Raw genomic sequence first — 57,671 nt, 5'->3', positions numbered from 1 at the left:
AATATTAAAGACTTTATTTTATCGATTAAACAACGGTATTTAACGATAAACTACCTTATCGCCTTAAAATAATTTAATAATACCGTGTCATTAGCAGTTCTAGGTGTAAAGACTTCTAAAATTTTTGGGCTTTCTCCTTCAGAATAAAATGAAGATAAAACAGACTGTAGCTCTTCTAAATTAGTAGCACTTTCATAAGTAAAACCATACATTGTACTTAAATGTTTAGCAGAAAGATGGTGTTTGGTTTCAAAAAAGGTATCAAAATTTTCAGAGTTCTTATCTCCTGGAAGTATTCTAAAAATCCCTCCTCCTTCATTATTTATAACAATAATTCTAAAATTAGTAGGTATATAATTATTCCAAAGCGCATTACTATCGTAAAAGAAGCTTAAATCTCCTGTTATAAAAATAGTTTGTTTTGTGTTTGCTACAGCACAACCAACAGCCGTACTTGTACTTCCATCGATTCCGCTAGTTCCTCGATTACAATAAACTTCTAATGTTTTATTAATATTAAATAGCTGCGCATACCTAATGGTAGAACTGTTACTTAATTGTAAAACGGTATGATCTGGAATTGACTTTAAAATAGATTTAAAGGCTTTTAAATCGGAAAATGCTATATTTTCAAAATAAGCTGTATGCTTCTTTTTTCGTTCTTTTTTTACAGCCTTCCAATAATCTTGATAATCGCTTTTAGTTAGGTGCTTAACTTCATTTAAAAACTGTTCAAAAAATAGATTTGGTGCCATTTTTATAGAATGTTCTAAACAGAAAAAAGTATCGTTTGCTTTTTCTGTTCCTATGTGCCAATGTTGTTTTGGTTTATAAGTTCGTAAAAAGGCCTTAACTTTCTTAGACACTATTAATCCACCAAAAGTTATTAGAATATCTGGTTGTAAAGCTTTAAAGCCTTCTACATCTAAGGGAGCTATTATCTTGTCTATGCTGTTAAAAAAGTAAGGATGATGTATATTTGAAGTCGTTTCTGTGAAAACCACAACACTCTCGTCATCTGCAAGCTCATCCAACCATTTTTGGGCTATACTATTTGGTTTATTTACACCAACGACTACCATTTTCCTTTTAGCATCATACCAATCGGAAACTAATTTTGATACAAGTAAATCTTCCATTTTATTGGGTTTTAAAGTAACCTCAACGACTTTTGGTTTTACTGTTAAAGTATCTACAGTTTCATACAAAGGTTCATCAAACGGGATATTAATATGTACTGGACCACTTTTATAGATTGCAATGTTTAAAGCTTCATTTATTTCTTTTTCATTTTGCAATTGAATACCTTGCTGTAAGCCTAAAAATTTTTCTAATTTATTTTCAAGATTCTTAAAAATTGGTAATTCTTCATTTTGAACAAAACTATTTTCTTCTTTAATATCTTGTTTTAAATTTGCCGAATACAAGATGTGATTTTCGTACACATTTTCTTGATTAATGGTTTGTCCATCTCCAATTCCAATTAAATGCTTTGGTCTGTCCGCAGATAAAACTACTAATGGTGTATTGCTGTAAAAAGCTTCAGCTATTGCAGGATAATAATTTAACAATGCACTACCAGATGAACAAACAACTGCAACGGGTTTTTGTATTTGTTGCGCAATTCCTAAAGCAAAAAATGCAGCACAACGTTCATCTACAATACTGTAACATGTAAAAAAATCATCGTGAGTAAATCCAATGGTTAATGGCGCATTTCTACTTCCTGGAGAAATAACAATATGCTTTATATTCTTTGTTTTACAAAGCTGAATAACGGTTTGTGCTAAAGGAATTTTTGGGTATTTCATCTAACAACCAAAGATACAAAACAGAATTAAAATTTAATCTAAAACTGCCTGGATAGTTTGCGTTTTATTAACGGTTTCTTGCCACTCATTTTCGGCCACAGAATCTTTAGTAATTCCGCCTCCAACATAAACTAAGGCCGATTTATTTTTAAGTTGCATACAACGTAAATTTACAAACAAATTAGAAACGGTTTTTACTGTTGCATACACGTTATTTTCAACATTGCGTCTGTTTCTATTTCTAGTTTTGTTCTCTTTAAGATTTAACTCTCCTAAAAATCCAGCATAGAACTCACGATTATAACTTTCATTATGTACAATGAATTGTTTAGCCATTTCTTTAGGAAAACCACAAACAGCTGGAGTTGGATGCAAATTTGTTAGTAATGCTTTAAAGTCTAAATTTTTAAAATCTAAAGTACCAGAAATTGCCGTTTTAAGATGCAATAAGTTTCCTGCCTTTACTGTTTCTACTTCCGAAATTTTTATTGTACTAACGCTATCTTTTAAACTGTTTACTACAAATGCTGTTACAATTTGTTGTTCGTCTTTTTCTTTGTCTTGCCAAACTACATCTTTAGCTTCATTGTACATTTGTGTTCCTGCTAAAGCCATCGTATTAAATCTATTGCCTTCCACTTTTAATAAGGTTTCTGGGGTTGCTCCCAGCCATAATCCTACTTTAGGATGGTACCAACAATACACAAATGCTGAAACGTATTTTTCTAATAAACGTTTAAAAATTTTTAACGGATTTTCTTCGGAAATATGTTGTTCTTCCTTTCGCGATAAAACTACCTTTTGTATGGGGCCCTTACGAATAGCATCAATTCCTTTTTGTACCAATTGTATGTGTTCTTCCTTACTTTTTAAAGAAGAAACCTTATGAATAGTAGCTGCTTTAAATTCGCTTGAAATATCATAATTTGAAGATATTTTTTTAGAACTATTAAAAGGTAAAAGTATTGCATCGTCTTTATTATCAAAAGGAGAGAAAACAAAGCCGCTTTCTGTATAATCTTTAATTACATGTAATTCGTCTGCTTTTTGAAGCAATGCATGCACCTCAAAATCATTCGGTTTTCTATACACAACAAATGGCAGTGCATTACTAAAATGCTGTTGTAATTCTTCAAAAAAAGCGGTAGATAGCATTATTACTTCTTTGGTAATGAAATCGTAGATAATCTACAAATGGAAACTACATTATCGTTATCATCTGTAACTCTAATATCTAATAATTGTGTAGTTCTTCCTTTATGTAAAAAAGTTGCCTTTGCATAAACATACCCTTCGGTTACACTTTTTAAATGGTTTGCAGTAATCTCTAAACCACGAATAAATTTATTTTCGGTATCCATAAAAACATGAGACGCAAAACTACCAACACTTTCTGCCAAAGCAGCTGTTGCACCACCATGCAATACACCATCTGGTTGATAAACTCTAGAATCTACAGGCATTCTTGCTACTAAAAAATCTTCACCATAATCTACCATTTCAATATTTAAAGTCTCCATTAAGGTGTTTTTGCTAGCCGCATTTGCTTTTGCTAAGATAGTTTCTTTAGATAATTGCATATAAATAATGTATTTTTATTGTCGGATTGTAAAAGTACAAAATGAATTTAGAAGAAAAAGAAATTTCATACACAACTACCAATAGTTATGCTACTTTAAATTCACTGACCAATAAAACTAAAAATGTTTGGTTTGTTTGTCACGGAATGGGCTATTTAAGTAGATATTTTTTAAGATATTTTGAAGGATTAAACAAAGATGAAAACTATGTTATTGCTCCTCAAGCACAAAGCAAATATTATAGCACACCAAAATTTAAACATGTTGGAGCTAGTTGGTTAACTAAAGAAAATACAGCTACAGAAACCGAAAATGTAATGCGGAATTTTGATGCTATTTTAACTGCTGAAACTTTACCCAAAAACATAAATCTCATCGTTTTAGGTTACTCTCAAGGCGTTAGTGTTGCCACACGATATGTTGCAAAGCGTAAATTACCATGCGCTCAATTGGTTTTACATTCTGGAAGTATTCCTAAGGAATTAGAAATAGAAGATTTTACATTTTTAAAAGCCAAAGTAACTATGATTTATGGTACTGAAGATGAATACTTAAACCAAGAAAGAATTACATACGAAACCAATAAAGCTAAAGAATTATTTGGTAGCAATTTGCATATTGTTCCTTTTAATGGCAAACATGTGGTTAATGTAGAATTGATAAAAAAATTGGTATAAATGAATACACCCCAGCTTGAAAATGAACACGTAAAACTCACGCTTTTAGACTTAAGTAACTACAAACATTTAGCAATAATTGCAGAAGAAAAGGATTTAGTCTATTACTCTCCTAGTGCTATTTCTCCATCTGAAAAACTAAAAGAATATGTACAACGAGCTGTAGATCGATACTACCACAAAACTGCAATTCCTTTTATTATTTACGATAAGAAGAAACAAGCTTACGCTGGAAGCACAAGATTTGCACTTATAAACTGGAAAAACAAAGTATTGCATATTGGCTGGACTTGGATTGGAAAAGAATTTCAAGGCTCTGGACTAAATACGCAAATGAAATTTTTAATGCTGCAATATGCTTTTGAAACACTTCTATTTGACAAAGTAGAATTTCGTGTTGACGAAAGAAATATAAAATCTAGAAAAGCCATTGAAAAACTTGGAGCAACTTTTGAAGGTCTTTTACGTAAAGACACACTCATGCTAGACGGTTTTAAACGCAGTACGTGTTGTTATGGCATTTTAAAAGAAGAATGGACAGAAATTAAGAAAAGTATTTTTGAAAATTTTAAATAAAAAAAACCTTGAAATTCATCAAGGGCTTTTAGAATATATAAATAAAAACGGTTTACATTTTCTTTCCTGTTATTTCTCTACCACCTTGTAAAAGGGTTACACTCTCTACTTCTCCTGCTTCATTTTTATTAAAAGTTAATTGTGCAGTAACAACTTTTAAATAAAATACGGTTTCCGATTTTGCAAAAATATCTGCTGCTGGTTGTCCTGTTGCTTGCGCTTTTAATTGATTTCCTTCTTTTATTATTTTTATACTAAATTCTGGCATTAGTTGATAGGTACCAACATAGCTTTCAAGAATTTCTTCTGCAACCACAACTTCTTTTTCTAAGTCTGTAACATCTACACCTAATTTTTTTAATTGCGTTATTCCGTTTTGATTATTTGGATTTAATTCTACCGATTTTTTATAATTTACAATGGCTTGTTCTTTGTTACCTTTTGTCATTAAAGCTTCAGCATAACTATCATATACATTAAAAGAATTTGGAAATGCATCTACATTAAGTTTAAAAATAGTTATTGCATCGTCCACTTTTTCAGCTTGTAATAATCTGTAGCCAATGCTATTCATATCCTTTTCATTTAGATCATAATCTTCCGAAGATTTAATAATGTTATACTGTTTTAAAGCAGTATCCATTCCATTAGCTGTTATTTCTTCATAAATAATATTAGCAACAGATTTTTTAGGGAAGCTATATGGCTTATCATATATAATACCACGAATTGCTTTAGCCATATCCCCTAATGGAGCGCCTCCTGTATTATTTAATAACACGATTAAAGACTGATCTGATGGTGCTCTAGAAATTAAAGTATTAAAACCATTAATTCCGCCTCCATGACTTATAGTTTCTATACTTTCTTTTGAATCACCAATAGTTTCGCTACCAATAAACCATCCATAGCCATAATGTTCGTTCCCTGCTTTTATATGATTGCCAAAAAATAAATCCATAGATGCTTTTGAAAGCAATGTATTAGTATATAATGCTTGATCCCATAGGTACAAATCTTCTGCAGTCGCGTACAAAGATCCTGCTGCATATGGAATAGACATATCTAAATAACTAGAGTTTATAAAATCTCCTCCTTGTTTTTCGTAACCTGTTGCTCTATTTTTCAATATCGTTGCATGATGATCGAATCCAGAATCGTTCATTTTTAATGGTGTGAAAATCTTTTCCTGTAACATCTTCTCATAAGTTTTTCCAGAAATTTTCTCAATTAAAACACCTAAAAGAAAATACCCAGAATTACTATAACTAAACCTTTCTCCAGGTGTAAATTCTAATTCTTTTTCTGAAAATTTAGATATAAATTCTAAAGGTGTGTACGGGTTTCTACTTTCGTTTTTAAAAAAATCTGGAAACGAAGTGTAATTAGGTATACCTGAAGAATGAGTTAATAAATGATGTGTTGTAATAATATCTCCTGTAGCTTTAGGGTACTCTGGCAAATATTTAGTAATTGGTGCTTGCAGATCTAGTTTACCTGCTTCTGCTAATTGTAAAATTAACATCCCAGTAAATTGCTTACTAATAGAACCTAGTCTATGTTTGGTATTTGCTGCGTTTGGAATATCCCATTCCATATTGGCAAAGCCAAAGCCTTTTTTGTAAATAATTTTACCTTCTTGAGCTACTAGAACAGAGCCGTTAAAGGCCTTATAGTCTGTATAGGTATTAATCAACTTGGTTAATTGCGCTTCTTTTACTTGTCCGAAAGTAAAGTGCGCAAAAAATAATAAAGCAAAGAAAAGTATTGCTTTTGTTTTACTAAAATAAAATGTGAAATGCTGTTTCATAAGGTTTGTTTTGATTGATGAAAATATATGACGACTAATAGTGCCTATAAGTTACAACAAAAACGAAACTTTTTTTGAAACGAGAATCTATCTTAAAAAAAGACGCAAAAGGGTATACTACAAATTTAATGTGTCAAGTTCTTTACTATCTCAATAGTAGGTAAAATCTCTTTAGTATATTCAATGCTAGGTCCAGCTACCCAAACGGTTTTATAAGTAGCTTTTGTCGCTGCGTTTTCTGCTGCTTTCATACCAATAGAAAAACGAACCATTTTAACCCATTTTTTTAACTTCTTATTTTTATTTAAAACAGTTTCTAACCATGTTTGCTTAGTTCCTATTTTCTGCACATAAGGTGTATTTATTACAGTACAAGGTGTTCCTGAAATACGCTCTGTCATTACTATATCTTTTTCACCATAATCTACACATGCTTGCTTATATTCTTCGGTTACTCCTGCTTCAAAAGAAGCTATAAACGGGCTACCAACAGAAACACCTTCTGCTCCATAGCTTAACATCTTATCTATATCTGCTTTACAGCCTACTCCTCCTGCAGAAATTACGGGAATTGTCAAGGCTTTACTTAATTGATTAGTCAATTCTTCAGGAGAAAGGTTTCCTCTATGTCCACCAGCTTGATTATTTACTGCTATAGCAGCATCTGCGCCTAAACTTTCTACCTTTTTAGCAAAACGTAAATCTGTAACATCACAAAAAACCTTAATACCAACTTTATGCGCTTGGTTTATAGTTTCTTCTGGACTACCTAGTGAGGTAATAATAAAATCACACCCCTCTTCACATAGTACCCGTAATTGCTCTTTGTATTTTATATTGGATTTATTTACAATTAAATTAAAACCAAAAGAACCACCTATTACTTTATTGGCTTTAAGTTCTTTTATTGCAGCTTTTAACTCCTCTAAAGTTCTATAATTAAGTGCTGGAATACAACCAGCAATTCCTCCTTTCATAGCTTCTGTTACCATAGCAACATTAGAAACCAAAAACATTGGCGCTTGAATAATTGGATATTTAATATTTAAAAGTTGGGTTATTTTAGTTTCCATAGGTAGTAATCATTCTTGTTTAAAAAAGAATATTTTAATTAAAAAGTAAATTTTTGTTTAGACAAAATTAAAAAACAAATATAAGGATAAATTTATTATGCACGCATAGCTTATTGTAATTTATACAAAACAAAAACAATAATAATCCATACTATTTATTATTAAAAAAGGATAGTAATCTACTAAACAAGTAGTAAAAACTTTTAAGCAGCTTACTATTGAATATTTATATATTCACAAAAAAGATGTTAAAAAGCCACATAAAAAACAGCTATACATCCAACTTTCACTATGAATATTAACAAACAAAACTACTTCTATTATGATTTCAAAAAAAAAAAAATATTATATTTATAGATTATTACTTTAAACACACAAATATTTATGAAAAAAACTACTATCAAAATTTTGTGTTTAATGCTTTTAGCGATTACCTATTCGGGTTTTGCTCAAACATTAAATCAAAATGCATCGTGGCCAAATACATCATGGACACTAACAGGAACTTATAACTCAGACCCACTAGCGCTCGAGTCGGACCCAACTATATCTGCAAATTTTGCTTTCGATGATGATGATGCTGGAAATGGAAGTGATGACGATATTGCTGCAGAGTCTCCAGTAATCGATTTAACTGCAGCACATACTGCTGGAGAAACATGGATTTCAATTTCAGGAAATTTAGTTTACAATTATAATAACGATGATATTTTACAATTCGAATACTGGGATGCAGATGCAAGTACTTGGACTATAATTGGGCTTCCTATTAATGCAGATACAGCATCACCTCCAACCGATAATTTTTGTTCTGGAACTGCAGAAGCATATACCTCTGAAGTTCTTAATATTGCCGGATTTACTGCTACACAATTATCTGGGTTTAGATACAGAATTTATTTTGATGATTTAGTAGGTGGAGCAGGTTACGAATGGGGATTTTGCTTTGATTCTCCTACAATAACTTCTGCAACACCACCAACATGCCCAGATCCATCTTCTTTAATGGCATCTAATATGACAGATACAACTGTAGATCTATCTTGGGTAGACAGCGGTTCTGCAACAAATGGCGATATAGAAATTATAAGAGCTGGTCTTACACCAACTGGAACTGCTACTGCAACAAATGTTTCAAATCCATATACAGCAACAGGACTTACTGAAAATACAGAATATGACTTTTATGTAAGAGCAAACTGTGGTGTGGATGGAACTTCTACATGGGTAGGACCTTTTACTTTTAGAACATTATGTGTAGCAATAGCAGCACCATATACTGAAAATTTTGAAACATTTACTACCGCTGGAACTGCTTTTGTATATGAAAATTGCTGGAGTGCAACTGGAGGCTCATACTATTGGGAATCTGCTCCAGGAACAGACACAGGATCTGGAGGAACAGGGCCTAACCCATCCATAACTACAGGTAATTATTTCTATGTAGAAGCTTCTGCTGGAGTTACGGGAGACATTACTGATTTAGTATCTCCTTTAGTAGATTTAAGTGCGCTTACCGCACCTGCCTTAATGTTTAACTACCATATGTTTGGTGGACAAATAGGTACTTTAGAAATTCTAGTTAATGGTTCTACTAGTATATGGTCTTTATCTGGACAACAACAAACATCTGATACAGCACCTTGGGAACTTGCCATTGTAGATTTAGCAGCATATGCTGGACAATCAGTATCGATTACATTTAGAGCAACAAGCGTTGGTACTTTTGAAGGGGATATTGCTATTGATAATGCAATATTTGGTGAGTTACCTTCTTGTTCTGTTCCAAATGCCTTAACTGCTACTAATATTGATGGCTTTTCTGCCGATATAGGTTGGACAGAAAACGGTACAGCTACTTCATGGAATATTGAATTAGTTGATATCACTGCCGCTGGTAATGCAACAGGTAATGCAACAGAAACAGGTGTTACTAACCCACATGCTTTAAGCGGATTAGTACCTTCTAATGATTATGAATTTTATGTACAAGCAGATTGTGGAGTAGATGGAACTTCTTCTTGGGCTGGACCATTTTCATTCACTACTACAGTAGCCTGCCCAGAACCTACAGCATATACAGCTACAAATATTACAACTACAACTGCTGATTTAGGTTGGACAGAAGCAGGATCTGCAACTTTATATGATATTGAAATTTTAAGAAACGGATTAACTGCTACAGGAACAGCTACCGCAACTGGTGTAGCTAACCCTTATCCAGCTACTGGACTTACTGAAGATACACTTTATGATTTTTATGTAAGAGCAGATTGCGGCGGTAATGGTACTTCTGCTTGGGCTGGACCATTTACATTTAGAACAGCTTGTTCTGCTATCGCAGCAACATATATTGAAGATTTTGAATCTTTTACAACTGGTGGTTCTGCTTTCGAAGCTGAAAATTGTTGGTCTGCCACTGGAGGTTCATACTATTGGGAATCTGCTCCCGGAACTGATACTGGATCTGGAGGAACAGGGCCTGCACCGTCCATTACTACTGGAAATTATTTCTATGTAGAAGCTTCTGCTGGGGTTACAGGAGACATTACTGATTTAACATCACCTTTGGTCGATTTAACATCACTTACCAATCCTGCTTTATTGTTTAACTATCATATGTTTGGTGCACAAATTGGAACTCTTGATGTATTAGTTAATGGTACAACAAATGTATGGTCATTATCTGGGCAACAGCAAACAGCGGAAACAACTCCTTGGGAAACTGCTGTTATAGACTTGGCTGCATATGCCGGTCAAACAATATCTATTACATTTAGAGCTACTAGCGTTGGTACATTTGAAGGGGATATTGCTATTGATAACGTATCCTTTACCGAGCTTCCTGCTTGTCCAATACCAAATGCTTTAACCGCTACAACAGTAACTGATGTAACTGCAGAGTTAGGTTGGACTGAAAACGGAACAAGTACTTCTTGGGATATTGAAATAGTTGATATTACTGCTGCTGGGACTCCAACTGGAACTCCAACGATGTCTGGAGTTACAAATCCTTATACTGCTATGGGACTTACTGAAAACAACGATTACACTTTTTATGTGAGATCCGATTGTGGAGCTAGTACTTATTCTACTTGGGCTGGACCTTTTGCTTTTACCACATTAGAAACTTGTCCTGCGCCTTCAGCGCTAACAACTAATGTTACAACTAATAGTGCCGATTTAGGTTGGACAGAAAATGGAACTTCTACTTCTTGGAATATTGAATTAGTTGATATTTCCGCAGGAGCTACTGCAACAGGAACTGCAACAGCAACGGGTGTTACAAATCCTTATACCGTATCTGGTTTAGTTGCAGATAACACTTATGAATATTATGTTCAAACAGACTGTGGTGTAGACGGAAACTCTGCATGGATAGGACCACTTGCATTTACTACAGTTTATGTGGCGGTGCCACCAACATGTACTAGTGGTAATTTCTTAGATTCTGGTGGAACATCCAGCGATTATAGTTCAAATGAAAGTACTACTTATACTATTATGCCAGATGTTGCAGGAGATGCTGTAACAGTAGAATTCACAGCATTTAGTACTGAAAATAATGGCACAACAGCTTGTTACGATGGTTTAACAGTTTACGATGGACCAGATGCAACAGCTACTACAATAGATCCTCCAGGAGGTGGAACAATTTGGTGTTGGGATGAAAATGATCTTCCTGCTGTTGGAACTGGAGATTTAGAAGGTATGGTTATAACATCTACCCACCCATCTGGAGCTTTAACATTTGTATTTGCATCGGATGGATCACTTACAAGAGAAGGATGGGAAGCAATAATTACATGTAATCCACTATCTACACAAGATTTTGATAATGGTTTAGCATTTACTTATTTTCCAAATCCAGTAAATGATAATTTAGTTATTAAATCTCAAAAAGATATTGAAAACGTAACTGTTTATAACATGTTAGGTCAAGAAGTACTTCGTACGGCACCTAATACAGTTAATGCAGATATAAACATGTCTTCCTTACAAAATGGTGCTTACTTTGTTAAAGTAACAATTGGTAATGCTACTGAAATGATAAGAGTTATTAAAAACTAATAAAAATTTTAATATTAAAAAAGGGCTGTCTTTAAAGACAGCCCTTTTTTTTATGCGTTTACTTATAAAAGCTTAATACTAAATTATTTTTTCAATACTTTAATAACTTCAGAATTAGTATTTGAGTTTAATTTAACAATATAATATCCAGAGCGAAAGTTAGATAAATCCACAGTAACATTTAAAGCATTAGGTGTACTATTTAATACTTGCTTTCCTATTACATTATACACAACAATATTTGTAATTTCCTTTTTTGCATTTATATTTAAAACATCATTAACTGGATTAGGATATACTGTAAATACATTCTCTACAAGATCTTGTGTAGAAAGTGTATTACCGCTAATTATGATTTCATATTCTCCACAATTTGCTCCTCGACAAGGTTCTGGAAATGTAAAAAGTTGCACAAAATAAGTTTCTCCTTCAGTTAAGGATTGTACAACGATATTATTTGTAGAGTTAGCGGAACAAAAAACTTCATTACTACCAGTACAATCTGTAAAAAAAGCAAATCCTACACTAGAAGTTATAGCTACTTCTCCTGAAGCTCCTGCAATAAAAGAATACCAATAATCTCCAAAAAAAGAGGAACACGAAGATGAAATCCCTGAATTTGAAGCTGTATTTAAAGATCCTGTTTGTGCTACATTTGGTTCTAATGGATAAGCACCACTACAATTACCGTTTGACTGAGCATATACGCCAGAAAAACAAATGGATAATAACAATAAAAAAGTAATTTTTTTCATAAATGAGGGTTTTTGTAAGATTAATCGGCTAATTTATAAATATATATAATTAAGTCTATAATAAACCTTCTATATTTTAAACTAAAAAAACGCAACCAAATGAATGATTGCGTTTTTTAATTTATTTAGATTCTTTATAAAGATCCCAAATAAATTTGGGATAAACGGTTCACACAATTTTGTAAAAAACAAAATTGGTTCTCTGCTTACTTCACTTCTTCGAAATCTACATCTTCAACATCGCTTCCTTCGGTTGCATCTGCTCCAGCATTTGCGTCTGGTCCTGCTTCTGCTCCACCTTGTGCTTCTGCTTGTGCTTTATACATTTCTTCACTAGCAACTTTCCAAGCTTCGTTAATTTTATCTAAAGCAGGAGTAATCACTTCTAAATCTTTAGTTTCGTATGCTTTTTTAAGTTCTTCTAAAGCTGCTTCAACTGGTTGCTTTTTATCTTCCGATAATTTATCCCCAAATTCTTTTAATTGCTTTTCCGTTTGGAAAATCATAGAATCCGCTTCATTTAATTTCTGAGCACTTTCTGCTGCTTTTGCATCTGCTTCCGCATTTGCTTCTGCATCCGCTTTCATCTTTTGAATTTCGTCTTCTGTTAATCCTGAAGAAGCTTCAATACGAATATCCTGTGTCTTATTAGTTGCTTTATCTGTTGCCGAAACTTTAATAATTCCGTTGGCATCAATATCGAAAGTTACTTCAATTTGAGGAGTACCACGTTGTGCTGGTGGAATTCCATCTAAATGAAAACGTCCAATCGTTTTATTGTCTGCTGCCATAGAACGTTCTCCTTGTAAAACATGAATTTCTACTGAAGGTTGATTATCTGCTGCTGTAGAGAATACTTGACTTTTCTTTGTTGGAATAGTTGTATTTGCTTCAATAAGTTTTGTCATTACATTACCCATTGTTTCAATACCAAGAGATAAAGGCGTTACATCTAAAAGTAATACGTCTTTAACATCTCCTGTTAAAACACCACCTTGAATTCCTGCTCCTAAAGAAACAACCTCATCCGGGTTTACACCTTTACTTGGTGCTTTACCAAAGAATTTTTCTACTGCTTCTTGTACTGCTGGAATACGTGTTGAACCACCAACTAAGATAACTTCATCAATATCAGATTTTGTTAAACCAGCTGCTTTTAATGCCGTTTGGCATGGCTCGATAGTACGTTTTACTAAATCGTCAATTAATTGCTCAAATTTAGCTTTAGTTAAAGTACGCACTAAGTGTTTTGGTCCACTAGCAGTAGCTGTAACGTATGGTAAATTAATTTCTGTTTGCGCAGAAGAGGATAATTCAATCTTTGCTTTCTCAGCTGCTTCTTTAATACGTTGTAAAGCCATTGGGTCTTTACGTAAGTCAATCCCTTCTTCTGTATTAAATTCATCTGCTAACCAGTCGATAATTTTTTGATCTACATCATCACCACCTAAGTGTGTATCTCCATCTGTAGAAAGTACTTCAAATACACCATCTCCTAATTCTAGGATAGATACATCATGTGTTCCTCCACCAAAATCAAATACTACTATTTTTTGGTCTGTTCCTTTTTTGTCCATACCATAAGCTAATGCTGCTGCAGTTGGCTCATTAATAATACGACGTACTTTTAAACCAGCAATTTCACCAGCTTCTTTCGTTGCTTGACGTTGCGCATCGTTAAAATATGCAGGAACAGTAATTACTGCTTCGCTTACGTCTTGTCCTAAATAATCTTCAGCCGTTTTCTTCATCTTTTGAAGCACCATTGCTGATAATTCTTGAGGTGTGTATAAACGACCATCAATATCTACTCTAGGAGTGTCATTATCTCCTTTTACTACTTTATATGGTACACGTTCTGCTTCTTTTTTAGATTCAGAATATTTATTACCCATAAAACGTTTAATAGAATAAACAGTTTTTGTTGGGTTTGTCACTGCTTGACGCTTAGCTGGATCACCAACTTTAATTTCGCCTCCTTCTACAAAAGCAATTACAGATGGTGTTGTACGTTTACCTTCTGCGTTTGGGATTACAACTGGTTCGTTACCTTCCATTACAGAAACGCAAGAGTTGGTTGTTCCTAAATCGATTCCAATAATCTTACTCATAATTATATTTTTATTGTGTTGAAATTTATTTTTTTGTTCGATTACTATAAGTCAATGATTATGCCAATACAAAATGACTGACACCTTGTCATAAAACAAATATTAAATTAAATTATAAATTTTTAACAATTTATTTTAAAAGTGATTTGTAACTTTAAACAAAAAAAGAAATTATGAAAAGAATCTTATCTACCTTATTTGTATTTGCATTATTATTAACTTCTTGTCAAGGTGAAGACGGCATTGATGGTCAAGATGGAGGCATTTTTGTTGCTAGTGCATTTGAAATTGAAATAGACTTTAATGCAGGGAATGCATATGAATACTTTGAAGAGTATGGCTTTCAAGTATATCCTTCAGACGTTACATTAGTATATATTTTATGGGAAACAGCAGACGGACAAGATGTTTGGAGGTTAATGCCACAACAGGTTGTTTTTGATGAAGACACTGCTAATGAAAGTGTATTAACTTACAATTATGATTTTACACAAACGGATGTAAGATTCTTTTTAGATGGCACTGTAGATTTTAGTGCTATAGGTACAGAATGGACACAAAATCAAACATTTAGAGTTGTTGTAGTTCCTGCTGATAATATAGATGCTGTGGACACATCAAGTATTGAAGATGTTATGGAAGTTGGAAGAATACAAGCTTTTGAAAAAAAGTAAAATACTTTCATTACAAAATGTATATTTGAGCCAATAATAAAACGTTTTCGTAAATGGAATGTATTTCGGTTTTTGATATGCTTAAAATTGGTGTTGGCCCTTCTAGCTCTCATACTTTAGGGCCTTGGCGTGCAGCAGAACGCTGGATTAAAGAACTAAAAACAAATAATACCTTTGATAAGGTAGAAGGTATTCAAGTAGATCTTTATGGTTCTTTATCCCTTACAGGAAAAGGACATGCTACAGATTATGCTGTTATGCTTGGTTTATGTGGAAGTGATCCTGAATATATACCTACAGAAACAATTTCTACTATTATTTCGAATATCAAAAACACAAATACACTAGCTTTTAATAACGAAAAAAAAATTCCTTTTCATCCTTCTAAAGATATCACCTTTAACAGAAAATTTTTACCATTTCATTCTAACGGAATATCCTTTACGGCAAGTATAAATGGTAAAAAAAAGAAATCTACCTTCTACTCTATTGGTGGCGGGTTTGTAGTAAAAGAGGAACGTAAAAACTCGAGACGCAATTTTGAAATAAAATGCTCTTTTCCATATCCTATAGATAAAGGAACAGAGCTTTTACAATTTTGTAAAAACTTAGATTTACCAATATCTAAAGTGGTTTTAGAAAATGAGAAATCTATTCGTGAAGAAACAGAAATAAACTCAGAGTTACAACGTATTTGGGACACCATGCTTGAATGTATGTATATTGGTTGTCATACGGAAGGAAATCTACCTGGAGGATTAAATGTAAGACGTCGTGCTTATGACATGCATAAAACCCTGAAAGGAGAAACACAATATACTACTCCTGTAGAATGGTTATACTCTATTAGGAATACCGAAGTAAAATTTAGACAAATTTTAAAATGGGTTAGCTGTTTTGCTTTAGCCGTAAATGAAGTGAATGCATCTTTAGGCCGTGTTGTTACAGCACCAACTAATGGAAGTGCTGGTGTTATTCCATCTGTTTTAATGTACTATTTAGTGATTGAAAACCATGATGGTAACTTTGAAGACATAAAAAAATTCTTACTAGTAGCAGGTGAAATAGGAAGTATTTTTAAAAAAGGGGCTACTATTAGTGCAGCAATGGGAGGATGTCAGGCTGAAATTGGTGTAAGCTCTGCAATGGCTGCTGGTGCATTAACCGAGTTACTTGGTGGTACACCAGAACAAGTTTTAATAGCTGCCGAAATTGCTATGGAACACCATCTTGGTCTTACTTGCGATCCTATTGGTGGCTTAGTACAAATTCCATGTATAGAAAGGAATGCCATGGGAGCCATTAAAGCTATTAACGCTGCAGAACTAGCTTTAGATACAGATCCAAAAAACGTAAAAGTGCCTTTAGATAAGGTAGTAAACACAATGTGGGAAACAGCAAAAGATATGAACACCAAATATAAAGAAACTAGTGAAGGTGGCTTGGCTGTTGGTGTTAATATGGCAGATTGTTAAATCATTCTTCACAATCTGCTGTACGACGAGTATCTATAATGTAGAAAATTTTCCATTGCATATTTTCTTTTATTAGCTGAAAAGAATTTACGCCACAATGCGTTACATTGCCATCAAACCAAAATGTATATTCTGTCCATACATGCGCCATAGTATCGTTAAAATCGATTTTGTAGCTATGTATTTTTTCTTCAAAATTTTTATCTTTTGGAATAGAAACAATCGCCTTTAAAAAATTAGAAAAAACATCCGTTTTTATCATATTTCCTTCTGGAATACTAGGACGTATTCCCTGCAACACGATATCTTTGTGAACAACACTATTTATAAGTATGGTATCCTTTTGATTAAGCCCTTTAAAAAAGGTTTCTACCGTTTTTTTTACTTCCTCATGTTCGGTGTTTTGCTGTGCAATAATATTTCCTGTTATTAACAGTAATAAAAAAAGTATTACTCTTGCCATATTCTTAAATTTTAGACTAAAATAATTGAAGATTAGTATTTTAAGACCTCTTTAAAGAAAAGTTTAACAGTATACACATAATTTAGTACTTTTACATTCTATCAAATTATATAAAATCAAATGTCTGTAGCAAAAAAAGAGTACAAAAGAGTAACCGTTAAATCTCTAGTAGAAATGAAATCTAATGGAGAAAAAATTTCTATGTTAACTGCCTACGATTATACCATGGCTAAGATAGTAGATGGAGCAGGAATAGATGTTATTCTTGTTGGTGATTCTGCAAGTAATGTAATGGCTGGTCATGAAACAACTTTACCTATTACTTTAGATCAAATGATTTATCATGCTTCTTCAGTTGTACGTGCTATACATCGTGCTTTAGTGGTTGTAGACCTTCCTTTTGGAAGCTACCAAAGTGACCCAAAAGAAGCGTTACGTTCTGCTATTAGAATTATGAAAGAATCTGGTGGACATGCAGTAAAAATGGAAGGTGGTAAAGAAGTAAAAGATTCTATAAAAAGAATTTTACATGCAGGAATTCCTGTTATGGGACACTTAGGATTAACACCACAATCTATATATAAATTTGGTACTTATACAGTTCGAGCTAAAGAAGAACAAGAAGCACAACAATTAAAAGAGGATGCATTGATGCTGGAAAGAGCTGGATGTTTTGGTATTGTTTTAGAAAAAATACCTGCTAAATTAGCACAAGAAGTTGCTAAGAGTGTTTCTATTCCAGTAATTGGTATTGGTGCTGGAAATGGTGTCGATGGTCAAGTACTTGTTACACATGATATGATTGGAATGACACATGAATTTAATCCGCGTTTCTTAAGAAGATATATGAATTTATATGAAGAAATGACCAATGCATTTTCAAAATATGGTGAAGATGTAAAACGTGGGGATTTCCCTAACGATGACGAGCAGTATTAACTAATTGTTAGTTTAACAAAAAACTTGTATTTGTGGCAAAGCCCTCCAAAAAAATCTTATCTAATAAAGAAAATCTTCAAGTTATTTATGAAGACAATCACATTATTATAGTAAACAAACGTGCTGGAGATATAGTACAAGGAGATAAAACTGGAGATAAACCACTAAGTGATGTGGTTAAAGAATATATTAAAGAAACATATAACAAACCCGGAAATGTATATTTAGGTACAGTACATAGACTAGATAGACCAACTACTGGCTTAGTAATTTTTGCAAAAACTAGTAAAGCGCTACCTAGACTAAATAAGCTTTTTGTTTCTAAAGATATTAGTAAAACGTATTGGGCTGTTGTTAAAAATGAACCTCCAAAAACGGAAGACACTTTAATTCACTGGTTAAAAAAGAATCCAAAAAACAATAAATCTACTGCTTATATTAAAGAAGTTAAGGATAGTAAAAAAGCAATACTTCATTATAAAATATTAAAAAAGCTCGACAATTATTTTTTATTAGAAGTGAACCTTGAAACAGGAAGACATCATCAAATACGATCTCAACTCTCTAGTATTGGTTGTGCTATTAAAGGGGATTTAAAATATGGTTTCGACAGAAGTAATAAAGACGCTAGCATACATTTACATGCAAGACAAATAGTATTTATACATCCCGTTTCTAATACGAAAATTAATATTATAGCACCTTTACCAAACGATGTTATTTGGAAAGCTTGTAGCTAAAAAAAAAGGAATTCATTATTGATTTAAAGGGTAGTTTATTGTTAATGTTACACCCTTATTTATTTCTGAACTTAAATTAAATGTTGCTTTAATAAGTGCTGCTCTACTTTTCATGTTTAAAAGTCCAGAACCTTTCTCGGCAGTTTCAACATTAAATCCTTTTCCATCATCACTAGCTTGAATCATTAAATTATTGTTCTCATAATCTAAAAGTACTTTAAGGTTTTTTGCCTCCGAGTATTTCACCGAATTAGATAAAAATTCTTGTAAAATCCTAAACATTATAATTTCATGCTTTTTGTTTACAATGGCAATAGTATTTCCTTTTACATGTAATTCTGCTGTTGTAAATTTCATTCGTTTCAATCTATCTAATTCATTTGTAATAGATTTTTCAAAACCAATATTTAATATTACTTCATTATTTAACGATTTAGATAAAGATCTTACTTCCTTTAAACTTGCTCTTACTATATCTGTTGTTTCTTTAATATTATCTTTAATATCAGAATTTACCTGTGTACCTAGTACACTTAGTTGCATACTAGCAACCGATAAAAGTTGCCCAACATTATCATGCAATTCCCAACCTATATTCTTTAAAGTTTGTTCTTGTATTTCGGTTTGGGTTCTTGAAATTTCTTCGTCAAATATTTTTTGTTGCTTCATTTTATCTAATAAAAGTTTGTTTTTCCTCTTTTGAAAAACAATAAAAAATAAAATAATTAAAGTACAAACAATAAGTAGTACTCCTAGCATATATACTAGCAAATAACGCTCTGCAGCTGTAGAAACTGGACTTTGTGCTTGCAATACTATATAAAAACTATTAATCATATTCTGGTTTTGAAACTATTAAACCTATAGCAAATGTGGTGTACATAAAACCAATAGCACCTAACATTATAAATGTTTTTAAATGAACATATTCTTGATCTTGTATTGTGTAATATTTTGAAAAAAATATTAATGGTGTATTAACCAACCAAAATATTAAAATAGATGCACTTATGTAAAAGTTTAATGTTTTATAAAACATTAATACTTTATCGCTTTGCAATATCTCGAAAAAATAAAAAAAAGCACATTGCATAATGATTATAGATCCTAAAATACTTATTGCAGGAAAAGTACCTGTAAAAAAACGAGATACATCTGAAATAATAAAAACCAATGAAATGCCTAAAAATGAAAAGGTAGACCACTTAAGAATTTTAATAAAAGTCTTATTATTAAGAATTTTTTGATAATAAAATGAAAAAACCTTAACACCTCCTATTGACCAAAATAAAGTGTACCACCATCTATTTTTTTCAAAAACTGTTCCTTTTAAAAACACTTTAATAGACTTTAAAAATTCATATTTATTTACATAAATAGTGTAAGCACCTATTAGTTCTATTACAGCAACATAAATAAGAATATATATAAAGTATTTGGCTGCTGTATTTTTATACTTTTTAAAATAAAGTATTCCAATTACAGCAGCCATTATTTCAAATCCTTTTATTAAAAAACTCTTATTATCTAATAAGAACTCTTTCATAAAAAAAATTATTGTGGATAATTAGCTGATGGTGGATCGCCATTTTCCCCTCCATTTAATCCATTACCACCAGGAACATCTCCATTTCCAGGAGGTGCAGACATTACTTTTCCTTCTGATAAAGATGGGGTACCCGTTGGTACCATAAACATAGTAGTATAACCTGCTTCCCTACTAGTTCTTTCATGAGCTCCAAGATATACACGTATACCATTCATGTCGTAACCTAAATCTGTGCTTTGTGATTTTGCAAGTTTAATAAAGCTTTCTATATCTTCTATAGACCACCAAGCAGAGCGGTTATCTGGTCTACCTACGATAGAGTCGCTTATTAGTTGATGTCTAGAGTTAAAAGCTTCATCTAATGCTTTTGCTTCTTCTGGGGTAATAATTCCATTTGGTGTTGTCATATGTATTTCGGTTTGTGGATTACAGTAATAAAAATAGGAAATCAAAAAACCAATAACAATACCCAATAATAGTAATAGTAATTTCTTCATAAAAGTTATTTATTAATTAGTAGCTCTTAAAGTTAATAAAAATATTATCCTAACCAACCTTCTCGATCTAAACTTCTATATTGAATGGCCTCACTAATATGAGAACCATTAATTTTTTCCTGGTTTTCAAGGTCTGCAATCGTTCTTGACACTTTTAAAATTCTGTCGTACGCTCTGGCGGAAAGATTTAAACGTTCCATTGCTGTTTTAAGTAATGCTTTAGAAGCTTCGTCTAAAACACAATGTTTTCGTATTTGTTTGGTGTTCATTTGGGCATTATAATGTACTGTTTCTGATGCTTCAAAACGAATAGTTTGAAGTTCTCTAGCTTTGGTTACACGTTTTCTTATTTCTACAGAAGCTTCACCTTTTTGTTCTTCTGAAAGTTTTTCAAAAGGAACAGGAGTTACTTCAATATGAATATCAATCCTATCTAGTAAAGGTCCTGATACTTTACTTAAATAACGTTGCATTTCTGCTGGAGAAGACGTTACCGGAGCATCTGGATCGTTAAAATAACCACTAGGACTAGGATTCATACTTGCAACTAACATAAAAGACGATGGATAAGTAACCGTAAACTTTGCTCTAGATATGGTTACTTCTCTATCTTCTAATGGTTGCCGCATTACTTCTAAAACTTCCCTTTTAAATTCTGGTAATTCGTCTAAAAATAAAACCCCGTTATGGGATAAGGATATTTCTCCAGGTTGAGGATAACTTCCTCCTCCTACTAGAGCTACATTCGATATCGTATGATGTGGCGAACGAAATGGTCTTTGCGCCATAATACCAGCATTTGCTTTTACTCTACCAACGACACTATGAATTTTTGTGGTTTCTAAGGCTTCATGAATTGTCATTGGAGGCAAAATACTTGGCAAACGTTTTGCTAACATGGTTTTTCCTGCTCCTGGTGGACCAATTAATATGATATTGTGTCCTCCTGCGGCTGCAATTTCCATACAGCGCTTTATAGATTCTTGTCCTTTTACATCACTAAAATCAAACTCTGGGAAATCTAAGTTTTTTTCGAATTCTGCTTTCGTATCTATTATAGTTTGTTCTAAGGCTTCCCCTTTATCAAAATATTGGATTACTTGTTTTATGTTATCTACTCCAAAAACTTGTAAATCGTCTACAATTGCTGCTTCTTTTGCATTTTGACTAGGGAGTATAAAACTTTTATAACCTTCTTCTTTTGCTTTAATTGCTATTGGTAATGCTCCTCGTATTGGCTGTAAACTTCCATCTAAAGATAATTCTCCCATAATGAGAAAGTCTTCTAAATTTTCGGCTTGAATTTGATTAGTAGCTACAAGAATTCCAATAGCCAATGTTAAATCGTAGGCACTTCCCTCCTTTCGTAAATCGGCAGGAGACATATTTATAATTATTTTTTTGCCAGGTATTTTATAGCCATTGTTTTGCAAAGCTGCAGCAATTCTAAAATTACTTTCTTTAATAGCGTTGTCTGGTAAACCAACTAAATGATAGCCAATTCCAGAATCTACATTTACCTCTACGGTTATTGTTGTTGCCTCAACACCAAAGACTGCACTTCCAAAAACTTTTTTAAGCATTATAGATTATTTTCTATAAATGTAATAAAAATGCTTGTAATAAAAAACCCTTCTGATAACAGAAAGGTTTATTTTAATTTAATCGAAATTATAAATTAATTAGAGCCTCTTGCAATGTACAAGTCTCTTTCACATTGCTTAAAGTCTGCTTTCACTTTATCTAAAGCAATTTTATATTCATCGATAGTTGCTTTAGAATCTTTTAATTGATGTAATTGCATTTTTCCTTCTAAAAGTTCGGCGTATACTGTTATAATATTGGTATACATATCGTAACGATATGTAGAATCTTTGGTAGGAATTGTTTTTTGCAAGTCTACTAATTTAGCACTTATTAAATTATTTTGATAGGCCATGTTTGTTCCATTAATTCCTAAAGAATCAATCATATTTCGAATACTTTTCATTTCGTTTGAAAAACCATCTTGAAAAACCATTTCTTTTTCAACAGCTTTCACTTGGTTTTTTAGAATGGCATTTTCTTTATTTGGTACTTTAAAGTTAAAGTATACAGCAAACAAAATAGCAGTAATAGTTACAGCAAAAAGTGCTAAAAATTTTAAAAAAGAAGCGCGTCTGTCTTTACTGTTTTTTGGTTTCATAAATTTATATTTTAGTGTTTTATTAGTCTAATAGAAAGCTTCTTCGGCTTTTAACTTCTACATTATCTACTACTTCTTCTTTTACAAAAATGCTAGAGTCCGATTTTTTTCCTATGTAATCTAATTCATTTAATTTTTTAAATAAGGAAAGCATCAATTTAGAAAAGGAAGACACTTTTAATAAGGCTGCATTAATATCTGTATGTTCATATTTAATTTCTAACATATCTACTAGTACATTTTCAAAAGCGCCTTGATTTAAATCGCACCAATCGGTTAAATAGTTTAATAATTCTTCTTTACCTGTTCCTACATATACATCTAAACTACTTTTTATAACTCTTGCTAAACCAGATAGTTTATTAATCATTACAATTGGTGGTTGGTATTTGTCTTGCATTCTAAATTCTGGAATACTTCGGTTTAAATTTTCAAGTACGCGCTGTGAAATATGTAATACCATATGCGACAGATCGTTTGCTTGTTTTTTTTGATATATTTTTTGAATAATATGCATTGCATAAGATTCGATTAGATTAAAAAAGGTTACAATTTCTTGAAATGTAAATTTTAAATCTGCATGACTTTGAATAGATTTACAAGGCGGAATAAAATTTTCTACTAATGTTGGCACTCCATCTTTAACATCTATTTTCCCTATGGTTATATGATGTAAACCAAGTTCTCTTTTGGAAACTTCGGTACTTGCTAGAATATCTAATTTATATTCTGGTAATACATATGGATGTCTTGGCGGTTCTTCATTTGGATCTGCATCGCCTACTGGAACTCTTTGAAAAGGATTTACTGTAAGCACTATATAAAACGTATTATCTTCTATACCTACATTATATTGTTGTTTTAAAATATAACCAGATTGTTCTAGTAATGGTTTTGTGCTTTCAGAAATATTTATTTGATAACCACCTAATGTAATTGCATGACATTTATTGAGTATGACTTCTATAGTGCTTTGTCCATCAATAGAAATTAATAGATCTATAGAGCTTCCCTGTTCTGAAAAATCTGGTAATAGACCATAACTTATTGGTGTTACTTGTTTTTGCTCTGAGTTTTTAATGGCATAAACCATAGATTCTTCAAAATCAATAAAGTGATCTTTATTAATCTTCATTCCATCTATCCAATTTACTCTATGTTTATCTTGTGTATTCATTATTTCATTAGTTTAAAATAGTCCAAGACCAGATTTTTTATAGTCTATAGTAATTGTTTTTATACAATTAGAGCCTTTGTCTCTAAAGATTTCAAAGTTTTTAATTTTTATTTTTTTGTCTTTAATTTTTTCGCAAAAGACTAAAAATGTAGTGTTTTTGCCATTTACGATTATAGGTTTATTAACATCGCCACAAAAATAATCTACAAATTGATTAGGGCTCATTTTCTCTTTGGAAACAAGAATAAGTTTTTCTTTAAAATCTTCGTGACCAATATATGGTACTAATTTTGGGGTATCGGGTTTATCTTTTATTACTGTAGTTTCAGGTGCTTCTTTTATATCCCAAACTGGTTCTGAAGGTTTTTCAGGTATATCAATAAATGTATTTTCTTCTTCTTCTTTTAATGGTAATACTTCTATTTTTTGCTTAGATATATATTTTAATTCTCCATTAATAATTAATGAAATGGTTTTAAAACCTGGTTCTTTATAAATGTAAGATGCTAATTTAGTTTTTGCATTTGCTTCTGCAGTTTCTCCAAATCGCCACTCCCAACTAGAAGCATTTTCTGTTTGGTCTTCGACTATTAATGTGGTACCAACTTCTATGGTTTTAGGAATTTTAAATACTGGAAACTTTGTAGAATCTAAAAGCTCTTTTTTTTGTAAAATGGTAATGGTTTCCGACTGCTCACAAATGCCATTAACTAGTAACCTAACCTGATATTCTCCAGGTTTATAATAAACATGTAATGGTTTTTGTTGTGTTGAAGTTAATGTGCTATCTCCAAAATTCCAATGCCAATTATTAGCTCCTTCAGTTTGGTCTTCAAATTTAATTAGTGAACCAATGGTATAATTATTTGTAGAGATTTTAAAACTTACATCTTCGCAAGGTGCATATTTTGAATATTTAAATGCAAACATGGATGCGGATAAAAAAAAGACACCAAAGAAAGTATATATTACAGATTTATCTAAATATGTGGATGTATTTTTCATTGTATTATTAATTTTCTAATACTCTTAAAACAAGTATTAATTTACTATTTTTATTTTATATGGAAATATATTCACCGATTTTTTTTCTAAAAAAAGCATCAAACTACTATTGAGTGAATCCCATTCTATTTGTTCAAATTTTATTTTTTTATTTGGATGTAAAAGTATTTCTATACATGGTATTATTCCTTTATTTACTTCCATGCTATTGGTATAACTTTTCTTAATTTCTACTGTTTCAATCTTATCAGTATACAATTCATAACAAAGCGCTTTAACGTCTTCTTTGGTTACAATTCTGTCTCTTGATAATAAAGAACGTCTATAGGAATTAAGGCGTTCTTCCATATTTAAATCATTTTTACCATCAAAAGTTGTAGTTAACAAATAACTTCCTTTTTGCTTTATACCTATTGCTTTATAAACCTCAATTTCATTTCCAGATTTAATATTATTTGCATCTTCTCCATTGGTTGTCCAGTAATCTACTAATAGGTTTTCCTTTTTACTATATGGTTCTAGGGTGATATATTTACTTTCGGTAAATGTATTTTTGGAAGCAATCACTTTTTTCTCTAATAAAGAAATTAACTGATTTAAGTTTTTAATATTGGTATGTAAAAAATCATTATTTAAAAAAGAAAAGGATGCGCTTTCATCTTTAAGCAATTCAATTAAATGTGTTAAATACTCTTTTGCACTACGTTGATCTAGTTTGCCTACATTATTACCTCGTATCGTATAATTTCCTTTTTTTGTATTTATTACATCTTTAAGTTTTGGTGTATATACTTCTCCATTTGTATTTACAATAGATTTAACATCTAAAAAATGATCTTCTGTATTAATAGGTAATATATTAATGTAATTTTTTACTTGATAACTAAAAGAATTTAATTCTCTATTTAAAACAGGAAAAGCATTTAAAGAGCAATATATTTTTTGCAAAATTGTATTATTTATAACTCTAGAGAATTCTATTTTAATCCAAGTGATACTCTTTGGGATTTCTAATTGGTTCGTTGCTATAAAGTCTATTAAATCTTCGGAAACGGAAGTTGTATAGTTTTTTTTATTTTTTATACTTATGAAGTTTTTTTTGTAGAATTGTAATACATGATTGGTGATATTTTGCGTATTACTAGAAACTTCTTTAAAAATGGTATTTAAGTTAATTTCGTTTAGTTTATTACTATTGTAAAAACCTTCTTGTGTTTTTAATTCCTTATTATTTATAGACCATTTTGCTTGGTTTAAATAATGATAAAATAATTCACTATTATCGATATCCTCAATTTCAAAGTAAAACGATATATCTTGTAATGGTAATTCTTTCAAACTACTTTCTATACCTAAATATATTGTAGAAGCTTGCAACTCTTCTTTAGCATTATTTTTTGTTAGTAGGCTTTTTTCTTTTTTTTCATCTATACTAAAACACTTATTACCACAAGCTAAATATTTAACATTTGCATTTATAAGGTTAAAATCTTGAATTGGAGAAAAGAAAATATTTTTTACCGTTTGTGAACCCTTTTTTTCTGTGGTGCGTTTTTTAAAGTAAAATTGATATTCTGGTTTTATGTTTGTTTTTTTATCTAATGTATTAGCATGTAAAATTGCATGTGCTGGTTTAGAACCTATTGCAGTTTCCGGAGTCATTAGCTGTACTAATTTTTCAGTAACTATATTTTGTGATTCGTTTAACTCTGCCTGAATTTTTAAAATTTCTGAAGCACAAGCAGAAATGAGCAAAGATACAACAGGATCAAAAGAGGTTTCAATTTCATTAGCTGCAACTCCCCAAATGGAAGCCGCTTTTTTTACCATTCTATTTTTTATATGTTCGAAAGATTCTGTTTTCATCTCGTAATTTTATTGATATGATAATGGTCCTATATAAAAGTATTCTACATACTTAAAATCTTCGTTTGTTAGTTTTACTTTAGCATTAATTACAAGATCTACTCTTTTTTTTATTCTATTTACCGAATCTGCATTTAAAATTTCTTCTTGTTTAATTTTTACATCTACAGTAATCTTAGTTAACCTTTTTTCATGGGTCTTAATAGAATCTTCAATAGAGCTCTTAATCAAAGATTTTAGAATATTAGAACTCTTTAAGTTATCAAAATCTAATTCCCAAATAGAACTCCCAAAACTTTCTTCAAAGTTACACTCGCCAAAGTGAGTGGTATTAATTAAATGGATATAATGTGCAATAGACTGCTTTAAATCACAGGTAACATGCTCCTTTTTTGTAAAAAAGCTATCTGGTTTAATTGGTAATTTGTAAAAATGTTTATTCATAATATTACAGTAGTAAATATAGGATTTTTATTATACTTAAAACATAAAACCCTGTTTTTCAAATACAAAAACAATATAATTAACGACTTTTTTTTACAAATCATAGATTAAAAATTGTTTAAATACATTTATTTGCTACTTTTATTAATATTATTTTTTAGTATTGGTTAACATTAATTAAAAAAAAACATTAATTATCAAAACATATATTATGAATACTAAATTACTACTTATAATAGCACTTTTGATAAGCTCTATTGGTAATGCTCAAATTTCTTTTAAAGGTATTGTTACAGAAGAAGACACATCGGTTAATGTTACAGATGCGATTGTTGCAATAGAAGGCACAACTATAGCACAACGCACTGATTTAAATGGTGCATTTAACATTTTTAAAGAGATCCCAATTGGAGATCAAGTAGTAACAATTACTAAAGAAGGTTATAATACAAGATATTTACTTATTGAAGTAGAATCAGGCAAAAACATTATCATGGATAATGTAACAATAGTAGTAAACAAAAAAGAAAGAAAAAGAAGGGAAAAAGCAATAAAAGAGCAAAAAAAGAACGCTAAAAAAGCAGAAAAAGAAAAAGAGGATTTGCTTGCCGACTCCAAAAAAGAAAAAGAGAAAAAAGAAAAAGAATTAGAAAAACAAAGAAAAAAACTGCTTAAACAGAAAAAGAAAAACGCTGAAAACATTCCTGTTGTTGAAAACAATACCATACCTAGTAATACAAATGTAACAACCACAGAAATTACTAGTACACAAATAAAATATGGAGCGAAACTAGATGTTACACCAGAAACAATATCGAACACTAAACTATATGACTTTATTGAAGCTTGGGAGGGAACAAAATATATTCTAGGAGGAGAAAATAAAGAAGGAATAGATTGCTCCTCATTTTCACAAAGATTATATAATTCTGTTTATGACGTGCATATAGAAAGAACTGCACAAAAACAATTTGATTCTAAACTAACCGATAAGTTTTTAGGAAAAGAATTTTTACGTGAAGGAGATTTATTGTTTTTTAAAGGTTTTGGAGAAAATAAAAGTACCATTAGTCATGTTGGTATTTATTTACATAACGGCTATTTTGTTCATGCTACCTCGTACTCTAAAGACAATGGGCTATCTGGCGTAAAAATAAGTAACCTAACAAATGCATTTTGGACTAGAATATTTGTAGCTGGAGGAAGAAGACAAAAAAACTAAAACAACTATGAATACAGATGAATTAGAACAAATTTTTGAAGAACTAATATCTGTTTATCAAAACTTAAAAGCCGAAGTAATCGTTGCAGAATTGAATAAAAACACAGCTATTCATAAAGACGACATAATAATAAATAACAAAAGCACATTTAAAAGATCGCATAGAAGGGATATTTTAGATGTAGGTACAATAGACGAAAATAACAAACTACATCTAAATTTAAGTAGAAATGGTTTATACGATCATTTACCTGAAGGCCTTTTTCATACTAAAGACACCTCTAAAGGAACTTTAGGCTATAGCGAATTACGAAAAAATTACAAGCAAGAAGAAAGCAAAGCTAGACACTTCTTCTCTCCTCTAGAAAATGAATTTTTTAACCAAAAATTAAAAATTGAAACTAAAGAGCAAGATTTATTAAATAATTTTCTAAATTTAGATGATGAATTTTTAATAAACTTCTGGAAAGTAGATAGTTCCATACCCAAAAAGTATCTATTAAAACTATTAAAATTATTACCATATAGCTATAAAATAGCTGGAGATATAAAACTAACTAGTCTTTGCTTAGAAAATATTATAAACAAAAAAGTAACTATTAAAAAAGTATTTAATCCAAAAGAGATAAATAATCGTAAATTAAATAATACCGATAATTATTTAGGAACAAATTTTACACTTACTAACACCTATGATTCTATTTTACAACCAGTATATCAAGTTGAAATAGGCCCAATTTTAGAAGATAAAATTGAAGACTATTTAGAGAAAGATGGTTTTTCTAAATTTTTAAATGTGTTTTACGATTACTTTTTTCCTATGGAAGTAGAAATAAAAACATCCTTTAAAGTTAACCTTAAGGATGGTTTTTTATTAAGTAAAGAAAAAGAACCAATAATAGGTTTAACAACACTAATATAATTCTAAAAGAATGAATGCATTAACCAATATAATGAATGGAAACATGTTTAAAGTAAGCTTAGGCTTGTTTTTTATTAGCTCTATTATACTTGGTTTAATGAAAAAGTTAAGAAGCATTTTTACAAAAAATAAAAAAGCAGCAATATTATACTTACTTTTTATTCTAATAACATTTGCACTAACAGCTTTACTAAGCTCTCATTTTGTATTAAACGATACACCTTTAAACAGTTTTATAGGCATTCAACTCGTTTTTTTTGCATTAGGTTTTTTACACTTACATGTAATGGATAAATATTTTCCAGACTTACAAAATGATAAAACAGATTTTTTTAACGAATTCTTATTCTCCATAATTATCTTATGTATTGGTCTTATAGCATACATGAACGTAGTAAATAGATTTAGACCCAATTTTAGTATTATTTTTTTAGGGTCTGGACTTTGTTTTATTATTCCATTTTTATTTAAAAAATTATACGAATTTGCTTTCAACATACCAATTCCTGTATATAAAAAATGGGTGTTTCCTTTAGATAAAAGCATAAAAGACCCAACTAAAAACGAATTAATAAATCCTGCTGTAATAAGTTTTGAGTTTCAGAAAAAACACGAAATTAATGAAATTACAAACTTTAGAATCAAGGCACCAGAAAATATGGAATTTGGAAAACTCTTTTATTTCTTTATTAACGACTATAACGAAAGACATCCAGAAAGCACCATCGAGTATCTTGACCCTAATAATAAGCAACCTCAAGAGTGGGTTTTCTATTTTAAACCCAAAAATTGGTTTGGAAGTGTAAAACACATTAATTATGAAAAAACAGTGATAAACAATAGCATTAATGAAAACGATGTAATTGTTTGTAAAAGAATAAACAAGTAAATAGCTCTCCGCAAATCTAGTAGAAACAATACGATTTCTGCATCCTACAAGTACCAACTAAATACAACTAAAAATAAATAAGTTGATTTATGTTAACCTTTTGCTTTAAAAAATATTAAATAGTAAATAAATTAAGTTAAACCTTTAATTTTTAACTAGTTAATTTGGATAAAAAATTTTTAAACCTTGTGGTATTAAGTAAAATACTGTAACTTTAAATAGTTTAAAACCATTCTTCTTATTAGTTAATTATTAATTAAAATCAATTATTATGTCATTTAAATCAAAACTAAATGTTGGCGGAAACGAGTACAATGTGCTAAACTGTAGCTATGAGTTACACCAAGAAACGGATGCAACAGGTCGTCCTTCATCTATAACAAGAGGAGGAAAAATTAAAATCACAGTAGAATCTACTGCAGACACCTCTTTATCAGACTGGATGTTCAATAATTTTGAACGTAAAGACGGCTCTATTACTTTCTTAAAAAGAGATACAGATGCTAAGGCAAAAGAATTAAAATTCACAGAAGCTTACATGGTAAACTACAGTGAAAAATTTGATCACTCTGGAGAAAACCCTATGGCAGAAACTGTTGTAATCTCGGCTAAAACTATTGGTATAGGAAACGGCGAGCATATTAATGAGTGGACAAAATAAGCCCTCTATAATTATTATACATTCAAAATTCAAGGAGTGTAATTACTACACTCCTTAGGATTATTGTACACTATTATTAAACAAACACAGATTATGTCTTTTTTAGCAAAATTAATTATTGATGAAGAGGAAAACAATGTACTGGAATGCTCTTTCGATTTTACACAAAATATAGGACCCGATGGTCGACCTGTAGAACTACCCAGAGCTGGACTTATACATGTTCTTATAGAATCAACTGGCAACACAGATATCTTAGCATGGATGGTAATGCCACATACCTTTAAAGACGGAGAAATCGTTTTTTACAATAGAGACAGTATGTCAAGTAACAAAACACTCACTTTTTATGATGGGATTTGTGTAAGCTATCACGAAGAATTTAGTGCTGAAGATGCGCTCCCTATGAAAACACGAATAGCTATTTCGGCTCGTGCGGTTGACATCAACGACGTAAGCTATGAAAATAATTGGGAAATCTTTTAATATTAAATTGCTATGGCCATACTTTCAAAAACATCTATTCACATAAATGGTAATAAACTATCCTACTATAATAGTTGTCAGTTACATCAAACCATAGGAGAACACCACAGCATGGAATTGCATTGCTTCTTGAAAACAATTCAGAAATTTTGCGAAGCTAATAATCATGACATTGAAGATATTTTAGGAACTATCATAACCATTGAAACAATATCTTATGAAAAAAAAGATACTTATGGTACACTTAAATTTAAAGGTATTATTACAGGTTTAAACTATAATAAAGGTCTACATGCAAGTAATGGCGACAATGTAGTAATAATGGCTAACAGTCCAACAGTTATAGCTTCAGATGGGCCACATTACATGTCCTATAACAACATGAGTTTTATTGATATTATAAAAGATAATTTTAAAAACTATGATACTTCTAAGCTCAAAATAAACACGGAAAACTCAAACTTAACAGACCCCATAACCTATACCGTACAATATAATGAAAGCTGTTTTGCTTTTGCGCAACGAATGGCTTCTAGAAATGGAGAATGGTTATTTTATAATGGAGAAGAATTAGTTTTTGGCATACCAAAAAACAGTGATGATCTTGAATTAATTCTCGGAAGAGATTTGCACGATTTTAATACTTCACTTACTCCTATACCACAAAATTTCAATTATTTTACAAACGATTATTTAGTTAATGATGTTCACGAAATTGCATCCTCCTCAGTCCAGAGCTCTAAAAAAGGCAATTTTAGTCAAATTAATGAAAACTCAAAAGAAATTTATACAAACCCAACACGTGTTTGGGTTAATATTCCTGATGATGGTAACACCAGAAATCGCATAGACAATTACGTTAAACTACAACAAACAGCCATACAAACAAACCAAATTCAAGTTTCAGGTTCTTCTGACAATCCTGGAGTTTCTATAGGTAATAGTATAAAAATTTCACAAAGCACCTATAGAGTGACTAAGGTTTCCCACTCACTTTCTAATAATGGCTTATATGAAAATTCTTTTGAAGCTACATCTACAAATATTGATGCCTACCCAAAAACTAATATCAATGCTTTTCCTATCGCACAAAGCCAAATGGCTAAAGTTATAGAAAATCACGATCCAGATGGAATGGGCAGAATAAAAGTACAGTTCTCATGGCAACGACAAGATGGACTAACAACACCTTGGATTAGGTGTATTTCACCAAGTGCATCACGAGGTCAAGGCTTCTTTTTTATTCCTGAAATAGAAGATGAAGTTTTAATCGATTTTGAAGGAGGAAATGCAGAAATCCCTTATAGTGTTGGTGGAGTATACAACTCGAACACTGCACCACCTTCAGGAAGTAAAGACCCTGACAACTGTATTAAAATGATTAAGTCTGGCGAATCTATAATTGAAATAAATGGATGTAACGGCAGTATAAAACTGCAAGACAAAGCTGGAAGTATGATTCTTTTAGATGGCGAAGGTAACATTCTAATTAGTGCTGTAGAACAATTTAATATAGACTGTAAAGTTGGCTTTTTTGATGCAAGAGAAACATTAAATGTAGGTTCTCCAGATACAACAATAGCTGGAGATTCTAGTTTATGGCTAACCTCTAATACCGAATTAAAAGCAGATGGAGGAACTGCCACTTTAGAAGCAAAAACTGGCAAAGCAGAACTAAAAGGGATAACTGCAGAAGTAAATGCAACAACCAATGCAAAAGTAAATGGAACAGCTATGACCGAAATAAAAGGAGGTCAAGTAAAACTTAATTAATATGAAAACATTTTTAGAAAAAACAGAAAACCCTATTTACGAAAAACCTTTAAAAAAAGGACATAGTTTGGCTATTCTTGAAAAAGAAGAGAAGGACGTTATTCAAGTTCGTAATGCACAAGGAGTAGCACTTTTTACTATTGAAGTTTCAAATGAAGGAACTAATCTAAATATAGAAGCTGAAAATATAAATATTAAGGCTAGCAAAAAACTCCAGTTATCTGCTGAAAATATTGATATAAAAAGCAAAAAAGAACTTTTCCTTAAAAGTGAAGGCAATTTTAATCAATTTGTAAAGGGTAATAAAACAATTAAAACACAAGGAGAAAATATAGAAACCGCAAAAACACAATATATAAAAGCATACTTAGGAGATGTTAAACTTAAAGCGAACGATGATATTAAACTAAATGGAGAAAGAGTAAAACTTAATTGCGATTAAAAAATAATGGAATTCATTAATAATACATCTTTTCATACTTTAATTCATAGAACAGCACTGGATAATGACTGCATAGCAATGGCTATAATGTGTAGAATAACTTATGATGTTTTAGATGATGAATCTTTAAAAATTAGTAAAGACCAAGAATGGGGTCTTCATCAAACATTTTGGGAAAGCGAATATGGACCAATGGACACAGATGATGTATACGCCAAAGGAGGAATCGATTTAATGGTTTTTGGTAGTGCTAAAGCACTTAATGGATTACCAGTGACAGAGAGTGAAGTTGTTGTAAATATTAATAATAAGCCAATACATAAAATAAAAGTATATGGAAAAAGGACTTGGAAATCATTTCTCGGTAGTTTAAGTATTAGTGCACCCGAACCATTTACCGAAATTCCACTCACTTTACATAATGCCTTTGGAGGAACAGCAAAATGGGATGGTCTAGAAATCCCATATCCAGCAAACCCTTATGGCAAAGGATATTATCATAAAAAAGAAGAAGCCATAGGTAATGTACTACCAAATATTGAACATTATAACAATCGTATTACAAAATGGAATTCTTGGCAAGAACCAGCAGGTATTACTTCCTTTCCTATTATGTCAATAAAAGCAAAAAATAACTTAGTACTAAATGAAGAGAAGTCTAAAATTGAAAAATTGAAATTGAAGTTTTTTAATTCTGCATTTCCTGAATTAATAATAGAAGAGGTAAATATAATGGATACTATAAGTATTGAAGGTGTGACAGAAAGTAATCAATTTGCTTTTAATATTCCTTCAAACAACTTAGAAATAGATATTATTCTTGGAGATAAAAAACTAAAAAGAAAAATGAATATTGATCAAATAGGTGTTATTCCAGATAAGAAAAAGGTATTTATTAGTTATCGTTTTCCATTTAGATATACAATTAACCCTATGGAAATTAGAGAATTTTCATTAAATACAACAGCTTAATTATGCATTGTTCTATACATACAAATATTCACCCAATGCTAGGCGCAGATATCCATTTGGGTACTCCAGGCCCTCCAGTAGTTCCTGTTCCTATGCCACATTTTGTAGCACAACTTTTAGGAGGACTTCAAACTTCTGCTAAAATACAACCAACTATTATGTCACATAATTTCCTAGTGCTAAATAGAGGCTCAGATATAGGTATGGGAATTGGTCATGTAGCTGGTAATATATTATTTCCTATTTTAGTATTAACTAGTGGTTCTGTTTCAGAGTTTGGTGCCTTTTCCGTTTTAAGCGGAGGCCAACCAACTGCTATTGCTCCATTAATTTATGCCGGATTAAACTTAAATTGTTCAGACCCAATTCCAATGAATAGTATTAATACTGTAATTGCTCCTGGAACGAACATGGCTGGTTTTAATTTTTCAGATTATTTAGCTAGTGTACTAAGTTTTGCTGTAGATGTTTTTATCACTGGTGTTGCCAATTTAATTGGTGCAGGATTAGGTAAAGCGGCAATGGGAGGCACCGCTAGATTAGCAGGTCATTTTTCGGTTAGTGCTGGTTTAATGACTAGCGTATTATTTAGTCATTCGTTTAGCGGACAAGTCATTAGTAGTGTTGTAGAGTCTACCATTGGTTTTTTTGTCGGTTCTCCAATTGGACCAGCTGCTAGTGAAAACTCCCCATTAAGTTGGGTAGGAGATCAAGCAGACACACAAATTAATGAGTATATGAATGATTACTATTCACAAGGAGAAAACTTAAACTAATCACCATGAACTCAATCTCGACTTCTATATATTATTATTTGATATTAATTGGTGGTATTGCAATATCGATATATGCCCTTTGGTCATTAATTTCTTTGAATAATTTTAAAAAAAATGCGTCTATAACTAACGGGACTATTATAGATTATAGGTCTAAAGTTAATAATGACCAAGCTGTTTTTGATAAAGGAACAGATTATGCACCTGTTTTTAAATTTATCACAGAAACCGATAAAAAAGAAATAATGGTTCAGTCTACCTCCTATAAATCTGAAAAAAAATATGCAATTGGAAGTACTGTAAAAGTATATTACGATAATAACAATCCGAAAAAAGCATATATTGAAGAAAGCTTTCCCTGGAGGTTTTTATTTATCTTATTAACTACAGGAATAATAGGCTTTTTAATACCTCTTCTTTTAATATTAAAAAAATAATGAAAGAAACTATACAGCTCATTTCTGGAAATAATGTTAGTGGTAAACCTATTTTATCTTTAATAGTAAAAAGAACTTATATTATTCTTAATAATGGAACATGCATATATAATGAAGTTCAAAAACCAATAACAAAGGAGCATACTTTTTATGACGATAATGAAAAGCATATTGATCAAGATATTGATTTATACACTTACAAACCTTTAACTGATGTAATTGTAAAAGGAAAGGCAAGAACGAATAAAAAAACAAATTCATTTCAAGCTTGTGTTGAAATTGCAAGATTGAAGTTAGATATTACAATTTTTGGGAATAGAAATCTTTATAAAGCAAACAACGGAATCCCAACTTTTACAACTCCTGAAAACATACTAGAAGTTCCACTAACATATAATTTTGCTTATGGAGGAAAAGACCTATTGGCTGAAAGACATTTAAAAGAAAGAATTGAAAATGATACTAAATTAAAATATTTAAATGAAGTTACAGATCTTTTAGCTGGAAGCCCCTATAGATACCAAAGAAATCCAGAAGGTAAAGGATATATTACTTCATTAAATGAAGAAGGCTTAGAAAAGGTTGAATTGCCAAATCTAGAGAATCCATATCAATTAGTAACACCTGAAAATATTGTTTGTAAATCTATAGCTCATTGGCAAAAAATGCCTTTACCTGTTGCCACAGATTTTGTACATCCTGGTTGGTTTCCTAGGGTTGCCTATTTTGGTATGTATCCAATTCCTAAAGGATTTGATGAAGATGCTTACGAGATAACTAAGAAGTTAGTGGATGAAGAAATCCTAAAAAGTAGATTTGAAATTAAGAAAGCGCATTTTAATTTTAGAGCATTTAATAGTGCATCTTTAGGCTTACAATCTAGATATTTACATGGTGGAGAATCCTGTAGATTAACAAATATACACCCTAATAAAACAGAATTTGTTTTTAAATTACCCAATGAACAACCTAAAATAAAAATTGATAATAGAAAAGGGAAACTAATTAAAGCAGATGTAAATATGCATAGTGTTATTATTGAACCAGACACCAATAGCTTAAGTATTGTTTGGTGTGGTACAATTAAAGCATTAAGACCGTATATGGAGGAAGAATTAGAAAAAATGCCTTTTGAAGTGAAGTGGAACTAATTATAACTTTAAAATCTAGCTCCATATGCCCATAAATAGGAAGAACCACAATTCCCCATTCCTCGTTTTAAAAAAGGGATTTCTAAACTAATCCTTTCCCTTTTTCTATATGCTTTATGTAATTCTAATATAATTTTATCAGACTCTTTTACAAAACCCGAATAAGAAGTAAAAGATAATTCGCCTTTAACATATTTGTAATTTACACCCAGACTCTGAGTATAATCCGCTATGTTACCTAATCCTTTTTTAATATAGGCTTCTTTGTCTGGAAAAAAATCTTTAAATGGTTCTTTAACAATATCCTTAAATTTTCCATCCAACTCACTTTTTAATAGTTCCTTTGTAGCCGCTCGAGGAGCATCAATAGCTTTAAATGCAATTTTGGTATAGCTGGAATATTGATCTGCATTCAATATACTGTCTACCGACTTCATGAATTTATCTTTTTTGGCTAATTCTCCTTTAAACAAATCAAACTCATTAAGAAGTTTTTTTAATTTTGTTTTATGTTTATTAATTTCATTTGAATTATTACCAAGTTCTATTTTTAAGTAGTAGATTTTATTTTTTATTATACCATCTTTTAAACTAATATATTTTACTAAACCTTTTTCCCATTCATTAATAAAACTGGAATTAAAAATCGCTACTAAATCATCATTATTATCTACAGCAATATTTACGGAGTCCGAATAACTTTTAAAATCGGCTTCTAATGAAGATAGTTTACCATTCAAAGTACGTCCTAAATACTTTTTTGTTAATTTAACAATATCTGTACTACCTTTACTTAATAATAATATTTTCTCTTTATTGTTGCTCATAATCAGCATCCCATTCGGTACCATCATCTCCTTTTTGACCATCCATTTTAATCATGAAATTTTTGGCTGGAAAATAAGGTTTCATATGTATATCTAAAAACACTCTGTCTTTTTGTTTAGGATCTTGTTCAAATCTTTTAATAGAAAAATCTTCAATAAGTTTATCTGGTCCAGTAATACCATCTAAAAACTTAACTATTTGTCCCATTAATTCTTTTCTAGTTTTTGCATTAAAGTTTTCGAAAGCACGACGGTTTAAGAAATCCATCAATACTTTAGTTACATAATCAAATACACGAACTACAGAATACGTTTGTAACCCAAGGTTGTCTCCATTAAATAACGTTTTAGCAGAGAATGCCATTACTTTACCATATTCTTTAACCATTGGTACTAGTCCCATTTTTTCAAGATGCGCAATTTCACTCTTTTTAAGATCGAAACGTACACCATCAATTTCGTTAATACCACCAAACTTTTTACCTGCAGTAACTTGAGACATTAAAGTTTGGTATATTTTTCCTGCCAAAGCACCTGCTGGTGGAACAAATAAATCGTCTTCCTCTCCTACTTCATCTACTTTACCTCTACCTACTAACCAGTTACAAGCCATAATTACGTTCGACTTATATTTATCGCCACTAGTTAAATTAGCAGCTTCAAACATTTCCATAACATCATCTGGTTCATCTAAATGTTCAAAATCTGTAACTAACATTGCTTTATTTTCGTGTGCTATTTTAGCCCACTTTTCAACAACTTTATTAGATCCTAAATAACCAGGAATAACTAATAGTCCGTAATTTTCTCTCAGATCTAAACGATCATAAGTAGATTTTAATTCTTCAGCTACAGCATCTATAAATCTAGTATTATCTAAATCTTTAACTTGCTCTAGTTCTGCATTCATTATCGATATGTTTTTTAACTTATCGGATTCTGTATTTTTATAAAATAAAGCCATAGATCTATACGATCGTTCTAAATCGTTGGTAGCTTCTAAAGCTTTATGTAAATTTTTCTTTAAAGAGCCATTAGCTGTTTGCGATTTTGTTTCTGAAGCTTCTACCATTTCTGAAATATTATCGGATTCGGATAAAACTGAAGACCAAATTTCTAATACTTTTTTAAGCTGTTCTCTATCGTCTTTTTTTGCTTGCTCTGTAAGAAATATTCTTTTTCTAGCTTTGCGTTCTGGATTCATATTTTGAACACCTTCTATACAAGATTCTAACAGATCAAAACCTCCATATTTGGCAAGTTGTTCACTTTTTTCTTTTAAATGTTGTGCTGGATTTTCTACTGGAGAAAATTGTTGTTGTGCTTTTGCCATAATTATTTGCTTTCTTCAATTTCTGTTAGTAATGCTCTCATAGCTTCTAATAAAGATGCTTTTGCTTCGGGATTTTCTAAAGCTGCTTTTAAAATTTTATTTGTTTTTAATTGCTTTGCTATTTTTATATACTGATCTTTTTCTGTGTGTAGATCTTTTAAAAAGGAACTTTGTTTTGTAATGCCTTTGTCTCCAAAGTCACCTAAATTTTTAAAATTTAAATTTTCTTTTCTTCCAACACCATCGGTATCTTCAAACTCTACTTCTACTTCAGGATTGTAATGTTCAAAAACTTCTTCAATAGTTTTTAATCCAGTCACAACTTCTGGTTTTATGGGTTGATCTTGTGTTAGTTTTTCAACAAAAAGTGTTCTGTTTTGAGGTATTTCTTGTATGGCTTCATTAGCATCTGTTTTTACTTCTGTACCACCAATTCCGTAAGTATCCATATTGTTTTTGTTTGGTTAATTCTTTGATTATGATAAATATAAGCAATTTATTAGTTACTATCAACTTATTTATATTGCCACTTTAATTCTTTTTTAGCATCGATATCTAGTGAAACTTTTGCTCCTTTTGTAATATCTCCAGATATAATCATTTTGGATAATGGAGAACGTAAATCTGTTCTAATGACACCTCGTAAAGGTCTTGCTCCATATTTTGGAGTGAAGCCTTTTTCGGCAAGATGTGTCATTGCTTTTTCAGATATATCTAAAGTAATTTCTTGTTTCTCTAAAGCTTTAAGTAATCCTTTTAATTGAATTTTAAAGATTTTCACTACATTTTCCTTCGTTATTGGTGAAAATGGAATGATTTCAGTTAATCTTCCTAAAAACTCTGGTCTAAAATAACTTCCCATTATTTCAAGTAAATCGTTCGATTTTGGAATGATTCCTTGATCAAAAGAGTCTACAATATGTTGACTACCAATATTGGAAGTAAATAAAATTACTGCATTCGAAAAATCACCAACTTTACCTAGTCTATCGCTTAATTTTCCTTCATCTAATATTTGTAAAAATATATCGAAAACCGAAGGGTGTGCTTTTTCTATTTCATCAAAAAGGACAATAGAATATGGTTTTTGTCTAATTTTATTTACCAATAATCCACCCTCTTCATAGCCTACATATCCTGGAGGTGCTCCATATAATAATGCTGCAGAATGTTCTTCTTTAAACTCAGACATATCAAAACGAAGTATTGCATTTTCATCTTGAAATAAAAATTCTGCTAACGATTTTGCTAGTTCTGTTTTTCCAGTTCCTGTAGGACCAGAAAAGAAGAAAGATCCTACTGGTAATCCTGGTTTACTTAAACCTGAACGTGATTCTAAAACCGCAGATGTTATTACACTAATGGCGTGATCTTGACCTATTACTCTTCGTTGTAAGACTTCTTCCATATTAAGCAGTCTTTCTTTTTCATCTGCTTGTAGTTTCCCAGTTGGAATTCCTGTTTTATTTGCTATAGTAGAAGCAACATCGTTTTTATTAATTGCAACTTTTTCTATAGAAGCGATTTCTAATAATTGCTTTAAAATATCGCCTAAAGCTTTAAAGCCTTGTTTTGGCGTTTTCACTTTTTCAAAATGATTTTCATCTCCTAACTCATCAAAAAGTAAATAACTTAATCTGTTTTTCATTAAAGCATATTCCCAGATTTGTTCTTTTAAAATGGCTTCATCTTTTAATTCTTTATTCTCTTTTAGTAGATCTAAATGTTCTTGAATACTATTAATTTCGTCTACAGATGTTTCAATCATATATTTTGCTGCAGACATCGTTCTATCTATTAAATCGATTGCAGAATCTGGTAAACTTCGTTCTTTATTATAACGTTTTGCCAACCGAATAGCCTCTTGTATAGTTTCTGAATCTATCTCTAAATCGTGATGTTCTGTATAATAAGACACCGTATTTTTAATCATTCTATAGGCTTCATCTTCATTTGGCTCTACCAATCTTACCGTTTCAAATTGACGGGCTAATCCTTCATCTACTTCAATATGCTTTCTAAATGCATCATTAGTTGCAGTACCAATTACAGTGAGTTCCCCTTTGGCTAATTCCGATTTTAATAAATTCGCCAAACCTTGATTACCTTGGTTTTTATCGGTTAGATTATTTATTTCATCTACTAATAAAATGGCTTTTGGGAATTGCTTTATTTCTTCTATAACTTTTTTTAATCGGTCTTCAATTTCACCTTTATAACCTGCTCCAGAAACTAAATTAATAAAATCTAGTTCAAAAATTCTTGCACTTTTTAAATGCTCTGGTACATTATTATTTACTGCTGCATACGCCAAACCATTAAATAAAACTGTTTTACCAACTCCTGGGTCTCCTAAAATAAGTACGTTTGGTTTCGAGCGTCTTCCTAAGATTTCTGCAATCATTTTAATTTCAGATTCCCGTCCAGAAATAGTATCTAATTCATCATTACTAGCTTTTTGAGTTTTATCAATACAATACTGTGAAAGTGTTCCTGTACCAATAGAATTATTTGTATTGGAAGTTGTTCCTTTTCCTGTTGCAGTATTAGATGTACTTTCTTTAACGCCCAAGTTATCTATGATTTCATTTGGTGTTAATGAGAAGGATTTTAATTGCTCGAAAGTAAATCCAACTCCTGGAGTACACAATGCGATAAGTACACAATGCACTGTAACTTCTTCTAAACCTAATTTTAATTTAATATTATCTGCTTCATACAAAACCGACTCTACAGAGTTGTCACCAGAAGGATTTTCTGGGATTTTGGTAGTTTTGGGTAAAGACTCTAGACGTACTTCTGCCCATTCTTCTACATAATAACCATCTTGACCAATACTTTCTAAATATGTAATCAAACCAATATTTTTATGCATTAATGCTTTTAGCAAATGAGCAGATGAATATTGTTTATGCGAATATTCTTTTGCAACGGCTTGTGCAATATGAATTGCTTCTTTTAGCATATTTGAGAAAACGTAATCTGACATAGTATATAAGTTTGTTAGTCACTCTTTAATAAAAAAAAAGAGCAAAGGTTAACATATGCAGGCTTGTTATTTAGGAAATAAGGCTAATCTAATTTAGAAATAAAAAAAGAGAAATACAACTATTTGTTTTTCAACGTTTTCAATGGTTTTTAAACGATGAATTTTGAATTATATAATAGATAAAAAAGGTGTTAATTGGATTTTTTTCGTTTTACGGAAGTATTAATTTTAAACAAAACACAGAAAATACGTCCTTTATAATTTTGCAACAAATTCTAAAGCACGAAGTTCATTATAGTAATATTTTCCTTTATGAATAAAACCAACGTGACCACCAAAATCAGGCATTTCTAAGTGCAAATTTTCGTTGTTTTTTGCTTCTTTTATAGGATAGCATTCTGGAGATAAAAACGAATCGTTTAAAGCATTTATTATTAATGTTGGCACTTGTATGTTTGGTAAAAACTGAAGGCAACTAGATTTTGTATAATAATCTTTTGCGTCTTTAAAACCATGTGCTTTAGAAGTATATACTGCATCAAAATCTCTTAATAGTTTTATAGAATCCACTTCTTGTGCTGTGATTCTTTCTGGAAACTGTATTAATTTTGGTTTTAACTTATCTACCAAATGTTTTTTAAATCGGATAGCATACGGTTTATTTTTAATCTTATGTAATTCGTTAGCAGAACCTTCTAAAAAACAAGGAACTGAAATAGCAATAGCTCCTTTAATTTGTTTCGGAATAATTCGTTCTTCTCCTAAGTATTTTAAGGAAATATTTCCGCCAAGGCTAAATCCATTGATATAAATTTCGGAATAGTTTTTAGTTTCAAGAATATGTGTTACAACTTCATGTAAATCTTCGGTTGCGCCTGAATGGTAACTTCTGTATTTTAAGTTAGGTTCGCCACTACAACCTCTAAAATTAACACATACAGCATCGACGCCATTTTCATTAAATAGTTTTGCAGGACCAGTAACATAAGGGCGTTGCGCATTACCTTCTAAACCGTGTAAAACAATAATTAACTTTTCTGATTTCTCTTTGGCATAACTCCAATCTAAGTCCAGAAAATCTCCATCGTTAAGTGTAATACGCTCGCGTTTTTGTTCTAACTTAACTTTTCGAATAAGTCCTGAATATATGGTTGCTATATTTCCATTTCTAAAAAAAATAGAAGGCTTGTATGTGGCGTTAAGTATTGGCATAATATATATTTAAAAAAAAAAATGCATCCGTTTAAAGATGCAATTTTATGTAATTATTTAAAATAGCAGTTTATTTTTTAATGATTTTTTTAACTTCATTTTGTTCTCCGGATTGAATTTTTATAAAATAAATCCCTGAAGATAAATCTGTAATATTTATTTCAACAACATTAGCATCATAGTTAATTGCCTTCAATGCTCTACCATTTACATCATAAATAGTAATGGTATCAATAACAGAATTACCAGAGATGGTTAAATGGTTATTTGCCGGATTTGGATACATTATAAAGGATACTGCTTGAAATTCTGCAATAGATAAAGCATCCACAATTTCTGTGCTAACTGTATTGGTTACAATTGCTGGATTGTAGTCAAAATAGATATTCGCATTTCCAGTAATAACATCTCCAATTACAACATTATTTTTAGGTTTTATTCTAAATGCAATAAAACCATTACTTCCAGCGTCATCATCTTGCTGTGCAGGTAAATCAATGTCGTCAAAAATAAATGCTACATGCGTAGTACCGTTAACTTGTACTCTATTCGTATGACTTGAGGCTATTGGTTCAATAGTACTCCAATCTAACTTATCATTTAATTCATCTACAATTCTAACATTAATTGCACTTGCGGTTCCTGTATTTTGAAATCGAATAATATAATCTAAATAATTTCCTGCTTCTGAAATATCAATCTCAGCACCTTGTAAAACGGTCTTATCATTAGGATCGTATGAATTTACAACTATCTGCTCTAAAGTATATACATTATCTTCGGGATTTGCATCCGTTTCATTTATAGTAATCGATGTATTAAAGACTAAAACATCATCACCATTCACCGCAGGCGGCTGCAACGTAAGCATAACTAAATCTATTTTTTTTGTTTCAAATGGTTCCAAATAATAGTTAAAAGAGATATCTCCATTCGTGTCTTGCGCATCCAAAGGGGAAATGAAATTTTGCATGGTTTCATCATATTCAAAATTTATTTCTCCATAAATGGATGTTGTCCCCATGTTTTGATACACCAATTGGTAGGCGGATTCAAAACCTGGTCGTGCTTCACTTGTAGGCAATATGTTTATTCTAACATCCTCTGTAATTTGATTTACTGTAACACAAAAATCCTGATTAATAGGCTCTCCATAGCCATCAAAAGTAATTACTGCAGGACTTGGGGAAACATGAAAAACATTTGTATCTATGTCTACTATTACTTCATGATCTCCCGTTTCTACGTAGGCTTTATAAGCTCCTTCAGAATCCGTAAAGGTTCTTACTTCATAAGCTCCTTGTTGGATACTAATTGCTCTATCATTAACGGTAATGGTATCATAAAGATTACAGCCGTTATTGTTTTGATCAAACACAAGCGTACCACTTAAAGAGTTCGTTCCATTAGTACAAGCTTCTAAAATTGCATCTCTATTTTGACATCCAACGCCATTATAATAATTAATAAAAGCGGAATTTTCTGGTATGCTTAAATAATTACAAACACTTACAATGTTACATACAGACAACAATGTATTACCACCTAAATTTATAGAAATCAACAAATTATGATCGACATTAGATAATCCAGAAATATCTGTTAACAATGGATTATTAGAAATACTAAATCGACGTAATGCTCTTAAATTTTCAATACCATCTAGAGAAACCAGATTTTCATTTCCATAAATTGTAAGCTCTCCTCCTCCTGTTGTAAAATGCATTATTTCTAAGGATTCTAACCCAGATAAATCCACCATGGAATCATTTCCATTAATCTGTAAATCTTCCACATCATAAACACTATTAAGACCTTGAAGGTTCAATAAACTAGGATTATTTAAAACACTTAAATCTTCTTCTACATACGTTAGATTATCTAATCCTGTTAAATCTAATAACGACGCATTCCCAGTAATGGCTAACCTTCCGTTTGCTTCTGTTATTAAAGATAAACCTCCAATAGCAACTAGGCTGTTATTGTTATTTATTAAAATATCTCCTCCAATATTAGATAAAGCACTTAGTCCGTTTAAATTTTGAAGCGCTCCATTTCCTTCACCTTCAAAACCTTCTATATTTAAAATACCTCCAATCGTATTTAAACCACTTAAAGCATCTACATCTAATAAGCTAGGGTTAGAAACTATATATAAATCACCAGTAATAGTATTTAAAGATTCTAGACCTGCTAAACTTGTTAATGCTAAGTTTCCATTAGAATTATAGGAGGAGTTTTCCCAAATCCCCAATCTTAAATCTCCATTTATAGTTGTTAAAGAACCGAAACCGGTAATATCTGTAAGCGCATCATTTTCATTAATAAAAAGATAATCATTTATGATAGCTACATTTTGAAAACCTGTAATTCCTTCCAACGCGCCATTTGTTAAAATTAATAATCCGTCATCAATGGTTTCTAATGCATTGAATCCTGAAATATACTGTAAAGACTCATTATATCTTAAGGCTAAACCTATATAATCTTCTCCTGTTCCATTTCCGACAGAAGTCAACATATTAAACCCAGAAATATCTGTCATGGCATGATTCACTTCAATATCTAAATGCCCGTTTATGGTTTGTAGCGCGTTAAAACCAGATAAATCAACTAAAGCTCCATTTACAGCAATGTTTAAATCTCCTCCTATTGTTTGTAGTTGTTGAAAGGGCAAACTACTCAGAGAATTATTAGTTGCATCTTGAAATGTAGTTCCAATAGTAACATCTCCTCCAATGGATTGGATATTATTAAAAGCATTTAAATGTAATAGCGCATTATTTGCATAAACATAAAGACCTCCTCCTAAAGAAGTTAAAGCATCAAATCCATTTACATTTAAAAGTGCATCATTATAAGAAATATGCAAACCGCTTGTTAAACTTGTTAAAACTTCAAATCCTAAAAAGGTTTCTAATGCATCATTGAATCGAATAGTTAATCCACCAGCAGTTGTAAGACTCTGAAACCCTGTGAAATCGACAAAACTAGTATTTCCTTCAAAAGTAAAATATTCTCCAATAGAAGTTAATGCAGTAAAGTTGGCTAAACTATTTAATGCTGGGTTCTCTATAATTTCAAAATTTCCTGTAATAGTATGTAGCGCACTAAAACCAGAAAACGCACTAAGCAACTCATTTTCGGTAATTAAAAAATCTCCCGATATGGTATTTAAACTTTGAAATCCGGTTATATTTCCTAATGCATTATTAGAGATAATTGAAAAATCACGATCTACAGACGTAAGTCCTGAAAAACCAGAAATATCGTTTAGGCTTCCATTACCTGAAATAGTAACATCACTTGTAATCGTTTCAACGCCATTTAATCCACTTATATCATGCAATACAGCATTACCACTTATTTGCACATATTGAATTGCTGAAGTAATGGTATTAAGATTAGAAATATCACTAATGTTTGCATTACCTGATATTTGAATAAACGCGCCAACTTCTGTTAGAGCATTTAAACCGTCAACATATTCTAAATTAGCATTACTGTTAATTTGCAAAGCACCACCAATTGTTGTTAAATTAGTTAAAAAATTAATGCTAGTAATGGTATTAATTTGCTGAATTTTAAGAAAATCGCCAATTTGTGTTATATTATTGAGTGCACTAAGATCACTAAGTAAACTATTATTAACAAGGCTTAATGAACCACCAACAGAGGTAATATTATCTAATCCAGTTAAGGTTAATAAATTACTTGCTCCGCTAATAGATAAATTAGAAGTTATAGTAGTAATGGAATTCAAACCAGATAAATCTATAGTATCTGCTCCAGAAATAGCTAAAGTAAACACCTCTGTACAAGAGGGGTAGTTTGTTACAAAATCATCTACATCTTGCTGACTGGTTAGATAAATGTTACCTGTTGGACATTGGCCAAAAATAGTATAACAAGATAAAAAAATAGTAAATAAAAGAAGTAATTGTTTTTTCATAATTAAGAGGTAGTAGATTTAGACCTCTAACTTACGATAAATAGATTTACACAACCACTTCTAAACTAGTAAATTTAAATTCTTTACCACTAAACAATCCTTTATCGCTTAGTTTTAAATCTGGAATTACTAATAGTGCCATAAAAGACAACGTCATATAAGGCGCATGCAATGTGCTTCCTAGTTGTTTTGCCATTTTATCCAGCGCTGCATAATCCTTACCTATAGTTTCACCATCTTGATCGCTCATAATTCCTGCTACAGGAAGTGCTACTATTTTTTCTTCGGAATCGCTTATAGCACAAATTCCACCTTTATTTTCAATGATTAGATTGACTGCTTTGCAGATCGCTTCGTCGGAAACACCAACGGCAATTATATTGTGGGAATCGTGACCAACAGAACTTGCAATTGCGCCTTCTTTTAATCCGAAATTTTTAATAAATGCAATTGCTGGTGCATCATTTTTATAACGATTTACAACCGTCATTTTTAGGATATCGTTTTCGGTATTAGAAACAAGATTTCCATTTTCAATAGTTGCTTGTTCAATAAGCTCATTCGTTACTAATTGCCCTTCTAAAGCTTCAATAACTCTAATTTTTTCTGCGGAAGAATTAAAACTAAAATCTTCTATTTTTTTCTTTTCCGTATTGAAATTATTTAAATTTTTAAAAGTTACGTCTTTCACATTAACCTTTCCGTAGTCATACACTAATTCTCCATCCACATAGGTTTGAAGTGTTTTAAACTTCTTTAAATCTTCTACAACAATACAATCTGCAGCATCCCCAACTTGCAGTAAACCAACATCCAGATTATAATGCTTTACCGGATTGATACATGCGGCTTGTAATACTTGAAATACATCCATGTTTTTGGCAACTGCTCTTGCACATACTGCATTGATATGCGAAACCATTAAATCGTCTGGATGCTTATCATCACTACAAAACATCATATTTTCAAAATGCTCAGGAAGTAAATCGATTAATGCTTCAAAGTTTTTGGCAGCACTTCCTTCACGAATTAGAATTTTCATTCCTTTTTGCAGTTTTTCTAAAGCTTCATCGTAGGTAAAACATTCGTGATCTGTATAAATTCCAGCGGCTATATACTTGGTAATATCTTCTCCTATAACACCAGGAGCATGACCATCTACAGGTTTGTTATTTGCTTTTGCGTGTGCTATTTTTTTCAAGACTTCTTCATCATCAAACAAAACGCCAGGATAATTCATCATTTCTGCCAGATATTTAATATCTGGATTCTCCATTAATTTCTTAATGTCTTGAGAATCTATAATCGCTCCTGCAGATTCAAAACTAGTTGCAGGCACACAACTTGGTGCCCCAAAATTAAATTTAAAGGGCACTTTTTTTCCGTTTTCAATCATGAACTCTACTCCTGCAACTCCTAACACATTTGCTATTTCATGCGGATCAGAAACGGTAGCAACGGTTCCATGTTGTACAGCTAGTTTAGCAAACTCACTTGGTACCAGCATAGAACTTTCAATATGAATGTGTGCATCTACAAAACCTGGAAGTATGTACTGCTTATTTGTAGTTTCTTTTTCTGCTATAGACGTTATTTTTCCGTCAGTAATAGTTACTTCTCCTTTGAAAATTCTCTTGTTTAGTATATCTACTATGTTTCCTTGCAATTTCATCTTTATTCCTTTCCTCTTATTTATTGTATGTAATATTAAACAAAAAAAAGCTTCCATTAAAACGGAAGCTCTTTATTCTGAATTACTTTTTCAAGTATATGCTTGGTTATTTCTTAAAATTCGCTACACCTTTTACCAACCAATCGTAATATTCCTCAGCATTTGGTGTATACGCAGTAGTATGATTTAAAAGTTCCATATCATGGTTTAATAACACATAAAAAGGTTGTGAGTTATTCTGAAAGTTTAGCGTTTGTAAAGTAGCCCATTTATCGCCAATGGTTTTAATATTTTTAATGCTTCCGTTGTGTTTTAAGAATTGAAATTGTTGGTCTTTCTCGAGTTCTTTTCTATCATCTACATATAAAGAAATAATAATATATTCTTCATTTAGCACATTATAAATCTTGTCTTTACTCCAAACTTGCTCTTCCATTTTTCGGCAGTTTACGCAAGCCCAGCCTGTAAAATCTAACATGATTGGTTTGTTTTCTGTTTTAGCTGCAAAAATACCATTTTCTAAATCTTTGTAGCAATTTAATCCTAACGGACAATCGGATTCTTTTTCATACAAACTATATGGTAAAGGTGGCGGAAAACCACTTAACATTTTTAAGTTTGCATGTTTTGTATTCGTTAAACCAGGAATTAAATAAATTACAAAAGCACCAACTAAAACAGCAAAAGAGATTCTACCGAAGCTTAATTTTTTAAGCGGACTATCGTGTGGAAACTTTATTTTTCCTAATAAATATAGCAATAATCCAATTCCTAAAACAATCCAAATACCTATAAACACTTCCCGTTTTAAAAGCCCCCAATGTTTCACTAAATCGGCATTCGATAGAAATTTAAAAGCCATTCCTAATTCTAAAAACCCAAGTACTACTTTGGTTGTATTTAACCAACCTCCAGATTTTGGCAATGCGTTTAACCATTTTGGAAACATAGCAAATAAGGTAAAAGGCAAAGCCAAAGCTAGTCCGAAACCAGACATTCCCATAGTTAATTGCATTGCACCACCATCACTAGTTAATGATCCAGCTAGTAAAGAACCAAGAATTGGACCTGTACAAGAAAAGGATACAATAGCAAGGGTTAATGCCATAAAGAAAATACCAATAATACCACCAACGTTAGATGCCGAATCCATTTTATTTCCCCAAGAAGCTGGTAAGGTAATTTCGTAATAGCCAAAGAAAGAAAAAGCAAAAAAGGCTAGTATTATAAAGAAAATAATATTTAGCCATACATTGGTTGAAATGGTATTTAATATTTCTGGATTCAGCGAATCTAAAAAGTGAAAAGGAAGACTTAAAAGCACATAAATTACTAGAATAAATAATCCATAAAGCATCGCATTTGCTAATCCTTTTTGTGAGTTACTTGCGCTTTTTGTGAAAAAGGAAACCGTTAATGGAATCATAGGAAACACACAAGGTGTTAATAAAGCGATTAAACCACCCAGAAAACCAAGAATAAAAATACCAAAGTTTGATTTTTCTTTAACTTCTTCTTTTTCGTATTTTTCCCAACCTGTTACATTTAGTTGTAGTTTATTAGAGAGTTCTTGACTTCGAGTATCAATTTCAACAATATCTACACCGTTAGTACTTCCATCTAAATTTATACTAAATGAAAATGTTTCAGGAGCAAGACACATGGTGTCATTACAAGCTTGATAGAATGCTTCCGATTCTAGAGTTTTTAGTTCTTTATTTAGCACTTTTATTTGCTGTTTAAAAACTGCTTTATTTTCAAAATAGCGAACATTCATTTGAAAAGCTTCCTCAAAAACTTCTTTGGTTTCCGATTCTTTAACGCTTCCTATTAATTGGTAATCCTTATTCTCATTAACAAAAGTAAACGCTGTAGGTATTGGTCCTAATCCAGAATCGTCTACACTTTCTTGTGAATAAAAATGCCAATCTTTTTCTATGTTCGCTTCATAACTAATCTCATAAACATCTTCCTTAACTTTAGTAACATGGGTAGTCCATTGAATAGGATCTAGAATATTTGCTTTCTCTTTAGTTAAATTAAAAGTAAGTACTTCACTTTCAAAAATACATTTCTCATCATCACAGGCTTGATAATATACTTCTGTTTCTATTTTAGTAATATTTGGACTAGAAAGTTCTATTTTTTGTGTGAAGGTTGCTTCGCCATCAAAATAGGTCAAATCCATTTGAAACACCTTATCAAACTTGGTGATACTTGGACTTTCTAATACTTTACCTATGCGTTTATAATCTTGTGTTTGTGCTATAGAATCGAATTCAAACTCTGTTGGTAAAGCACCTCCTTCTGGAAGGTGTTGCGAGTATAAATGCCAATGGTCATCAATTTCTGCATTAAAAATAAGGTTATATTCTGTATCAGAAAGTTTCTCTACAGCAGTAGACCATTTTACTGGATTTAGCTGAGAAAAAGCAGTGTTTAAGGAAAAGAAAGTTAGTAGTATTAATAAAAATTGCTTCATTATTGTACTGTAATTTTTAGTATATTTTTTGTTTTTTCTGTGACTTTGTAACGATTATCTGCTCGTTTATTTATAACCCAAACGACATCGTCACCAGAACATAAGACCAAGGCTTTTTCTTTTTCAATTAACGAATATTTTTCGTCTTTAAAATATTTACTAAGCTTCTTTTTGCCTTGCATTCCTAAAGGGTAAAAATAGTCGCCTTTTTGCCATTTTCTAATGGTTAACGGAAATTTTAACAAATCTTTATCTATCTGTAATATCGATTTGTTGGATTCGTGGATTTGACTTGTTGTTTCAAAACTTAATACACCTAAAGATGTTTCTATTTGTTTTTCGTCTTCTTTTATTAATAAACTATCGACTGCGCTCGAAGTTACATTTAAAATTTCTGTTAGTAATAAATGCTTTCTGTCTTTTAATAATCTGTGTGTGCTAGAAAACACTTGTTTTCCAGATTGCGCTTCTAACAAATTGTAAATATCATTCCATTCTGTGAAATTAAAATCCTTCAATAATTGAAATAAATATGCTTTGGTATTCGATTGTTTTTGAAGTATATCAATATTCAATTTTATCACTGCATTTTCTACAGTTAGCACTTTATCTTCTACTTTATGTACAGCATCTTGAATAATACTTTTAGCGTCTTGTAAATTATCTTGTGTGGTTTGAAAATTTGAAAGCAATTGCGAATTCATTGCTTTTAAAATCGGAATTACATCCTGACGCAACTTATTTCTTAGGTATTTGGTAGATGCATTACTGCTATCTTCTCGCCATTTAAAATTATTTTCTTTTGCGAAATTTTCGATCTCTTCTCTTGTAAATTTTAATAAAGGTCTAACGATATTTTCATTTACTTCTGGAATTCCTGTAAGTCCGTCTAAACCTGTTCCTCTGGTAAGGTTTATTAAAAACGTTTCCAGGTTATCATCTGCATGATGTGCTGTTAAAATATAATCAAAATGCAATTGCTCACTTAATTCTTGAAACCAATTGTAGCGTAATTCTCTTGCTGCCATTTGTGTTGAAAGTTTGTTTGTTTTGGCATAACTTTCCGTTTCAAAACTTTCAATAAAAACTTCTACATCTAAATCTTCTGCTAGTTGCATTACAAAATCTTGATCTGCATCGCTTTCTTTTCCGCGTAAATTAAAATTGCAATGTGCGAGTGAAAAATGAAGCTTTGCTTGATGGCATAAATGGGTTAAAATTACAGAGTCAATTCCCCCAGAAATGGTAATTAGGAGTTTGCTTTCGTTAAGGAAAGGTAGGTTTTGGTGTATATGTTTTTGGAATTTATTTAAAAGCTTAATAGGCATAAGTTTAGTTTGCTATTTTTTGATTAAGGAATTAAGCATTTTTCCAATTTGCAGTGATAAGTCATTAATTACATTTAAATCATCTAACTTAAAAAAACTTAAATGGTTTGCAATTTGTAATTGGGTTTGCATTTCTAATAGCGAACCTCTAGCAATATTTGAAGAAATAGAGATAGAACTTCTTTTTATTTGAGAGGTTAGTCCAAACTTTTCATCCTCAGGAAAATTATTAAGCAATTTATAAGTTAGCGTTCCGATATCTACCGCTTTTTGCCAAACAATTAAATCTCTATAACTTTTCATTTAACAAAAATACTCAATTAACTTTTTACTTATCCATTTTGCCTTTTTTACTTTTGTCTTTTGTCTTTTGCTTAAAAACTAATTTTCCAACACCTCACGCATTGCCTTTGCTTTTACCAAACATTCTTCATACTCATTTAGAGGTTTACTCTTTGCGGTAATTGCTCCACCAACGGAATACGAAACATATTTATTGGTTGCATTGTATAAAATACTACGAATTACCACGTTAAAATCGAAATTTCCCTTTGGTGAAAAGTAACCAACTGCTCCAGAATACAATCCACGTTTGGTTTCTTCTAAATCTTCTATTATTTGCATTGCTGAAACTTTTGGAGCTCCTGTCATGCTTCCCATTGGAAAAGTGGTTTCTATAATATCTACAGGATGTGTTGTTTTTTTTACTTTAGAAACGACAGTAGAAATCATTTGATGTACTTGGGCAAACGAATATATTTTACACAACTCCTTTACTTTTACACTTCCTTTTTTAGCCGTTTTAGATAAGTCGTTTCGCACTAAATCTACAATCATTATATTTTCGCTACGCTCTTTATCGTCGTGTTTTAATTCGTATTTTAAAGCCTGATCTTCATTACGATTTACACTACGTTTTGCTGTGCCTTTTATTGGCTGTGAAATCACTGTATTCCCTTTCTTTTTAATGTAGCGTTCTGGTGAAGCCGAAAGCAAGTATTTATCATTTAGTTTTAAAAATGTAGCAAATGGAGCTTTAGAAATAGTATTGAGTTTGTTGTAGGTTTCTAGTGGATATATTGCGGTTTCTTCTGCATAAAATTCTTGACAAAAATTTGCTTCATAAATATCTCCTCTATGTATATGACCTAGCATTTTATCTAGTTTTTTAAAGTACTCATCTTTATGGATTCTTAGTTTGATTTTGATATTATTTCGTAGATTGCTTCGTCTTTTCTCCTTGCAATCACAAATTGCTTTTAAATCATCATCCAACTCATCATCTACCGCCTTTAAATATTTAATTTTTACAGTATTCCCTCGTATTAAGAAGATTTTTTTAGGTTGAAAAAAATATAAATCTGGAAACTGTAATCCATCAAAATTAGCAGACTTTAATTTCTCTACATCGTTTTTAAGATCGTAGGTTAGGTATCCAAAAACCCAATCGTTTGTACTTGTTTGATATTCTTTTAGTTTCGCAAAACCATTGGTATAATCGGTTTGTATACTTGTAAAAGCATCTACAGCTAAAACAGCATCGTAACTTGTATATTTGGAGGAATGTTTATTAGAATCTAACCAAACGACATCATCAAACTGCTGACTCCAAAGCAACAACTGATGTTTAAAGGTATCTATAGATCTTGGTGTATGTGTAGTTGTTGTTCTCAATAAAAAAAAATTACGTGTAAAGTTAATGAGAATAGTTAAAAAATAATATCTTTTCGGAATTAGATTAAATCCTTTTTTTAATGTATCAGATATCCAACGAGTTAGTGAAGATTGCAATTCAAAAAAGTGGTGTAGAACTTTGCGAAATTTCTTCCATAAAAAATGACACACAATTTATGTGGCATGCAGATCCAAATATTTGGGGAAGCTTTGCTCCTAATCTATTTCCAATAATTGGCGGTTTAAAAAACAATGAATACCATTTTGAAAACATAACCTACCACATGCCTAAACATGGCTTTATTAGAAACAATGAAGCGTTAGAATTAATTAAAGAAACGAAAAACAGCCTAACATTTCAGTTAAAATATAATGTCGATTTATTAAAAATTTATCCTTTTAAATTTATTTATGAAATAACATTCGCATTAGAAAATAATATAATACATGTTCATCATGAAGTTAAAAATATAGATGAAAAAGCTATTTATTTCTGTCTTGGAGGACATCCAGCTTTTAAATGTCCTGTATATCAGGATGAAAAATACACCGATTACTCATTAATATTTGCACACAATGAAACTTCAAAAACTTATGTATTAAATACAGAAAACGGACTACTAACAAACAAAACAAAATCTGTTTTTAAGCCCTCAAACACGATAGCATTAGATTACCATTTATTTAATGAGGATGCGCTAATCTTTAAAGATTTAACATCTAAAAAAGTAAGCTTACACAGTAAAAAAAGAGGCGATATTTTAACCGTAAGCTATGCAGATTTTCCACATTTAGGCATTTGGGCTAAACCAAATGCAGACTATGTTTGTATAGAACCATGGATTGGTTATGCAGATGAAGAAACCACAAATCAAAACATAATTAGCAAACCTAGTATTATTCAGCTAAATACAAATAGTAATTTTAAAGCCTCCTATTCTATAGAAATACATAAACCGCATTTAGTGTAATAAATATATAAGTAGTAGCTTTGCAGCTTATAACAAAAACATGAGTACTATTACTTTTCAAGATCTTAACTTAAACACACCATTATATAACGCTTTAGACGATTTAGGATTTACAACACCTACTCCTATTCAAGCAGAAGCATTTAATGTAGTTGCTAGTGGAAAAGACATGGTTGGTATTGCCCAAACAGGAACAGGTAAAACCTTTGCCTATATGCTACCAATTTTAAAAAACCTGCCTTTTTCTAAACAAGAAAATCCAAGAATTTTAGTTTTAGTCCCGACTAGAGAATTGGTGGTGCAAGTGGTTGATGAAATTGAAAAACTTAGTAAATACATAAATAATCGTGTGCTTGGTGTATATGGTGGCACCAATATAAACACACAAAAAAGAGCTATTGCTGAAGGAATAGACATACTAGTAGCAACACCTGGAAGAATGTACGATTTAGCATTATCCAGAGTTTTACAACTAAAATCGATACAGAAATTAGTGATTGATGAAGTCGATGTGATGCTAGATCTTGGTTTTAGACATCAGCTAATTAATATTTTTGATATTCTACCAGAGAAAAGACAAAACATCATGTTTTCTGCAACAATGACACAAGATGTAAGTGAACTTATTAATGATTTCTTTATTCAACCAGAACGTGTTTCTATTGCAATTTCTGGTACTCCTTTAGATAATATTGCACAAACAAAATATACCGTTCCTAACTTTCACACCAAACTTAATTTATTAAAACATTTGCTTCAAGATACAGTAGCATTTAATAAAGTTTTAATATTTGTGGCATATAAAAAGATGGCAGATCGTTTATTTGAAGCTTTAGACGAAGAGTTTCATGAAGAACTTTGTGTGATTCACTCTAATAAAACACAAAACTACAGACTGCGAAGTATTGAGCAATTTAGAGAAGGTTTTAACAGAATTTTGGTTGCTACAGATGTTATGGCTCGTGGTTTGGATATAGATAATGTAAGTCACGTAATTAATTTTGACACACCAGATTTTGCCGAAAATTACATGCACAGAATTGGTAGAACTGGTCGTGCAGAACGCGAAGGACAATCTATTATTTTTTCTACTGAAAAAGAGCAAGAATCTATAGAAAATATAGAAAACTTGATGCAAATGGAAATTCCTTTAGTTGCAATTCCTGAAGAAGTCGTTATTTCTGATGAATTAATTGAAGAAGAAAGACCTCAAATAAAAGAGCGCAATAATCCACATAAAAGACCTAAAGACGAAGATGCTCCTGGTCCTGCTTTTCATGAAAAATCAGAAAAAAATTCTAAAGAAAACTTAGGAGGTTCTTATAAATTTAAAATTGCTGCTAAATATAAAAAGCCAAAAACGCGAGGCGATAAAAATTATAATAAGCGCAATAAGAGGAAATAATTTTTAGCAAAAATAAAGATGTACATGTATTAGGACACATGCATCTTATCGAAAATTACTCTATTTCAGAATAAAAAAAATATTTTTTCGTTAGTTTTATTGAAGTACTCTAAAAAACGGACGATGTCTACTGCTATTTTCAACTTACTACCCAATCTTAAACCATTTCATCATGACACGCATTATGACGATTTATTTTTAAATCAGTCATGGGTTCTTGTAAATGGCATCGATAAAAAGAAAGCGGTTTATATTTTTAAAGATGAAAATACGTTGCATATTTCACAAAACGAAACCACTACAGAAACTTCTTGGTGTATTGAGGTGAAAAACACTTTTTCTATTGTAACCGAAGATGGAAAAACTACAGTAAAAGCATATTTTAAAGATGATGATATTTTAGTGTTAAACAGAATACAAACCGACGATTGTGCTGTTTTTATTAATGAAGGAAGTTATTCTGAAAAACTAAACACTTTTGAAGATGTACAACAATTTCTTCATAATAAATACAAAGAAAAAGCGACTAGTTTAATAGCAGAACATGAGTTTTATTATATAGAAAGATCGGAAGAATTTGGACCTTTTACCGTAGAACAACTTGCCGAAAAAGTAAA

Annotated in this window: 49 protein-coding genes (1 of these 49 running past the window's edge); 21 read left to right on the top strand and 28 right to left on the bottom strand. The window is 31.2% G+C overall.

The window, feature by feature from the left end; genetic code table 11:
• Nucleotides 1–50: 50 nt before the first annotated feature.
• From menD to Q4512_RS10500, 3 genes are read right to left on the bottom strand one after another with little or no spacing between them, the layout of a single operon-like run.
• Nucleotides 51–1,811, bottom strand: a complete 1,761-nt coding sequence (menD, locus tag Q4512_RS10510) for a 2-succinyl-5-enolpyruvyl-6-hydroxy-3-cyclohexene-1-carboxylate synthase (protein ID WP_303424238.1) — start codon at nt 1,809–1,811, stop codon at nt 51–53.
• Nucleotides 1,812–1,844: 33 nt separating this feature from the next.
• Complete coding sequence (locus tag Q4512_RS10505) at nt 1,845–2,966, bottom strand: chorismate-binding protein (RefSeq protein WP_303424237.1); 1,122 nt, start codon at nt 2,964–2,966, stop codon at nt 1,845–1,847.
• 2 nt (nt 2,967–2,968) lie between these two features.
• The gene (locus Q4512_RS10500) at nt 2,969–3,391 is read right to left on the bottom strand and encodes a PaaI family thioesterase (protein ID WP_303424236.1); all 423 of its coding nucleotides are present in this window, start codon (nt 3,389–3,391) and stop codon (nt 2,969–2,971) included.
• Between the two features lie 41 nt (nt 3,392–3,432).
• Here Q4512_RS10500 and Q4512_RS10495 point away from each other — a divergent pair, with 41 nt between their 5' ends.
• Both Q4512_RS10495 and Q4512_RS10490 read left to right on the top strand, forming a co-directional pair.
• Nucleotides 3,433–4,068, top strand: a complete 636-nt coding sequence (locus Q4512_RS10495) for an alpha/beta hydrolase (RefSeq protein ID WP_303424235.1) — start codon at nt 3,433–3,435, stop codon at nt 4,066–4,068.
• Complete coding sequence (locus Q4512_RS10490) at nt 4,069–4,644, top strand: GNAT family N-acetyltransferase (protein ID WP_303424234.1); 576 nt, start codon at nt 4,069–4,071, stop codon at nt 4,642–4,644.
• A 52-nt stretch (nt 4,645–4,696) separates the two neighbouring features.
• On the opposite strand, the gene Q4512_RS10485 is transcribed toward Q4512_RS10490, so the two are convergent.
• A complete protein-coding gene (locus Q4512_RS10485) occupies nt 4,697–6,454 on the bottom strand; it encodes a serine hydrolase (protein ID WP_303424233.1) in 1,758 nt (585 codons plus the stop codon).
• A 125-nt stretch (nt 6,455–6,579) separates the two neighbouring features.
• Nucleotides 6,580–7,527, bottom strand: coding sequence for a nitronate monooxygenase family protein (locus Q4512_RS10480; protein WP_303424232.1), 948 nt, complete (start codon nt 7,525–7,527; stop codon nt 6,580–6,582).
• A 384-nt stretch (nt 7,528–7,911) separates the two neighbouring features.
• Between Q4512_RS10480 and Q4512_RS10475 the strand changes: the two genes are divergently transcribed.
• On the top strand, nt 7,912–11,598 hold the full coding sequence (locus Q4512_RS10475; protein ID WP_303424231.1) for a fibronectin type III domain-containing protein: 3,687 nt from the start codon (nt 7,912–7,914) through the stop codon (nt 11,596–11,598).
• A gap of 83 nt (nt 11,599–11,681) precedes the next feature.
• Here the strand turns inward: Q4512_RS10475 and Q4512_RS10470 are convergent, their stop codons facing one another.
• Complete coding sequence (locus Q4512_RS10470; RefSeq protein ID WP_303424230.1) at nt 11,682–12,353, bottom strand: T9SS type A sorting domain-containing protein; 672 nt, start codon at nt 12,351–12,353, stop codon at nt 11,682–11,684.
• A gap of 206 nt (nt 12,354–12,559) precedes the next feature.
• Nucleotides 12,560–14,464, bottom strand: a complete 1,905-nt coding sequence (gene dnaK, locus Q4512_RS10465) for a molecular chaperone DnaK (RefSeq protein ID WP_303424229.1) — start codon at nt 14,462–14,464, stop codon at nt 12,560–12,562.
• Nucleotides 14,465–14,637: 173 nt separating this feature from the next.
• Between dnaK and Q4512_RS10460 the strand changes: the two genes are divergently transcribed.
• Together Q4512_RS10460 and Q4512_RS10455 are read left to right on the top strand one after the other, a co-directional pair.
• Nucleotides 14,638–15,138 (top strand): hypothetical protein, encoded by a 501-nt coding sequence (locus tag Q4512_RS10460; RefSeq protein WP_303424228.1) that lies wholly within the window; start codon nt 14,638–14,640, stop codon nt 15,136–15,138.
• Between the two features lie 53 nt (nt 15,139–15,191).
• The gene (locus Q4512_RS10455) at nt 15,192–16,613 is read left to right on the top strand and encodes an L-serine ammonia-lyase (protein ID WP_303424227.1); all 1,422 of its coding nucleotides are present in this window, start codon (nt 15,192–15,194) and stop codon (nt 16,611–16,613) included.
• A 1-nt stretch (nt 16,614) separates the two neighbouring features.
• On the opposite strand, the gene Q4512_RS10450 is transcribed toward Q4512_RS10455, so the two are convergent.
• Complete coding sequence (locus tag Q4512_RS10450) at nt 16,615–17,076, bottom strand: nuclear transport factor 2 family protein (protein ID WP_303424226.1); 462 nt, start codon at nt 17,074–17,076, stop codon at nt 16,615–16,617.
• Nucleotides 17,077–17,196: 120 nt separating this feature from the next.
• Between Q4512_RS10450 and panB the strand changes: the two genes are divergently transcribed.
• Nucleotides 17,197–18,015, top strand: coding sequence for a 3-methyl-2-oxobutanoate hydroxymethyltransferase (gene panB / locus Q4512_RS10445; RefSeq protein ID WP_303424225.1), 819 nt, complete (start codon nt 17,197–17,199; stop codon nt 18,013–18,015).
• 32 nt (nt 18,016–18,047) lie between these two features.
• On the top strand, nt 18,048–18,755 hold the full coding sequence (locus Q4512_RS10440) for an RluA family pseudouridine synthase (RefSeq protein WP_303424224.1): 708 nt from the start codon (nt 18,048–18,050) through the stop codon (nt 18,753–18,755).
• A 15-nt stretch (nt 18,756–18,770) separates the two neighbouring features.
• On the opposite strand, the gene Q4512_RS10435 is transcribed toward Q4512_RS10440, so the two are convergent.
• From Q4512_RS10435 to Q4512_RS10395, 9 genes are all read right to left on the bottom strand, one after another.
• A complete protein-coding gene (locus Q4512_RS10435) occupies nt 18,771–19,592 on the bottom strand; it encodes a sensor histidine kinase (RefSeq protein WP_303424223.1) in 822 nt (273 codons plus the stop codon).
• On the bottom strand, nt 19,585–20,301 hold the full coding sequence (locus Q4512_RS10430; protein WP_303424222.1) for a hypothetical protein: 717 nt from the start codon (nt 20,299–20,301) through the stop codon (nt 19,585–19,587). The genes Q4512_RS10435 and Q4512_RS10430 overlap by 8 nt, the downstream gene beginning before the upstream one ends.
• 8 nt (nt 20,302–20,309) lie before the next feature.
• Nucleotides 20,310–20,801, bottom strand: coding sequence for a hypothetical protein (locus Q4512_RS10425; protein WP_303424221.1), 492 nt, complete (start codon nt 20,799–20,801; stop codon nt 20,310–20,312).
• Nucleotides 20,802–20,845: 44 nt separating this feature from the next.
• The gene (locus tag Q4512_RS10420) at nt 20,846–22,384 is read right to left on the bottom strand and encodes a YifB family Mg chelatase-like AAA ATPase (RefSeq protein ID WP_303424220.1); all 1,539 of its coding nucleotides are present in this window, start codon (nt 22,382–22,384) and stop codon (nt 20,846–20,848) included.
• A 95-nt stretch (nt 22,385–22,479) separates the two neighbouring features.
• Nucleotides 22,480–22,986, bottom strand: coding sequence for a type VI secretion system transmembrane protein TssO (locus tag Q4512_RS10415; RefSeq protein WP_303424219.1), 507 nt, complete (start codon nt 22,984–22,986; stop codon nt 22,480–22,482).
• A gap of 22 nt (nt 22,987–23,008) precedes the next feature.
• On the bottom strand, nt 23,009–24,163 hold the full coding sequence (locus tag Q4512_RS10410) for a hypothetical protein (RefSeq protein WP_303424218.1): 1,155 nt from the start codon (nt 24,161–24,163) through the stop codon (nt 23,009–23,011).
• A 12-nt stretch (nt 24,164–24,175) separates the two neighbouring features.
• On the bottom strand, nt 24,176–25,168 hold the full coding sequence (locus Q4512_RS10405) for a PKD domain-containing protein (RefSeq protein ID WP_303424217.1): 993 nt from the start codon (nt 25,166–25,168) through the stop codon (nt 24,176–24,178).
• Between the two features lie 36 nt (nt 25,169–25,204).
• Entirely contained in the window at nt 25,205–27,034 is a 1,830-nt protein-coding gene (locus Q4512_RS10400) for a type VI secretion system baseplate subunit TssF (RefSeq protein ID WP_303424216.1), read from the bottom strand.
• A 9-nt stretch (nt 27,035–27,043) separates the two neighbouring features.
• Nucleotides 27,044–27,478 carry a GPW/gp25 family protein gene (locus Q4512_RS10395; RefSeq protein WP_303424215.1) on the bottom strand — a complete coding sequence of 145 codons (435 nt, stop codon included), beginning with the start codon at nt 27,476–27,478 and terminating at the stop codon, nt 27,044–27,046.
• 211 nt (nt 27,479–27,689) lie between these two features.
• Here Q4512_RS10395 and Q4512_RS10390 point away from each other — a divergent pair, with 211 nt between their 5' ends.
• The 11 genes from Q4512_RS10390 (at nt 27,690) to Q4512_RS10340 (ending at nt 37,209) form a co-directional block, all read left to right on the top strand.
• Nucleotides 27,690–28,700: a C40 family peptidase gene (locus Q4512_RS10390; RefSeq protein WP_303424214.1), complete on the top strand. Its 1,011-nt coding sequence runs from the start codon at nt 27,690–27,692 to the stop codon at nt 28,698–28,700.
• A 7-nt stretch (nt 28,701–28,707) separates the two neighbouring features.
• Nucleotides 28,708–29,622 carry a hypothetical protein gene (locus Q4512_RS10385; protein ID WP_303424213.1) on the top strand — a complete coding sequence of 305 codons (915 nt, stop codon included), beginning with the start codon at nt 28,708–28,710 and terminating at the stop codon, nt 29,620–29,622.
• A 10-nt stretch (nt 29,623–29,632) separates the two neighbouring features.
• The gene (locus tag Q4512_RS10380) at nt 29,633–30,511 is read left to right on the top strand and encodes a TssN family type VI secretion system protein (RefSeq protein ID WP_303424212.1); all 879 of its coding nucleotides are present in this window, start codon (nt 29,633–29,635) and stop codon (nt 30,509–30,511) included.
• Between the two features lie 271 nt (nt 30,512–30,782).
• Nucleotides 30,783–31,172, top strand: a complete 390-nt coding sequence (gene tssD / locus Q4512_RS10375) for a type VI secretion system tube protein TssD (protein ID WP_303424211.1) — start codon at nt 30,783–30,785, stop codon at nt 31,170–31,172.
• A 63-nt stretch (nt 31,173–31,235) separates the two neighbouring features.
• The gene (gene tssD, locus Q4512_RS10370) at nt 31,236–31,658 is read left to right on the top strand and encodes a type VI secretion system tube protein TssD (RefSeq protein WP_303424210.1); all 423 of its coding nucleotides are present in this window, start codon (nt 31,236–31,238) and stop codon (nt 31,656–31,658) included.
• A gap of 12 nt (nt 31,659–31,670) precedes the next feature.
• Complete coding sequence (locus tag Q4512_RS10365) at nt 31,671–33,431, top strand: type VI secretion system Vgr family protein (protein ID WP_303424209.1); 1,761 nt, start codon at nt 31,671–31,673, stop codon at nt 33,429–33,431.
• Between the two features lies 1 nt (nt 33,432).
• Complete coding sequence (locus Q4512_RS10360; RefSeq protein ID WP_303424208.1) at nt 33,433–33,873, top strand: hypothetical protein; 441 nt, start codon at nt 33,433–33,435, stop codon at nt 33,871–33,873.
• A 6-nt stretch (nt 33,874–33,879) separates the two neighbouring features.
• Complete coding sequence (locus Q4512_RS10355; RefSeq protein WP_303424207.1) at nt 33,880–34,845, top strand: DUF2169 domain-containing protein; 966 nt, start codon at nt 33,880–33,882, stop codon at nt 34,843–34,845.
• 2 nt (nt 34,846–34,847) lie between these two features.
• The gene (locus Q4512_RS10350) at nt 34,848–35,621 is read left to right on the top strand and encodes a hypothetical protein (protein ID WP_303424206.1); all 774 of its coding nucleotides are present in this window, start codon (nt 34,848–34,850) and stop codon (nt 35,619–35,621) included.
• Between the two features lie 5 nt (nt 35,622–35,626).
• A complete protein-coding gene (locus Q4512_RS10345) occupies nt 35,627–36,058 on the top strand; it encodes a DUF3592 domain-containing protein (protein ID WP_303424205.1) in 432 nt (143 codons plus the stop codon).
• Nucleotides 36,058–37,209 carry a DUF2169 domain-containing protein gene (locus tag Q4512_RS10340; protein ID WP_303424204.1) on the top strand — a complete coding sequence of 384 codons (1,152 nt, stop codon included), beginning with the start codon at nt 36,058–36,060 and terminating at the stop codon, nt 37,207–37,209. Before Q4512_RS10345 ends, Q4512_RS10340 begins: the two co-directional genes overlap by 1 nt.
• Before the next feature lie 8 nt (nt 37,210–37,217).
• Here Q4512_RS10340 and Q4512_RS10335 read toward each other — a convergent pair whose 3' ends face one another.
• The 11 genes from Q4512_RS10335 to pabB all read right to left on the bottom strand — a co-directional run bounded on the left by Q4512_RS10335 (nt 37,218) and on the right by pabB (nt 54,678).
• Nucleotides 37,218–38,036, bottom strand: coding sequence for a hypothetical protein (locus Q4512_RS10335; protein ID WP_303424203.1), 819 nt, complete (start codon nt 38,034–38,036; stop codon nt 37,218–37,220).
• Nucleotides 38,023–39,369: a DUF5458 family protein gene (locus Q4512_RS10330; protein WP_303424202.1), complete on the bottom strand. Its 1,347-nt coding sequence runs from the start codon at nt 39,367–39,369 to the stop codon at nt 38,023–38,025. The genes Q4512_RS10335 and Q4512_RS10330 overlap by 14 nt, the downstream gene beginning before the upstream one ends.
• 2 nt (nt 39,370–39,371) lie before the next feature.
• Complete coding sequence (locus Q4512_RS10325) at nt 39,372–39,818, bottom strand: hypothetical protein (RefSeq protein ID WP_303424201.1); 447 nt, start codon at nt 39,816–39,818, stop codon at nt 39,372–39,374.
• A gap of 65 nt (nt 39,819–39,883) precedes the next feature.
• A complete protein-coding gene (locus tag Q4512_RS10320) occupies nt 39,884–42,358 on the bottom strand; it encodes an ATP-dependent Clp protease ATP-binding subunit (RefSeq protein ID WP_303424200.1) in 2,475 nt (824 codons plus the stop codon).
• 255 nt (nt 42,359–42,613) lie between these two features.
• Nucleotides 42,614–43,570: a YheT family hydrolase gene (locus Q4512_RS10315; RefSeq protein ID WP_303424199.1), complete on the bottom strand. Its 957-nt coding sequence runs from the start codon at nt 43,568–43,570 to the stop codon at nt 42,614–42,616.
• Between the two features lie 70 nt (nt 43,571–43,640).
• A complete protein-coding gene (locus Q4512_RS10310; protein ID WP_303424198.1) occupies nt 43,641–47,522 on the bottom strand; it encodes a T9SS type A sorting domain-containing protein in 3,882 nt (1,293 codons plus the stop codon).
• Nucleotides 47,523–47,568: 46 nt separating this feature from the next.
• Nucleotides 47,569–49,194: an adenine deaminase gene (gene ade / locus Q4512_RS10305; protein WP_303424197.1), complete on the bottom strand. Its 1,626-nt coding sequence runs from the start codon at nt 49,192–49,194 to the stop codon at nt 47,569–47,571.
• A gap of 106 nt (nt 49,195–49,300) precedes the next feature.
• The gene (locus Q4512_RS10300; protein ID WP_303424196.1) at nt 49,301–51,676 is read right to left on the bottom strand and encodes a protein-disulfide reductase DsbD domain-containing protein; all 2,376 of its coding nucleotides are present in this window, start codon (nt 51,674–51,676) and stop codon (nt 49,301–49,303) included.
• Nucleotides 51,676–53,004, bottom strand: coding sequence for a tRNA lysidine(34) synthetase TilS (gene tilS, locus Q4512_RS10295; protein WP_303424195.1), 1,329 nt, complete (start codon nt 53,002–53,004; stop codon nt 51,676–51,678). Before tilS ends, Q4512_RS10300 begins: the two co-directional genes overlap by 1 nt.
• Nucleotides 53,005–53,016: 12 nt before the next feature.
• Nucleotides 53,017–53,307, bottom strand: coding sequence for a four helix bundle protein (locus Q4512_RS10290; RefSeq protein WP_303424194.1), 291 nt, complete (start codon nt 53,305–53,307; stop codon nt 53,017–53,019).
• Nucleotides 53,308–53,385: 78 nt separating this feature from the next.
• Entirely contained in the window at nt 53,386–54,678 is a 1,293-nt protein-coding gene (gene pabB / locus Q4512_RS10285) for an aminodeoxychorismate synthase component I (RefSeq protein ID WP_303424193.1), read from the bottom strand.
• 80 nt (nt 54,679–54,758) lie between these two features.
• Between pabB and Q4512_RS10280 the strand changes: the two genes are divergently transcribed.
• The 3 genes from Q4512_RS10280 to Q4512_RS10270 form a co-directional block, all read left to right on the top strand.
• Nucleotides 54,759–55,649: an aldose 1-epimerase family protein gene (locus Q4512_RS10280; protein ID WP_303424192.1), complete on the top strand. Its 891-nt coding sequence runs from the start codon at nt 54,759–54,761 to the stop codon at nt 55,647–55,649.
• Nucleotides 55,650–55,698: 49 nt separating this feature from the next.
• Nucleotides 55,699–57,054 carry a DEAD/DEAH box helicase gene (locus tag Q4512_RS10275; protein WP_303424677.1) on the top strand — a complete coding sequence of 452 codons (1,356 nt, stop codon included), beginning with the start codon at nt 55,699–55,701 and terminating at the stop codon, nt 57,052–57,054.
• Nucleotides 57,055–57,177: 123 nt separating this feature from the next.
• Nucleotides 57,178–57,671 carry the 5' portion of a hypothetical protein gene (locus Q4512_RS10270; protein ID WP_303424191.1) on the top strand. The gene runs 97 nt beyond the window's last position, so only the first 494 of its 591 coding nucleotides appear in the window; its start codon is at nt 57,178–57,180; its stop codon lies off the right edge, out of view.

Origin of the sequence: Oceanihabitans sp. 2_MG-2023, assembly GCF_030547245.1 — a bacterium.
Classification (GTDB): domain Bacteria; phylum Bacteroidota; class Bacteroidia; order Flavobacteriales; family Flavobacteriaceae; genus Oceanihabitans.
This window is presented reverse-complemented; position numbering and strand designations above follow the sequence as displayed.

Excerpts from the sequence above, each read along its gene's own strand:
- menD (WP_303424238.1), bottom strand. The coding sequence starts at position 1,811 with ATGAAATACCCAAAAATTCCTTTAGCACAAACCGTTATTCAGCTTTGT.
- Q4512_RS10505 (WP_303424237.1), bottom strand. The coding sequence starts at position 2,966 with ATGCTATCTACCGCTTTTTTTGAAGAATTACAACAGCATTTTAGTAAT.
- Q4512_RS10500 (WP_303424236.1), bottom strand. The coding sequence starts at position 3,391 with ATGCAATTATCTAAAGAAACTATCTTAGCAAAAGCAAATGCGGCTAGC.
- Q4512_RS10495 (WP_303424235.1), top strand. The coding sequence starts at position 3,433 with ATGAATTTAGAAGAAAAAGAAATTTCATACACAACTACCAATAGTTAT.
- Q4512_RS10490 (WP_303424234.1), top strand. The coding sequence starts at position 4,069 with ATGAATACACCCCAGCTTGAAAATGAACACGTAAAACTCACGCTTTTA.
- Q4512_RS10485 (WP_303424233.1), bottom strand. The coding sequence starts at position 6,454 with ATGAAACAGCATTTCACATTTTATTTTAGTAAAACAAAAGCAATACTT.
- Q4512_RS10480 (WP_303424232.1), bottom strand. The coding sequence starts at position 7,527 with ATGGAAACTAAAATAACCCAACTTTTAAATATTAAATATCCAATTATT.
- Q4512_RS10475 (WP_303424231.1), top strand. The coding sequence starts at position 7,912 with ATGAAAAAAACTACTATCAAAATTTTGTGTTTAATGCTTTTAGCGATT.
- Q4512_RS10470 (WP_303424230.1), bottom strand. The coding sequence starts at position 12,353 with ATGAAAAAAATTACTTTTTTATTGTTATTATCCATTTGTTTTTCTGGC.
- dnaK (WP_303424229.1), bottom strand. The coding sequence starts at position 14,464 with ATGAGTAAGATTATTGGAATCGATTTAGGAACAACCAACTCTTGCGTT.
- Q4512_RS10460 (WP_303424228.1), top strand. The coding sequence starts at position 14,638 with ATGAAAAGAATCTTATCTACCTTATTTGTATTTGCATTATTATTAACT.
- Q4512_RS10455 (WP_303424227.1), top strand. The coding sequence starts at position 15,192 with ATGGAATGTATTTCGGTTTTTGATATGCTTAAAATTGGTGTTGGCCCT.
- Q4512_RS10450 (WP_303424226.1), bottom strand. The coding sequence starts at position 17,076 with ATGGCAAGAGTAATACTTTTTTTATTACTGTTAATAACAGGAAATATT.
- panB (WP_303424225.1), top strand. The coding sequence starts at position 17,197 with ATGTCTGTAGCAAAAAAAGAGTACAAAAGAGTAACCGTTAAATCTCTA.
- Q4512_RS10435 (WP_303424223.1), bottom strand. The coding sequence starts at position 19,592 with ATGATTAATAGTTTTTATATAGTATTGCAAGCACAAAGTCCAGTTTCT.
- Q4512_RS10430 (WP_303424222.1), bottom strand. The coding sequence starts at position 20,301 with ATGAAAGAGTTCTTATTAGATAATAAGAGTTTTTTAATAAAAGGATTT.
- Q4512_RS10425 (WP_303424221.1), bottom strand. The coding sequence starts at position 20,801 with ATGAAGAAATTACTATTACTATTATTGGGTATTGTTATTGGTTTTTTG.
- Q4512_RS10420 (WP_303424220.1), bottom strand. The coding sequence starts at position 22,384 with ATGCTTAAAAAAGTTTTTGGAAGTGCAGTCTTTGGTGTTGAGGCAACA.
- Q4512_RS10415 (WP_303424219.1), bottom strand. The coding sequence starts at position 22,986 with ATGAAACCAAAAAACAGTAAAGACAGACGCGCTTCTTTTTTAAAATTT.
- Q4512_RS10410 (WP_303424218.1), bottom strand. The coding sequence starts at position 24,163 with ATGAATACACAAGATAAACATAGAGTAAATTGGATAGATGGAATGAAG.
- Q4512_RS10405 (WP_303424217.1), bottom strand. The coding sequence starts at position 25,168 with ATGAAAAATACATCCACATATTTAGATAAATCTGTAATATATACTTTC.
- Q4512_RS10400 (WP_303424216.1), bottom strand. The coding sequence starts at position 27,034 with ATGAAAACAGAATCTTTCGAACATATAAAAAATAGAATGGTAAAAAAA.
- Q4512_RS10395 (WP_303424215.1), bottom strand. The coding sequence starts at position 27,478 with ATGAATAAACATTTTTACAAATTACCAATTAAACCAGATAGCTTTTTT.
- Q4512_RS10390 (WP_303424214.1), top strand. The coding sequence starts at position 27,690 with ATGAATACTAAATTACTACTTATAATAGCACTTTTGATAAGCTCTATT.
- Q4512_RS10385 (WP_303424213.1), top strand. The coding sequence starts at position 28,708 with ATGAATACAGATGAATTAGAACAAATTTTTGAAGAACTAATATCTGTT.
- Q4512_RS10380 (WP_303424212.1), top strand. The coding sequence starts at position 29,633 with ATGAATGCATTAACCAATATAATGAATGGAAACATGTTTAAAGTAAGC.
- tssD (WP_303424211.1), top strand. The coding sequence starts at position 30,783 with ATGTCATTTAAATCAAAACTAAATGTTGGCGGAAACGAGTACAATGTG.
- Q4512_RS10365 (WP_303424209.1), top strand. The coding sequence starts at position 31,671 with ATGGCCATACTTTCAAAAACATCTATTCACATAAATGGTAATAAACTA.
- Q4512_RS10360 (WP_303424208.1), top strand. The coding sequence starts at position 33,433 with ATGAAAACATTTTTAGAAAAAACAGAAAACCCTATTTACGAAAAACCT.
- Q4512_RS10355 (WP_303424207.1), top strand. The coding sequence starts at position 33,880 with ATGGAATTCATTAATAATACATCTTTTCATACTTTAATTCATAGAACA.
- Q4512_RS10350 (WP_303424206.1), top strand. The coding sequence starts at position 34,848 with ATGCATTGTTCTATACATACAAATATTCACCCAATGCTAGGCGCAGAT.
- Q4512_RS10345 (WP_303424205.1), top strand. The coding sequence starts at position 35,627 with ATGAACTCAATCTCGACTTCTATATATTATTATTTGATATTAATTGGT.
- Q4512_RS10340 (WP_303424204.1), top strand. The coding sequence starts at position 36,058 with ATGAAAGAAACTATACAGCTCATTTCTGGAAATAATGTTAGTGGTAAA.
- Q4512_RS10335 (WP_303424203.1), bottom strand. The coding sequence starts at position 38,036 with ATGAGCAACAATAAAGAGAAAATATTATTATTAAGTAAAGGTAGTACA.
- Q4512_RS10330 (WP_303424202.1), bottom strand. The coding sequence starts at position 39,369 with ATGGCAAAAGCACAACAACAATTTTCTCCAGTAGAAAATCCAGCACAA.
- Q4512_RS10325 (WP_303424201.1), bottom strand. The coding sequence starts at position 39,818 with ATGGATACTTACGGAATTGGTGGTACAGAAGTAAAAACAGATGCTAAT.
- Q4512_RS10320 (WP_303424200.1), bottom strand. The coding sequence starts at position 42,358 with ATGTCAGATTACGTTTTCTCAAATATGCTAAAAGAAGCAATTCATATT.
- Q4512_RS10315 (WP_303424199.1), bottom strand. The coding sequence starts at position 43,570 with ATGCCAATACTTAACGCCACATACAAGCCTTCTATTTTTTTTAGAAAT.
- Q4512_RS10310 (WP_303424198.1), bottom strand. The coding sequence starts at position 47,522 with ATGAAAAAACAATTACTTCTTTTATTTACTATTTTTTTATCTTGTTAT.
- ade (WP_303424197.1), bottom strand. The coding sequence starts at position 49,194 with ATGAAATTGCAAGGAAACATAGTAGATATACTAAACAAGAGAATTTTC.
- Q4512_RS10300 (WP_303424196.1), bottom strand. The coding sequence starts at position 51,676 with ATGAAGCAATTTTTATTAATACTACTAACTTTCTTTTCCTTAAACACT.
- tilS (WP_303424195.1), bottom strand. The coding sequence starts at position 53,004 with ATGCCTATTAAGCTTTTAAATAAATTCCAAAAACATATACACCAAAAC.
- Q4512_RS10290 (WP_303424194.1), bottom strand. The coding sequence starts at position 53,307 with ATGAAAAGTTATAGAGATTTAATTGTTTGGCAAAAAGCGGTAGATATC.
- Q4512_RS10280 (WP_303424192.1), top strand. The coding sequence starts at position 54,759 with ATGTATCAGATATCCAACGAGTTAGTGAAGATTGCAATTCAAAAAAGT.